Source organism: Micromonospora sp. NPDC085948 (assembly GCF_040686315.1).
Taxonomy (GTDB): Bacteria; Actinomycetota; Actinomycetes; order Mycobacteriales; family Micromonosporaceae; genus Micromonospora.
In genome coordinates this window covers 111,075-167,787 of sequence record NZ_JBFBJW010000005.1, presented here as the reverse complement: position 1 = coordinate 167,787, position 56,713 = coordinate 111,075, and the positions used below count along the sequence as shown (strand labels likewise).

At 71.3% G+C, this 56,713-nt stretch carries 51 protein-coding genes (2 of these 51 only partly in view); 31 read left to right on the top strand and 20 right to left on the bottom strand.

Features of this window, described 5'->3' with window-relative positions; genetic code table 11:
- Positions 1-1,045 carry the 5' portion of a LacI family DNA-binding transcriptional regulator gene (locus AB0O48_RS15985; RefSeq protein WP_357570346.1) on the bottom strand. 38 nt of this gene lie to the left of the window's left edge, so only the first 1,045 of its 1,083 coding nucleotides appear in the window; it begins with the start codon at positions 1,043-1,045; its stop codon lies beyond the left edge, outside the window.
- 185 nt (positions 1,046-1,230) lie between these two features.
- Between AB0O48_RS15985 and AB0O48_RS15980 the strand changes: the two genes are divergently transcribed.
- Genes AB0O48_RS15980 through AB0O48_RS15965 form a run of 4 tightly spaced genes read left to right on the top strand, consistent with a single transcriptional unit; the run spans position 1,231 to position 5,346 of the window.
- A complete protein-coding gene (locus AB0O48_RS15980) occupies positions 1,231-2,451 on the top strand; it encodes an extracellular solute-binding protein (protein WP_365066168.1) in 1,221 nt (406 codons plus the stop codon).
- Complete coding sequence (locus tag AB0O48_RS15975) at positions 2,448-3,560, top strand: ABC transporter ATP-binding protein (protein WP_357570344.1); 1,113 nt, start codon at positions 2,448-2,450, stop codon at positions 3,558-3,560. The genes AB0O48_RS15980 and AB0O48_RS15975 overlap by 4 nt, the downstream gene beginning before the upstream one ends.
- Complete coding sequence (locus AB0O48_RS15970) at positions 3,557-4,456, top strand: ABC transporter permease (protein ID WP_357570343.1); 900 nt, start codon at positions 3,557-3,559, stop codon at positions 4,454-4,456. The genes AB0O48_RS15975 and AB0O48_RS15970 overlap by 4 nt, the downstream gene beginning before the upstream one ends.
- Entirely contained in the window at positions 4,456-5,346 is an 891-nt protein-coding gene (locus tag AB0O48_RS15965; RefSeq protein ID WP_357570341.1) for an ABC transporter permease, read from the top strand. Before AB0O48_RS15970 ends, AB0O48_RS15965 begins: the two co-directional genes overlap by 1 nt.
- A gap of 19 nt (positions 5,347-5,365) precedes the next feature.
- Here AB0O48_RS15965 and AB0O48_RS15960 read toward each other — a convergent pair whose 3' ends face one another.
- The 4 genes from AB0O48_RS15960 to AB0O48_RS15945 form a co-directional block, all read right to left on the bottom strand.
- Positions 5,366-6,949 (bottom strand): gluconokinase, encoded by a 1,584-nt coding sequence (locus AB0O48_RS15960; RefSeq protein ID WP_365066163.1) that lies wholly within the window; start codon positions 6,947-6,949, stop codon positions 5,366-5,368.
- Between the two features lie 157 nt (positions 6,950-7,106).
- Positions 7,107-7,484, bottom strand: a complete 378-nt coding sequence (locus AB0O48_RS15955) for a hypothetical protein (RefSeq protein WP_365066160.1) — start codon at positions 7,482-7,484, stop codon at positions 7,107-7,109.
- A gap of 168 nt (positions 7,485-7,652) precedes the next feature.
- Positions 7,653-8,207 carry a beta-eliminating lyase-related protein gene (locus AB0O48_RS15950; RefSeq protein ID WP_365066157.1) on the bottom strand — a complete coding sequence of 185 codons (555 nt, stop codon included), beginning with the start codon at positions 8,205-8,207 and terminating at the stop codon, positions 7,653-7,655.
- A gap of 63 nt (positions 8,208-8,270) precedes the next feature.
- Positions 8,271-9,089 carry an MOSC N-terminal beta barrel domain-containing protein gene (locus AB0O48_RS15945; RefSeq protein ID WP_357239874.1) on the bottom strand — a complete coding sequence of 273 codons (819 nt, stop codon included), beginning with the start codon at positions 9,087-9,089 and terminating at the stop codon, positions 8,271-8,273.
- Positions 9,090-9,306: 217 nt separating this feature from the next.
- Between AB0O48_RS15945 and AB0O48_RS15940 the strand changes: the two genes are divergently transcribed.
- The 4 genes from AB0O48_RS15940 (at position 9,307) to AB0O48_RS15925 (ending at position 15,329) form a co-directional block, all read left to right on the top strand.
- Complete coding sequence (locus AB0O48_RS15940) at positions 9,307-9,477, top strand: hypothetical protein (RefSeq protein ID WP_365066153.1); 171 nt, start codon at positions 9,307-9,309, stop codon at positions 9,475-9,477.
- A gap of 277 nt (positions 9,478-9,754) precedes the next feature.
- Positions 9,755-10,366, top strand: a complete 612-nt coding sequence (locus AB0O48_RS15935) for an RNA polymerase sigma factor (RefSeq protein ID WP_357240656.1) — start codon at positions 9,755-9,757, stop codon at positions 10,364-10,366.
- Positions 10,366-11,553: a CU044_5270 family protein gene (locus tag AB0O48_RS15930; RefSeq protein WP_365066150.1), complete on the top strand. Its 1,188-nt coding sequence runs from the start codon at positions 10,366-10,368 to the stop codon at positions 11,551-11,553. The genes AB0O48_RS15935 and AB0O48_RS15930 overlap by 1 nt, the downstream gene beginning before the upstream one ends.
- Positions 11,550-15,329 (top strand): S8 family serine peptidase, encoded by a 3,780-nt coding sequence (locus tag AB0O48_RS15925; protein WP_365066147.1) that lies wholly within the window; start codon positions 11,550-11,552, stop codon positions 15,327-15,329. The genes AB0O48_RS15930 and AB0O48_RS15925 overlap by 4 nt, the downstream gene beginning before the upstream one ends.
- A 118-nt stretch (positions 15,330-15,447) precedes the next feature.
- Here the strand turns inward: AB0O48_RS15925 and AB0O48_RS15920 are convergent, their stop codons facing one another.
- From AB0O48_RS15920 to AB0O48_RS15910, 3 genes are all read right to left on the bottom strand, one after another.
- On the bottom strand, positions 15,448-16,161 hold the full coding sequence (locus AB0O48_RS15920; protein ID WP_357239862.1) for a hypothetical protein: 714 nt from the start codon (positions 16,159-16,161) through the stop codon (positions 15,448-15,450).
- Between the two features lie 98 nt (positions 16,162-16,259).
- Positions 16,260-16,922, bottom strand: coding sequence for a response regulator transcription factor (locus tag AB0O48_RS15915; protein WP_357239859.1), 663 nt, complete (start codon positions 16,920-16,922; stop codon positions 16,260-16,262).
- A complete protein-coding gene (locus AB0O48_RS15910; RefSeq protein WP_357239856.1) occupies positions 16,919-18,040 on the bottom strand; it encodes a sensor histidine kinase in 1,122 nt (373 codons plus the stop codon). The genes AB0O48_RS15915 and AB0O48_RS15910 overlap by 4 nt, the downstream gene beginning before the upstream one ends.
- A 143-nt stretch (positions 18,041-18,183) precedes the next feature.
- Here AB0O48_RS15910 and AB0O48_RS15905 point away from each other — a divergent pair, with 143 nt between their 5' ends.
- The 9 genes from AB0O48_RS15905 (at position 18,184) to AB0O48_RS15865 (ending at position 25,583) form a co-directional block, all read left to right on the top strand.
- Entirely contained in the window at positions 18,184-19,191 is a 1,008-nt protein-coding gene (locus tag AB0O48_RS15905; RefSeq protein ID WP_357239853.1) for a carboxymuconolactone decarboxylase family protein, read from the top strand.
- On the top strand, positions 19,184-19,636 hold the full coding sequence (locus AB0O48_RS15900) for a DUF6220 domain-containing protein (RefSeq protein ID WP_357239850.1): 453 nt from the start codon (positions 19,184-19,186) through the stop codon (positions 19,634-19,636). Before AB0O48_RS15905 ends, AB0O48_RS15900 begins: the two co-directional genes overlap by 8 nt.
- On the top strand, positions 19,633-19,788 hold the full coding sequence (locus AB0O48_RS15895) for a hypothetical protein (RefSeq protein WP_357240679.1): 156 nt from the start codon (positions 19,633-19,635) through the stop codon (positions 19,786-19,788). The genes AB0O48_RS15900 and AB0O48_RS15895 overlap by 4 nt, the downstream gene beginning before the upstream one ends.
- Positions 19,763-19,870 carry a multicopper oxidase domain-containing protein gene (locus tag AB0O48_RS15890; protein WP_357239846.1) on the top strand — a complete coding sequence of 36 codons (108 nt, stop codon included), beginning with the start codon at positions 19,763-19,765 and terminating at the stop codon, positions 19,868-19,870. The genes AB0O48_RS15895 and AB0O48_RS15890 overlap by 26 nt, the downstream gene beginning before the upstream one ends.
- 160 nt (positions 19,871-20,030) lie before the next feature.
- Positions 20,031-21,476, top strand: a complete 1,446-nt coding sequence (locus AB0O48_RS15885) for a non-reducing end alpha-L-arabinofuranosidase family hydrolase (protein WP_357239843.1) — start codon at positions 20,031-20,033, stop codon at positions 21,474-21,476.
- 167 nt (positions 21,477-21,643) lie between these two features.
- Entirely contained in the window at positions 21,644-22,258 is a 615-nt protein-coding gene (locus AB0O48_RS15880; RefSeq protein ID WP_357239840.1) for a dihydrofolate reductase family protein, read from the top strand.
- A 44-nt stretch (positions 22,259-22,302) separates the two neighbouring features.
- Positions 22,303-22,977: a hypothetical protein gene (locus AB0O48_RS15875; RefSeq protein ID WP_357239837.1), complete on the top strand. Its 675-nt coding sequence runs from the start codon at positions 22,303-22,305 to the stop codon at positions 22,975-22,977.
- A 122-nt stretch (positions 22,978-23,099) separates the two neighbouring features.
- Positions 23,100-23,993, top strand: a complete 894-nt coding sequence (locus AB0O48_RS15870) for an SGNH/GDSL hydrolase family protein (protein WP_357239834.1) — start codon at positions 23,100-23,102, stop codon at positions 23,991-23,993.
- A gap of 99 nt (positions 23,994-24,092) precedes the next feature.
- A complete protein-coding gene (locus AB0O48_RS15865; RefSeq protein WP_365066136.1) occupies positions 24,093-25,583 on the top strand; it encodes a protein kinase in 1,491 nt (496 codons plus the stop codon).
- 111 nt (positions 25,584-25,694) lie between these two features.
- Here AB0O48_RS15865 and AB0O48_RS15860 read toward each other — a convergent pair whose 3' ends face one another.
- From AB0O48_RS15860 to AB0O48_RS15850, 3 genes are all read right to left on the bottom strand, one after another.
- Complete coding sequence (locus tag AB0O48_RS15860) at positions 25,695-26,717, bottom strand: glycoside hydrolase family 11 protein (RefSeq protein ID WP_357239828.1); 1,023 nt, start codon at positions 26,715-26,717, stop codon at positions 25,695-25,697.
- 429 nt (positions 26,718-27,146) lie between these two features.
- Entirely contained in the window at positions 27,147-28,289 is a 1,143-nt protein-coding gene (locus AB0O48_RS15855; RefSeq protein WP_357239825.1) for a sigma-70 family RNA polymerase sigma factor, read from the bottom strand.
- Entirely contained in the window at positions 28,286-28,693 is a 408-nt protein-coding gene (locus tag AB0O48_RS15850; protein ID WP_357240653.1) for a YciI family protein, read from the bottom strand. The genes AB0O48_RS15855 and AB0O48_RS15850 overlap by 4 nt, the downstream gene beginning before the upstream one ends.
- 201 nt (positions 28,694-28,894) lie before the next feature.
- Here AB0O48_RS15850 and AB0O48_RS15845 point away from each other — a divergent pair, with 201 nt between their 5' ends.
- The 11 genes from AB0O48_RS15845 to AB0O48_RS15795 all read left to right on the top strand — a co-directional run bounded on the left by AB0O48_RS15845 (position 28,895) and on the right by AB0O48_RS15795 (position 43,549).
- Entirely contained in the window at positions 28,895-29,350 is a 456-nt protein-coding gene (locus AB0O48_RS15845; RefSeq protein WP_357239822.1) for a Fur family transcriptional regulator, read from the top strand.
- Positions 29,347-31,623 carry a catalase/peroxidase HPI gene (gene katG, locus AB0O48_RS15840; protein WP_357239819.1) on the top strand — a complete coding sequence of 759 codons (2,277 nt, stop codon included), beginning with the start codon at positions 29,347-29,349 and terminating at the stop codon, positions 31,621-31,623. The genes AB0O48_RS15845 and katG overlap by 4 nt, the downstream gene beginning before the upstream one ends.
- A 157-nt stretch (positions 31,624-31,780) precedes the next feature.
- On the top strand, positions 31,781-32,458 hold the full coding sequence (locus AB0O48_RS15835; protein WP_365066130.1) for a hypothetical protein: 678 nt from the start codon (positions 31,781-31,783) through the stop codon (positions 32,456-32,458).
- Positions 32,459-32,633: 175 nt separating this feature from the next.
- Entirely contained in the window at positions 32,634-33,452 is an 819-nt protein-coding gene (locus tag AB0O48_RS15830; protein ID WP_357239813.1) for a basic amino acid ABC transporter substrate-binding protein, read from the top strand.
- A gap of 77 nt (positions 33,453-33,529) precedes the next feature.
- Positions 33,530-34,324, top strand: coding sequence for an amino acid ABC transporter permease (locus tag AB0O48_RS15825; RefSeq protein WP_357239810.1), 795 nt, complete (start codon positions 33,530-33,532; stop codon positions 34,322-34,324).
- Between the two features lie 5 nt (positions 34,325-34,329).
- Positions 34,330-35,169: an amino acid ABC transporter ATP-binding protein gene (locus AB0O48_RS15820; RefSeq protein WP_357239807.1), complete on the top strand. Its 840-nt coding sequence runs from the start codon at positions 34,330-34,332 to the stop codon at positions 35,167-35,169.
- Positions 35,170-35,487: 318 nt separating this feature from the next.
- Complete coding sequence (locus tag AB0O48_RS15815; RefSeq protein WP_357239804.1) at positions 35,488-36,492, top strand: multicopper oxidase domain-containing protein; 1,005 nt, start codon at positions 35,488-35,490, stop codon at positions 36,490-36,492.
- 23 nt (positions 36,493-36,515) lie between these two features.
- Positions 36,516-40,463, top strand: a complete 3,948-nt coding sequence (locus AB0O48_RS15810; protein ID WP_365066125.1) for a ThuA domain-containing protein — start codon at positions 36,516-36,518, stop codon at positions 40,461-40,463.
- Positions 40,464-40,471: 8 nt separating this feature from the next.
- Positions 40,472-42,001, top strand: a complete 1,530-nt coding sequence (locus AB0O48_RS15805) for a plastocyanin/azurin family copper-binding protein (RefSeq protein ID WP_357239798.1) — start codon at positions 40,472-40,474, stop codon at positions 41,999-42,001.
- A 32-nt stretch (positions 42,002-42,033) separates the two neighbouring features.
- Positions 42,034-43,011, top strand: a complete 978-nt coding sequence (locus AB0O48_RS15800) for a hypothetical protein (protein WP_357239796.1) — start codon at positions 42,034-42,036, stop codon at positions 43,009-43,011.
- Between the two features lie 85 nt (positions 43,012-43,096).
- Entirely contained in the window at positions 43,097-43,549 is a 453-nt protein-coding gene (locus tag AB0O48_RS15795) for a hypothetical protein (RefSeq protein ID WP_357239793.1), read from the top strand.
- Between the two features lie 8 nt (positions 43,550-43,557).
- Here the strand turns inward: AB0O48_RS15795 and AB0O48_RS15790 are convergent, their stop codons facing one another.
- Positions 43,558-43,692, bottom strand: a complete 135-nt coding sequence (locus AB0O48_RS15790; RefSeq protein WP_357239791.1) for a hypothetical protein — start codon at positions 43,690-43,692, stop codon at positions 43,558-43,560.
- A gap of 90 nt (positions 43,693-43,782) precedes the next feature.
- Here AB0O48_RS15790 and AB0O48_RS15785 point away from each other — a divergent pair, with 90 nt between their 5' ends.
- Positions 43,783-44,181 carry a MerR family transcriptional regulator gene (locus AB0O48_RS15785; protein WP_357570330.1) on the top strand — a complete coding sequence of 133 codons (399 nt, stop codon included), beginning with the start codon at positions 43,783-43,785 and terminating at the stop codon, positions 44,179-44,181.
- A gap of 36 nt (positions 44,182-44,217) precedes the next feature.
- Here the strand turns inward: AB0O48_RS15785 and AB0O48_RS15780 are convergent, their stop codons facing one another.
- The gene (locus tag AB0O48_RS15780; RefSeq protein ID WP_357570329.1) at positions 44,218-45,312 is read right to left on the bottom strand and encodes an ROK family protein; all 1,095 of its coding nucleotides are present in this window, start codon (positions 45,310-45,312) and stop codon (positions 44,218-44,220) included.
- A gap of 41 nt (positions 45,313-45,353) precedes the next feature.
- Here AB0O48_RS15780 and AB0O48_RS15775 point away from each other — a divergent pair, with 41 nt between their 5' ends.
- Positions 45,354-46,574 carry an MFS transporter gene (locus tag AB0O48_RS15775; RefSeq protein ID WP_357570328.1) on the top strand — a complete coding sequence of 407 codons (1,221 nt, stop codon included), beginning with the start codon at positions 45,354-45,356 and terminating at the stop codon, positions 46,572-46,574.
- Positions 46,575-46,601: 27 nt separating this feature from the next.
- Here the strand turns inward: AB0O48_RS15775 and AB0O48_RS15770 are convergent, their stop codons facing one another.
- Together AB0O48_RS15770 and AB0O48_RS15765 are read right to left on the bottom strand one after the other, a co-directional pair.
- Positions 46,602-47,930 carry an alpha/beta hydrolase gene (locus AB0O48_RS15770; protein WP_357570327.1) on the bottom strand — a complete coding sequence of 443 codons (1,329 nt, stop codon included), beginning with the start codon at positions 47,928-47,930 and terminating at the stop codon, positions 46,602-46,604.
- 92 nt (positions 47,931-48,022) lie between these two features.
- Positions 48,023-49,408 (bottom strand): serine hydrolase domain-containing protein, encoded by a 1,386-nt coding sequence (locus AB0O48_RS15765; protein ID WP_357239776.1) that lies wholly within the window; start codon positions 49,406-49,408, stop codon positions 48,023-48,025.
- A gap of 177 nt (positions 49,409-49,585) precedes the next feature.
- Here AB0O48_RS15765 and AB0O48_RS15760 point away from each other — a divergent pair, with 177 nt between their 5' ends.
- Positions 49,586-50,962 (top strand): FAD-dependent oxidoreductase, encoded by a 1,377-nt coding sequence (locus AB0O48_RS15760; RefSeq protein WP_357570326.1) that lies wholly within the window; start codon positions 49,586-49,588, stop codon positions 50,960-50,962.
- Positions 50,963-50,974: 12 nt separating this feature from the next.
- Here the strand turns inward: AB0O48_RS15760 and AB0O48_RS15755 are convergent, their stop codons facing one another.
- From AB0O48_RS15755 to AB0O48_RS15735, 5 genes are all read right to left on the bottom strand, one after another.
- Positions 50,975-51,451 carry a heme-degrading domain-containing protein gene (locus tag AB0O48_RS15755; RefSeq protein ID WP_357239770.1) on the bottom strand — a complete coding sequence of 159 codons (477 nt, stop codon included), beginning with the start codon at positions 51,449-51,451 and terminating at the stop codon, positions 50,975-50,977.
- Positions 51,452-51,478: 27 nt separating this feature from the next.
- Positions 51,479-52,939 (bottom strand): SDR family NAD(P)-dependent oxidoreductase, encoded by a 1,461-nt coding sequence (locus AB0O48_RS15750; protein WP_357570325.1) that lies wholly within the window; start codon positions 52,937-52,939, stop codon positions 51,479-51,481.
- A gap of 153 nt (positions 52,940-53,092) precedes the next feature.
- On the bottom strand, positions 53,093-53,998 hold the full coding sequence (locus tag AB0O48_RS15745) for a siderophore-interacting protein (protein WP_365066115.1): 906 nt from the start codon (positions 53,996-53,998) through the stop codon (positions 53,093-53,095).
- Between the two features lie 27 nt (positions 53,999-54,025).
- Positions 54,026-56,128 (bottom strand): iron ABC transporter permease, encoded by a 2,103-nt coding sequence (locus AB0O48_RS15740; RefSeq protein ID WP_365066113.1) that lies wholly within the window; start codon positions 56,126-56,128, stop codon positions 54,026-54,028.
- Between the two features lie 2 nt (positions 56,129-56,130).
- Positions 56,131-56,713, bottom strand: partial view of an iron-siderophore ABC transporter substrate-binding protein gene (locus AB0O48_RS15735; protein WP_365066110.1) — the 3' portion only. 401 nt of this gene lie beyond the right edge of the window; only the last 583 of its 984 coding nucleotides appear in the window; its start codon lies off the right edge, out of view; the stop codon is at positions 56,131-56,133.

Sequence of the window (56,713 nt, the reverse complement as noted above, 5' to 3'; positions counted from 1 at the left end):
GCCGGACCCAGGGCGGTCGGGCTCGACCCGGGCTCGGGTTGCGGGCGGCCGTGGAGTGGCGGACCACGAGGCGTACCGGCAGGACCATCGGTCGACCGGTGTGCCCGGGTGCCCCCTCGATCATCGTGAGCAGGTGTCGGGTCGCGGCCGAGCCCTCCGCGTACATAGGTGCCGCGACAGTGGTCAGCCCGGGTGTGACGAGGTCGGCCGCGACGATGTTGTCGAAACCCACGATGCTCACGTCGCCCGGAATGTCGACGCCCCGCTGACCGAGACCGCGGATGAGGCCGATCGCCATCTGGTCGTTGAAGGCGAGGACGGCGGTTGCCGGCCGCGCGCACAACTCCTCGGCGGCCCGCTCACCGCCCGCGATGGTCGGGCTGAAGGGGCCGATCTGACGTACTTTGATCTCCAGCTCCATGCCGGCCTCGAGCAGCGACCGCCAGCGGATGCCGTTCGGCCAGGAGGCCTCCGGCCCGGCGACGTACGTGATGTGGTCGTGCCCCAGCTCACCGAGGTGTTCGACGGCCCGCCGCACACCCCGGGGGTTGTCCGTCACGACGCAGGGCACGTCGGCGATGGCGCGGTTGAGGACCACCACCGGCCGTTGCTTGGCGAACATCCGGATGGCCGAGTCGGACATCCGGCTGCTGGCCAGCACGATGCCGTCGACAGTCGACATGGTGCGTTCGATCGCTTCCCGTTCCCGCCGGTCGGACTCCTGGGCGTCGATCAGCACCGTGGTGTACTCGCCGTCGGTCGCCGCCTCCTGCGCGCCGCGCACGATCTCGGCGTACACCGGGTTGGTGATGTCGGCGATGACGAGCGCGATCATGTGCGTGCGTGCCGTGCTGAGGGTGCGGGCGAGGGGGCTGGTCCGATAGCCCAGCCGCTCCGCGACCTGCCGGACCCGCTCGGCGGTCTCGGAGTTGACGCGGCTCGGCCTGGAGAAGGCACGGGACACGGTGGACGGTGAGACGTCGGCTTCGCTCGCGACGTCGTAGATCGTGACCCTCTTGTCGGGCGGCCTGGTGTGGTCGGGCATCTGCATGCTCCTCCCGGCTACGCGCCGTGATCATGGTATGACGACGGTGAGTGCTCGGCAATGCCCTCGCAACAAACCGGTGTCTCGGACGCATTCGCGCGAGGCAATACATGGCAACCCATTGCCGTCGCGCCACGCCGGCTGCCTGAATCAGCGGGGATGACACCTGGCGGAGGGAACAGCTCATGGGTATGACGCGGCGCGGCGCTCTTGCGGTCACGGCATCGTCGCTCCTCGTGGGCGCGGTCGGGTGCGGAGCACCGGACGGTCCTGGCAAGACCACCGGCGACACCACGGGTGAGGTGCCGCAGCGACCCGGCCGGGCGGTGACACTCAACGTCCTCGACGTTGCCGGCAATCTGCAGCTGACGCAGGGGATGATCGACGACTTCGTCGCCAAGAACCCCGACGTGATCTCCCGGGTGACCTATTCGAAGGCGCCCGCACCGGAACTGTCCGGCAAGATCAAAGCTCAGCAGGGCGCGAACCGGGTGGACATCGGTCTCGTGCTGACCGGCGTCGACGGGCTGGCCGCGGGCATCGAACAGGGCCTCTGGATCGACCTGCTGCCGACGTTCCAGGACCGCCTCGGCGGCATGGGCAACTACCTGGTACCGGCCGCCGCGATGCAACAGCTCGCCGGCAACGCCGGGGTCACCGTCACCTACTACCCGTCCGGCCCGCTGCTGGAATATCTGCCGGCCCGCCTGGCCACACCGCCGAGCACCGCGGAGGCCCTGCTCGCGTGGGCCCGGGCCAACCCCAAGAAGTTCCAGTACGCCCGGCCGGCCAACTCCGGCCCCGGCCGCACCTTCCTGATGGGTCTGCCCTACATCCTGGGCGACGCCAACCCCAAGGATCCCACCGCGGGGTGGGACAAGACCTGGGCCTTCCTCAAGGAGCTGGGCCAGTACGTCGACTACTACCCGTCCGGCACCACCGAGACGATGAAGAACCTCGCCAACGGCACGGCTCAACTGATCGTCAGCACGACCGGCTGGGACATCAACCCCCGCGTGCTGGGCACGGTGCCGAAGGAGGCCAGGATCGCCACGATCGACGGCTTCCACTGGGTCACCGACGCGCACTACGCCGTGCTGCCCAAGGGCGTCTCGACCGACACCCAGGCGGCGGTCCTGGCCCTGCTGGCGTTCATGCTCACTCCCGAGCAACAGGCCAAGGCGTACGACGAGGGCTACTTCTACCCGGGCCCGGCGGTGAAGGACGTCGGGCTCACCTCGGCGCCGCAGAAGAGTCAGGACGCGATCCGGGAGTTCGGCCGCCCCGAGTACGAGGCGCTGATCGCCGGCAACCCGACCGAGGTACCGCTGGACGCGAAGAGCCTCGTGGCGGCGTTCAACCGGTGGGACCGCGAGATCGGCGGCGGGAAGGTCAAGCAGGGATGAGTGCCTTCTCCCAGCTGCGGTTGGACGGGGTGTCCCGTCGGTTCGGCGGTCAGGACGCGCTCACCGAGCTGGACCTCACCATCGAGACGGGCGAGTTCATCGCGTTGCTCGGCCCGTCCGGCTGTGGCAAGTCGACGGCCCTGAACTGCCTGGCCGGGCTCCTGCCGTTGACCCGAGGGAGCATCTGGCAGGACGAGCGGCGGATCGACACACTGCCACCGGAGCGCCGGGGCTTCGGCATGGTGTTCCAGAGCTACGCCCTCTTCCCGCACCTGACGGTGCGGGCGAACATCGCCTTCGGCCTGCGCATGCGGCGGCTGCCGAAGGAGGAGACGCGCCGGCGTACGGCGGAGGCGGTGCGGCTGGTGCGGCTGGAGGACCACGTCGACAAGCTGCCCGGTCAGCTGTCCGGTGGTCAGCAGCAGCGCGTCGCCATCGCCCGTGCCGTCGTGTTCGAGCCGTCGCTGGTGTTGATGGACGAGCCGTTGAGCAACCTCGATGCCAAGCTGCGGCTGGAGATGCGGACCGAGATCCGCCGGCTGCACCAGTCGCTGGGGCTCACCACCGTGTACGTCACGCACGACCAGGAGGAGGCGCTCTCCCTGGCCGACCGGCTGGTGGTGCTGCGGGAGGGGCGGGTGCAGCAGATCGGGTCGCCGCGCGAGTTGCACACCCGCCCGGCGAACTGGCACGTCGCCGACTTCATGGGCTACCGCAACCTCTGGCGGGGCCGGGTGGTGCGGTGCGACGGCAATCGGGCCACCGTCGAGTCGTCCGGTCAACGCCTGCTCGGCGAGGCCGTCGGCGACCTGGCCGACGGTGCCGACGTGGTGGTCGCGGTACGCCCCGAGGACATCCGCGTCGGCGAGGCCGGCGGGACCGCCAACGCCCTGTCCGCGACGATCGAGGTGGTGGAGTACCAGGGTCGGGAGTTGGCGGCCGAGGCGCGCACCGACACCGGACAGTCGCTGCACCTGCGTACCGAGCAGCGGATCGCACCCGCTGACCAGGTCAAGCTCGCCATCGACCCGCAGCGGCTGCTGGTCTATCCGGCCGGCGCGACAGCGGAGACCGACCGCCTCGCCGACGCGTCGGTGGCGGCGCGGTGAGCGTCCCCGGGCCCGGCCGACCGTCGGCGCACTGGCAACACCGTCTCGCCGAACGGGGCATCGACCGTCAGCTCCTCCTCCTGGTCCCGGCGCTGGTCTTCGTCGTCGCCCTGTTCCTCTATCCGTTCTTCTACGGGTTGACGCTGTCGTTCCAGCCGACCAACGGCGGGCCGTTCAGCGACTACGCCAGGTTCTTCTCCGACGCCTACGAGCGGGGCACGATCTGGATCACGCTGCGGATCGCGCTGCCCGCCGCGCTCCTGAACGTCCTCGCCGCCGTGCCGATCGCCTACCGGATGCGCGGCCGGTTCCGGGGCAAACGGCTGGTCACCACGCTGCTGGTCGTGCCGATCACGCTCGGCACCGTCCTCACCGCCCAGGGGCTGCTGAACTTCCTCGGCCCGACCGGCTGGTTCAACCGGATCCTGCTCGCCACGCACCTCGTCGACGAGCCGGTACGACTGACCCACAACTACTGGGGCGTGTTCTTCTCGCTGGTGATCACCGGCTTTCCGTTCGCGTTCCTGCTGGTGCTCTCCTACCTCTCCGGGATCGACCCCACCCTGGAACGGGCGGCGGCGACGCTGGGGGCGGACTGGCGTCGCCGGTTCACCCGGATCACCCTCCCGCTGCTGATGCCCGGCCTCGCCACGACGTTCTGCCTGACCTTCGTGCTGGCGTTCAGCGTGTTCCCGTCGGCCGTCCTGGTCGGCAACCCGGCCGGTGAGACGCGGGTCATCTCCCTCGCCGCCTACCAGGCGGCATACGAACAGTACGACTACCCGTACGCGTCGGCGATCGCCATGATCATGGGCTTCGTCGAGTTGGTCGTCATCGCGGTGGTGCTGGCCGCGCGCAGTCGCTTCTACACCGGCGCCACCGGAGGCAAGGGCTGATGGCATCGATCACCCAGGCGCCACCGGCGCGACCCACCGCCACCAGCACCGACCGGCGTCGGCGCCTCGCCGCCCGGCCGGCCGCCTGGATCGTGTGGGGCGTCGTCATCTTCTTCTTCGTCAACCTGCTGGGCGTCGTGGCGTCCGTGCTGGTCAGCTCGTTCGGCAAGCGCTGGTTCGACACCTGGCTCCCGGACGGCTACACCACGAGCTGGTACGGCCGGGCCTGGGACGAGTTCGCGCTCCTCCAGGTGATCGTCGTGACGCTCGAGGTCTCCGTACTCGTCGTGGGCCTCTCGCTGCTGATCGGTGTGCCGGCGGCCTACGTCCTCGCGCGGCGGTCCTTCCCCGGCAAGCGGCTGATCTTCCTCGTGTTCCTGCTGCCCATCCTCATGCCCCCGATCACGTACGGCATCCCGCTGGCGACGGTCCTCTACAAGTTCGGGCTGGCCGGAAACATGTCCGGGGTGGTGCTCGCCAACCTCGTACCCTCGGTGCCCTTCGTCATCCTGACCATGACCCCGTTCATCGAGCAGATCGACCCGCGCATCGAGAGCGCCGCGCGGATGTGCGGCGCGGGCCTGCGTACGGTGTTCCTCCGGGTCCTCACACCGCTGCTCGTGCCGGGCATCCTCGCCTCGGCGATCCTCGTCCTCGTCCGGACCGTCGGCATGTTCGAGCTGACCTTCCTGACCGCGGGTCCCGACTCGCAGACCCTCGTCGTGGCGCTCTACTACTCGATGTCCGCGTCCGGCATCCGGGCCCAGCAGTCGGTGGACGCCATGGCGGTCATCTACACGTCGATGATGCTCGTGCTGCTCGTCGTCGCACTGCGCTACGTCAACCCGACCCAGCTCGTGGCCCAGGTCAAGGAGGACCCCGAGCACTGACGGCCGGCGACCGGCCCGGTCAACCGCCCACCACGTCCCGGTACGCCCCGGTGGCCTGCCAGCCGACGTCCGGGCCGGCCGCCACCTCGTCGAGGATCTCGCCCACGCGGCCCGCCACCGTGCGGAGTGCGGGCAGCTTCGCGCGCAGCCCGCGGTAGGTCGTGGCGAGGGTCGGGTCGACCGCGACCGGCTCGGCGCGGGCACTCGCAGGACTGAGCAGGGTGACGGCCTCGGTGAGATCGGCGGCGAGGCCGATCGCGTAGAGCCCGAGCGCGGCCGCGCCGAGGGCGGCGTCCTCGTCCTCGCCCGCCGCCTGGGTCGGACAGTCCAGGACCGCGGCCATCACCGCACGCCACAGCGGAGACCGGAACGCGCCCCCGGCCAGGCGAACGCTGCTGACCGGTGTCAGCTCGGCCAGGCGGTCCCGGACGCCGCCGAGGTGCAGGCACACACCCTCCAGCGCGGCGCGCACCAGGTGACCTCGGGAGTGCTCGCTCCGCAGGCCCAGATACGCGCCCGGCGGGCCGGGATCCACCGCCGACGCCCGGTCGGCCAGCAGGTAGGGCAGCATCACCAGGCCGTCGCTGCCCGGGGCGACCCGTTCGGCGAGCGCCAGCAGCTCGGGCGCGGCGAGCTGGTCGTCGGACGCCGGGCGAGGATCGGGTTCGAGGGCGCCACCGGCCCACCGCACCACGTTGCCGCCGTTGTCGACAGTCGCGCCGACCACCCAGGCGTCCTCGGTCAGCGCGGCGCAGGAGAAGACCTCCGCCGGGTCGACGAGCGGAGCCGCGACGACCGTCCGCAGGGCCCCGGTGGCCGCTAGCCGCAGACCGGCGACGGTGCTGTCGATCGCCGCCATGCCCAGGGTGCTCGACGGCCCGTCGGCCGCGCCCACGACGACAGGTGTGCCGGACGGCAGGCCGACCGCCTGCCCGCCCGCCGAGGAGAGCCGCAACACGCCCGTCGTGGGCAGGACCGGCGGCAGTTGGCTGCCGGACACCCCGACCAGATCGAGGACGCCCGCACTCCACACCCGCCGGTGCACGTCGAACATGCCGGTGCCGGACGCCGACGACAGCTCGGTCACCAGCGTCCCGGTGAGCCGATGGACCAGGTAGTCCTTCAGGCCGATCCACCACCGCGTCGCGGCGCAGAGGTACGGCTCGTGGCGGGCGAACCAGATGAGCTTGCACAGCGGGCTTCCCGGGTGCACGGGCGTGCCGGTGATCCGGTGCAGCTCCCGGCTCTGGCCGGAGACCCGCAGGTCGCGGGCCACCTCCGCGGAGCGTGTGTCCCGCCCGGTCAGCAGCGGCGTCACCGGGCTGAGTGTCGCGTCCAACCCGATCACGCCGTACCTGGGGGAGCTGACCGCGAGGGCCACGACCTCCGCACCAGCAGTGTCGGCGACACATGCGGACACCGCCGCCAGGGTGGCCGCCACCAGCACGTCGGGGTCCTGGACGTGCCAGCCGGGCAGCGGTTGGAGCAGCGGGTACGCCCGCGTCCGAACGTGTCGGGCCGAGCCGTCCAGCGCGAACGCGCCGGCCCGCACGGCGGTGGTGCCCACGTCGACCCCGAGGATGACACGACGCTCCGGCCCCATCAGCACATGGTCGAGCGGTGTTCGACGGGTGGGCAAGCGGTTGCGCACAGTTGTCGTGTCGGGTGGGCCGCCGAGTGCGGTGTGGTGCCGGTGACTGTTCGAGGCGCGGAGTGCTTCTGCTCCCCACTGGTGCCGGCGGTGGCGCCAGAGCCCGGGGTCAACGGCCGACGACGCGGCCGAGGAAGCGCTCACCAACCTCGGCGATGTCGTCGGTGGTCCACTCGAGGGCGGGGGTGGCGACGGTGACCTCGGTCATCGCCATACCCGGCACGGCGGTGTCCTGCCACCCGGCGACGAACCACACCTTGTCCTCCTCGGCGAGTGCGAGCGCGGCGTCGTTGAGCGCCTGCGCCGGATGGGGCAGCCAGAGACGGAATCGATGGGTGTGCGGCGGTTCTGGATACACCCGCGCGCCGGGAAGCGCGCTGAGTGCCGCGGCGACTGTTCGCGCGTGCCGCACGTAATCGGGGATGCGTGGCAGCTCCCGGTCGAGGCCGGCGAGTGCGCTCAGAGCGGCTGGCCACTGCTGGAACACCTCGCCGCCGCAGCGGTGCCGCCAGATGCGGGCGTAGGAGGCGAGCTGCGTGGTGCCCGCGAGCGCCGCCCCGCTGATACCGCCGATCGTCTTGTAGAACGAGACGTAGGTGCTGTCGGCGAGGTCGGCGATCTCGCTGAGGGTGTGTGCCAGGTGTGGGGTGGATTCCTAGATTCGGGCACCGTCGACATGTACGCGGGCGCCGATGGCGCGCGCTGCGGCGGATGCGGCGGCGAGATCGTCCCAGGAGGGGAGGACGAAGCCGGCGTCGCGCAGCGGGAGTTCGATGACGACGGTGCTCACGGGTTCGGCGAGGGCGTTGATCTCCTCGGCCGTGGGGTTGCGGGGCGCGGTGGTCGGCCAGGTGCTGCGCAGACCGCTCAGGTGGGCGTAGGCATGCCGTTCGTCCATCTCCAGGTGGCCGAGCGGGTGGAGAGCGACCGTCGGGTGCCCGGTGCGGTCAGCGCCATAGCGCAGCGCGACCTGCTGGGCCATCGTGCCGGTGGGGAAGAAGACGGCGGCCTCGGTTCCCAGTAGTCCTGCCACGCGTTCTTCCAGCGCGTTCACCGGACCGTCGCCGTAGAAGTCGGGCTCACCGTCCAGATCACCGCCCGCGTCCATGTCCGCGAGCCGCTCCCTCATTGTCGTGGGCCGGATGCCGGAAAGAATCTGGTCACAGGCGCGCAGCGCGGCAAGCCGACGCTGCCTGGTGTTGGCAGACATCGGCGGATCGTCGCATGTCAGCGCAACAGGGACCAATCGGTTTTCGGCGGCGGGCAATCAGCGTCAACGAACGACCTGCCCCAGTCGGAATCGGCCTGGCTGGACGACATCGGCGTAGGTCCCGAAGCAGGCTGCCCGCCCGAGCCCGGCCACCGGGATGCGGTAGTGCCGGGCCAGGGCGCTCAGCACCGAGAGGTCAGCCGGTAGTTCGGCCTGGGAAAGCCCGGGGACGATGCACCTCGGGGTGGGCAGGACCACCCGGAGGACGACATCGCCCAGGCGAAGTTCCTGCCCCGGTTCCGGGTCACGCGGTGCGTCGATGACCAGGTTCGGACGAAACCGCGTCGCGGCCACACTGCCACCTCCCATGCGCCCACCCAGCAGAGACAGCGCGCCGGTGGTCACGATGTGAACGGCGCCGAAGTCGACGAACCGGCCCACCCGCCCCGCGCCCGCGATCGCCGTGATGGTGTCCTGACCGGGCCGGGCGCCGTCCATCCAATCGGGCACCATGCCTACGTCGTCAGGCAACGTCCGGTGCAGTCTCGCGTCGGGCGGCAACTCGCGGCTCGACCGCACCGGGCGGCCCAGGTGCTTGCTGAGCGCGGCATCTGCCGCCGCGCTTCCGGCTGGCACCGATGTGCCGTCGACGTGCAGCGTCAGGGTCGTCTCCGGGGCGTCGTCCCGCATGCTCGTGCCGACATCGAGCAGGCGCCCCCATCGTCGTGGGTGTTTGGCGCTGCCGACCGTCCCGTCGCCGCGGTCGATACAGGCCCACGTCCGGTCGCCGCGCAGACCGGTCTGCTCGACGTCGGCCGCGGTGAGTGCCTCCCCCCGGGCGCTCTTGAGCGGGTAACGCCGGATCGCGACAACCGTCTGCATGACGGTCATGCTGCCTCACCGCGTCACCACTCGGAGACGGGTGGCGCGAGGAATACCCGCTCCATGCCGGCGAGCGGGCGTTGCGGTTCGACATTCCGGTGGCCGCTAGCCGCAGACCGGCGACGGTGTTGTCGATCGCCGCCATGCCGAGGTCGTGCTGACCGGGGCGGCCTGCTCGGTGCAGTTCTCGGGGGACCGGGCGTTGATACTGCGTCTGGTGTCTGTCGGCGAGACCGACCCGTACAACGACTGGATCTGGCTCACCGGGTACGTGCTCGACGCGAAGGGGCTGGCCACGGCCAAGCGCGACCTCTACGTCCTGGGGGCCGGGTTGCGCGTCCAACGGCGTGTGCAGCCGGCGCGGTCCAGGTTGCGCGCGATGGCCTGAGAGCGTGCGGGTTCGCAACCGGCGATGGCTGCGCTCGACGTCTAAGAAGGAAGCGTGGAACCGTGCGCCAGGTGGCGGGGTTGCACGATGGATTCCGGATAGCCGTCGCCGGGCGTGAAGGGGATCGCTGTCATCGGGCGTAGAGGGGTGTCAGACGCATGACGCTCCCTGGAGGACAACGATCCATGACTGGAACCCTCTCGTGACCGGGCCACCCGTGTGTGCGGTCGCTCCCGGCTCCCGGGCCGGCACCGACCCGCCCGACGACCTCGGCGCGGTGGCCGACGTCGTCCTGATCAGGCTGTCGCGCGCCGAGCCGGAGAGGTTCGCGCTGCTCTTCGACAGGTACTACCCGGAGATCCACCGGTTCGCCGCGAACCGGCTCGGCCCGACCGCCGCCGACGACCTGGCGGCGGAGACCTTCCTGATCGCCTTCGCCAAACGGACCCGATTCGATGCGGGAGACCCCGCCGGCGACGGTGCCCCGGCCGAGCACGCACCGGGCGGGCACGTCCGGGCGTGGCTGTACGGCATCGCCACGAACCTCGTCCGCCGCCAGCGGCGTAGCGAGCAGCGGCGCTACCGGGCAATGGCCCGGGCACCGCAGGACCAGTCCGTCGTCGGTCACGACGAGCGGATCACCGCGATGGTCAGTGCGCAGAGCGTGCACCGCGATCTGGCCAGGGCACTGGCCTCACTCTCGGCCCGGGACCGGGACGTACTCCTGCTCGTCGCGCTCGGCGAACTTACCTATCACGAGGTCGCGGCAGCCCTGGAAATTCCGTACGGCACGGTCTGTTCCCGGCTCAGCCGGGCGCGTCGCAAGGTGCGCGAGGCGCTTGGCGACACCGATCCGAGCGGCCACGATCGAGACCTGGGGGACCTGTGATGGACGACGTGCGGATGATTCGCGACGTACTGGGGAAGGCTCCGGCACCGTCCGCCGAGGCGACGGCGCGGGCCCGGGCGGCCCTGCTCGTGCAGGCTCGGGCCGAATCCGTGGCGTCGCCGTGGCGTCGCCGTTTCGCAGCGGTGCGTATCCGGCCGGCGGGCCGCAGCGGCCGGCTCGGCGCCCGGTGGTGGCATGTGTCGCTCGGCGGGCTCGGCATCTCGGCTGCGGTTGCCACGGCGCTTGTCGTGCCGGCGATCCTCGGGCCGGCGACGGTTCCCGGCAGCCCGGACCCGGGTGGGGTGGGCAGCCTCCCCGCCACGGTCCCGATCGGCGACGGCGACGACGCCGGGACGGTGCTGCGGCTGGTCGCCGCGAACGCCCGGCTCGACCGGGCCGCCGAGGCCCGGCCGGGGCAGTTCATCTACCGGGTGGGCGAGGAACGGTCCCTGTCGCTGATCGGCGATATCGACGGCGCCGGGCCGCTGGCCAGGGTCTGGCTGGCTCGCCGGCACGAGATGTGGTCCGCCGTGGAGGGCCTGCGGTCGGCGCGGACGCGCATCACCGAGGGGGTCAGCCGTACCCCGCTGACCCCGGCCGACGCCAAGCTCGCCCGCGAACTCGGGTACGACCTGACCGCACCGCCGGAGGTCGAGGAGTACGGGCCGGCGCCCGACTACCAGCCGCCCGCCGACTGTGCGAGCTGCCCGGCGGTCCGGGACCCGGGCGACGTGTACCGGCCGACGCCGGCGTACCTGGCGAGCCTGCCGACCGATCCGGCCCGGCTACTGGCCACCCTGCGGGAGGCGGTCGGCGACCAGAACAAGCACTCTCCCGACGGACAGGTCTTCACCAGGGTCCTGGACCTGCTCCGGGAGGTCGCCCCGATCGTGCCTCCCGACGTTCGGGCGGCCCTCTACCAGGCGGTCGCACTGATTCCCGGAGTCGAACGGGTCGAGGGCCGGGTCGAACTGGCTGGTCGGCAGGGTGTCGCGATCGGCCGCGACGGTGAGTCGACCGGCAACGATGCCCAGCGGGAGGAACTGGTCTTCGACGCCGCGGGGCGTGAACTGCTCGGCTTCCGTTCGGTGCAGATCCGGACGGAGCGCGGCATCCCGGCCGGGACCGTGGTGGCAGTAGAGGTGCCCACGTTCACCATCGTCGACCGGGTCGGTGAGGTCCGATGACCGCCGGGAGAGGCTGGTTCCGGGTCGGCGGTGGACGGCGACTACTGGCCGTCGCACTGTCCGTGGCGTCGCTCCTCACGGTTGTGCCGTCGTACGCGGCGGCCGGTGCCCCTTCCGCCGGGCCGACGCGGGCAGTCGGCGACGGCGCGACGGCCGGTGCCGGGCGGGGCGTGCCGAGGACCGCCGGCACGGTGACGCTGATAACCGGGGACGTGGTCCGGCTGGATCCGGAGGGCGAACCCTCGGTTGCGCCGGCTGCCGGGCGGGACGGGACCGCTCCGGTCCGGCCCCGGGCCGTCTCGTACGCCCGCTACCAGCGTGACGGCGCCTGGTACGTGGTCCCCACCGACGCCGTACCCCTGCTCCGGGCGGACCTGCTCGACGAGCGGCTGTTCGACGTCACCGGCCTGTTGGCGCAGGGCTACGACGACAACGCCAGTCCGGTGCTGCCGTTGCTGGTCCAGTACGCCGACCCCGGCCAGGCCCGGCGGGCGGTCCCGTTGGCGGGAACGGGGGCCCGCCGGGTGCTGCCCGGGTTGAACCTGACCGCGAACGACCAGCCGAAGGCGACGGGTGCCCGGTTCTGGGCGGACCTGGTCCGCCAGGCGAACCCGGCGGCCCGGAGCATCCGCGGCGGCGTCCGGAAGGTGTGGTTGAACGCCCGTTACCGGGCGAGCCTGCATCGGAGCGTGCCGCAGATCGGCGCACCCACGGCGTGGCAGGCGGGCTACACCGGCAGGGGTGTCACGGTCGCGGTCCTCGACTCCGGGTACGACACCGACCATCCGGACCTGGCCGGTCGGGTGTCGGCGGCGCAGGACTTCACCGGGACGGGGAGCGTCGAGGACCGGTTCGGCCACGGCACCCACGTGGCGGCGACCGTCGGGGGCTCGGGGGCGGCCGGTCGGCATCGCGGTGTCGCCCCGGACGCGAAGCTGGCGGTGGGCAAGGTGCTCGACGACTCCGGCGATGGATCCGAGGAGTGGATTCTCGCCGGCATGGAATGGGCGGCCACGAAGGCCGGTGCGAAGGTGGTGAACCTGAGCCTCGGCGGCGGCCCGAGCGACGGCACCGACCCGGTCAGCCAGGCGGTCGACCGGCTCAGCGCGGATCACGGCACCCTCTTCGTGGCCGCCGCCGGCAACCGGGGGGCGTACGCGCCGGTGTCGGCTCCGGCCAGCGCCAACGCCGCCCTCGCGGTCTCCAGTGTGGACCCCGCCGATCGGATCAGTGAGTTCTCCAGCCGGGGACCCCGGGTCTGGGACGGGGCACCGAAACCCGAGCTGGCCGCGCCGGGGGAGGCGATCCTGGCCGCCCGGGCGACCGGGGCGTACCCGGGGATCGCCGGCCACCCCGACCACGTGCCGCTCTCCGGCACCTCGATGGCCGCACCGCACGTCGCCGGGGCGGCGGCGATCCTCGCGCAGCGGCACCCCGAGTGGACCGGTGCGCAGCTCAAGGCGGCCCTGGTCGGCGCCGCCGCGCCGGCCCGGGAGTCCCGGGTCTTCGACGTCGGCGCCGGTCGGATCGACGTGGCCCGGGCTGTCACCCAGCCGGTGCGGGCCGAGGTGGCGTCCCTCGCCATGGATCTGCCCTGGGGGGCGCCGGGCGGCACCCGGCAACTGACCTACCGCAACGACGGGTCGACGCCTGTCACGCTGCGGCTGGCGCTGAGCCTGGCCGACACCGCCGGCCAGCCGGCCCCGCCGCAGCTGGCCACGCTCGGCGCGACGACCCTCACCGTGCCGGCCCGGGGCAGCGCCGCCGTCCCGGTGCGGATCGCCGGGCGGCAGCGGGCCGGGACGTACGGCGGGGTCGTGGTCGCCACCGCCGGTGAGACAAGCGTCCGCACCCCGGTCGGGGTGCGGCAGGCCACCGAGACGCACGAGGTCACCGTCCGACTGCTGGACCAGCAGGGCCGGCCCAGCGACAGCGGCACCACGATGGTCGTCGGCATCGACGCCCAGAACGCCGGTTTCCGGGACTTCGTGTCGGGATCGGGTTCGGTGTCGGTGCCCGCCGGGCGGTACGCCCTGCTGTCCAGCGTCGATCTGCCGCCACCGCCGAACGGCGGGCTCCGGACCGCCGTACTCGGTTATCCGGGTCTGACGCTTGCCGACGACACCACGGTGACCCTGGACGCCCGGTGGGCCCGGGCGGTACCGCTGGGCGTGGCCGACCAGCCGGCCGCGACCGAGGGGCTGCGCGAGATCGTCATCGGCGGGCGGTGGTCCGGCGACCCGACCAACACCGGCATGGGGAACATCGTCGAACCGGGCTTCGGCGAGGTGCTGGTGGGCAGCGCACCCGGGGTGAGCGCGGAGGAGTTCAGCCTCACCGACATGGCGGTTCTGGAACGGCCGATGCTGCAACTGTCGGCGACCGCACCGGAACGGTTCCCGGTTCGGGTCGGCTGGCTCTGGAAGCCCGGGCCGACACCACCCTTCGAGGGGACCGCGCGACTTCCGGTCGTCCGGCTCGTGGTCGGTCCGACCGGCGAACTGCCCGACGTGGACGTGGCAGACGCGCTCGCCGTGCTCACCTCAGCTAATGACGAGGCGGAACCGTTCGCGCTGGCCCCGGTGGTACGCCAGCTCCAGCAGCGGGGCGCCCGGATGGTGTTGCTGGCGACCGGGCAGTTCGGTTGGGCGGGCGAGCCACTCGCCCTGCCGACCATCAGCTCGGGACCCGGATACCCGGGGATCGACCGATTCGTCGAACTCGCCGGTGCGGGGACACTCACCGCGACCGTGACCGGGCAGGCGGTCAGTCCATACCGCTACCAGCTTGGCTACCAGGTTCGGGGCGGGATCCCGGCGGACCTGGCGTACCGGCCGACGACCGGGGAACTGGCCGCCGTCCCGACCAGCTACCACGACGCGGGCGAGGGGGTACGGCAGGTCCGCGCGAGTCTCCGGCTTGGCGACGAGTACCACGGGTTGTTTGCGTCGAGCCCGGTGTTCGCGCCACTGCGACGTACCGAGTACTACACGCCGGGCAGTTGGCGAATCTCGCTCGGAAACGACATCTTCCCGGCGGTGGCGAGGACGGAGCTGAGGCTGCGGCCGGGAGCCAACCCGGCGACCAGTTGGGATAAGGCGGTGTTGGGGCCGGCGTTGACCGGGCCGACCGTGGACAACGTCGGCAAGCCGTGGGTGAGCCGACAGGGGGACGTTGTCGACGTGATGTTGCCGATGTTCAGCGACTCCAGCGGCCATCCGAGACCCGTTGACGCGTTCGATGACGGCACCACGGGCAGCACCAGCCTGTACCGGAACGGGCAGCTTCTCGGCACCGTCGCCGAGCCCGGCCGGGGGCAGTTCGCCGTACCGGCCGCAGCGGCGACGTACCGGCTCACCGCCTCGGCGACGCACCACTCGCCGACCTGGCGGTCGAGCACGACGGTCAGCGGGTCGTGGACCTTCCGGTCCGCCACGGTATCGGGCCGGCAGCCACTGCCGCTGCTGGGAATGCTCCTCGACGCACCTGTCGACCTGCGCAACACCGTGTCGGTCGGTGACCGCCGACCGGTGCGGATGTCGGTGCACCGGCAGGGCGGGGTGGCCGGGCGGCCGGTGGTGACGGTGACTGTCGCCGCCTCGTACGACGACGGCCGGAGCTGGCACGCGGTGCCGGTCAGCCGGGACGGTGAAGGCTGGCTGGCGCTGGTGCCACACCGCCGTGCCGGTCACGTGTCGCTGCGGGCGAACGCCGCCGACGCGGACGGCAACGCGGTGGAGCAGACGGTGCTCCGGGCGTACCGGGTCGGCGGCTAACGCGGTGGGTGGGGATTCCGTCGGTGCGGAATCCCCACCGTCTCCGGCCCGATACCCCGTGGGCAACGGGCCGTACGCGAACGGACTCGCTGGCAGGTCACGTAACGCCCGGGGGTGTTCAGACCAGGAACTCCTCCCGCATCCGCGCGCCCAGGTTGATGCCGCCGACGGCCCGTGGCCCGGCCGGATCGTGCACGGCGACCGTGTTGTTGCGGCGCATCAGCTCACGGACGGCGGGCGGCAGTCGCGGCGGGTCGTCCATGGCCACGAGGACCTGCCCGGCACTGGAGATCAGCCCATCGGCCAGGGCGGCGGCGTCGGTGTCCACCCGCACCCGGCCGTACTCCCAGCCGGCGGTGGTCAGGTCGAGCACCTCGAACACCCGGGTCAGCAGCGGGTTCGGGTCGGTCACCCGGTCGAGCCGGGGCGCCCGACTGCCGACCACCGTGACAGCGGCGGCCACCTGCGCGTACGGGTGGAAGCCGGACGGCAGTGCGAACAGCGGCCAGCGCAGCGCGGGACCGGCCTCCTTCCACAGCGGCCGGTAGTTGCGGCGGTGCACTAGCAGCCGCCGGCCCGTTCGTCGGTGGATCTCCTGTGCCTGGGACTGCAGGTCCACATGCGCCTCGTCGGCGACCTGACCCACGATCTGGGCTGCCACCACCAGGCCGTCGTCGCTGTCCAGCGTCGCGGTGAGCGCCTCGACCTGCTCGGTGAACCGGATCCGCGCGTGGGGGCCGTACCGGTGCTGCACGTCGCGGAGCAGCGCCTGCTGTCGTGCCGGATCGAGCTGGACGCGCCTTCCGCCCAGCAACCGCCGGAGCCAACGCATGTCGCCTCGTTTCAGCAGAGCCGTCGTCGGTCGGCGGCAATGCTAGTGCGTCGGCCCCACCCCGTGTGCCTTCGGGTGCCCTCGAAGCGCGTTGACGATCATCGACGACGCGGCGTGACAAGCCCCGACTCGTACGCCCACACGACAAGTTGGGCGCGGTCACGGCAGTGCAGCTTCGCCATCGCCCGATTCACATGTGTCTTGGCGGTCAACGGGCTGATCACCATCCGCGCGGCGATCTCGTCGTTGGTCAGCCCGCCCGCGACCAGCTCGACGATCTCCCGCTCGCGAGGGGTGAGCACGTCCCGCCCCGCCGCCGGCTCGGCCGGCGGTGGGCCGGACACGAACTCGCTGATCAGCGTCCGCGTGACGGCCGGCCCGAGCAGTGCGTCGCCGCGGGCCACGACGGCGATGGCCTGTAGCAGGTCGGCGGGGTCCGCGTCCTTGAGCAGGAAACCGCTGGCACCCGCGCGCAGGGCGGCGAAGACGTAGGAGTCGAGCCCGTAATTGGTGACGATGAGGACGTGGACCGCGGCGAGGTCCGGGTCGGCGGCGATGCGGCGGGTGGCTTCGATACCGTCGAGCCCTGGCATCTGCACGTCCATGAGCACCACGTCCGGGCGCAGACGCCGCGACAGGTGGACGGCGGCGGCACCGTCGCTGGCCTCGCCGACGAGCTCCAGGTCGTCCTCCGCGTCGAGCAGAGCGCGGAAGCCGGCGCGCATCAGCGCCTGATCGTCGGCGAGCAGGACCCGGATCACGCGGGCTCCAGCGGGAACGTGGCCCGTACCGTGAAACCGTCATCGTCGGCGGCGGCACGCAGGGTGCCGCCCAGCCCGCTCACCCTTTCCCGCATGCCACGCAGCCCCACGCCGGGTGTCACCGGGTGAGCCGGTGCTGCCCGGCCGTCGTCGGCGACCGAGATGGTGAGCTGCGCCGGGGCGTACTCGACGTGGACGTGCGCGGTGGCGGGGCCGGCGTGGCGGGCCACGTTGGTCAGCGCCTCCTGGATGACCCGATAGCCGGCCTGGTCGACCTCGTCGGGCAGCTCCCGGGGCTGACCGGCGACGTCCACCCGCACCGGCACGCCAGCCGCCCTGGTCCGCTCGGCCAGCTCGTCGACCCGGGCCAGCCCCACGCGGTCCTCGTCGGCGGGTGAACGCAGGACGTGAAGCGTGGTGCGCAGCTCCCGCATCGCGGCGCCGCTGGCCTCCTGGATCGCCAGCAGGGTGGCCGACGGCTGCTCGCCGTGTTTGCGGGCGAGGTGCACGGCGATCCCGGCCTGCACCTTGATCACCGAGATGCTGTGGGTCAGGGAGTCGTGCAGGTCGCGGGCGATACGCAGGCGCTCCTCCCCGGCGCGGCGCAACGCCATCTCCTCGCGGGTGCGTTCGGCCTCGATCGCCCGCTGCTCGACCTGCTCCAGGTACGCCCGGCGCTGCCGCGCCACGAGCCCCGCGATGTTGGCCGCCACGAACCAGCCAAGCATCAGGGCCGTCCAATCGACGATCAGCCGGGCGGGACCGGTGGTCGGCCTCGACCAGATGTCCCGGGCGAGGAACCCACCGAGGAAGGCGAAACTGGCGGTGGCGGCGGCCAGTCGGTGCCCCCGCCAGCCGGCGACGTACACCGCGCCGAGCACGGGGAACGCGGCGGAGACCCCCGGACGCACCCGGATGTGGACGGCCAGCATGGCGGCGGTGACGACGCCCAGCGCCACCACCGGATACCGCCGGCACGCCGCCACGGCTACCGCCATGGCCACCACCAGGGCGACATCGAGCGCCCCGACCGTGGCGTCCGGGGTGAGCGCGGCGTTGCCGAGCAGGAGGGCACCGAGGACCAGGCCACCGAGGGCGTACGGCAGGTCGCGACGCATTGTCGAACTGTAGAACGGGTTGTCCGGGTGGGGCATCCACCGACCGCGGTAACCGGACGTACCGCGGACGCGGTAGCGCCGCCCGGTCAAGTGTCTGCGACGGCACGACGTTTTCCCAGCTCGCCGGCACCAGCATCAAGTCCATGACATACCGCTTCACCACCCCAGTGAAAGCCTCGGCCGCGACCGGCCGGACCGCGGAGGTCTACCGGCAGATGTCGGACGACTTCGTCGGGCCACTGCCCACCTTCCAGGTGCTCGCCGCCGTGCCGGAGGTGCTGGCCGCGACCTGGGCACTGATGCGCGAGGCCCTGCTCGCCGGGGACGCGTCCCGGGTCGAGCGCGAACTCGTCGCGGCGGCGGTGTCCCAAGCCAACCGCTGTCAGTTCTGTGTCGACGCCCATGCGATGCTGCTGCACGCGCTGGGCGAGCCGAAGCTCGCCGAGGCCGTCGTCCGGGACGGGACACCGACCGGGGCACGGCATGCCGAGCTCGTCGGTTGGGCGCGGGCGAGCCGCAGCCCCAGGGCCACCGGCTGGACCAGCCCGTACCGCCCGGAGATCACCGGCACCCTGCTCGCCTTCCACGTCATCAACCGGATCGTGTCCGCGTTGCTCGAACCCGACCTGCTCCCCGGCGGACTGCAACGCTCCCCAGTGGTGCGGTCGGTCGGCGGCTGGCTCGCCGCCAGGGCGGCCCGGGAACCGAAGGAACCCGGCCGAAGTCTCGCGCTCCTGGACGCCGGCACGACGGCGTCACCCGGTTGGGCGGGGGACAGCCCGGTCGGCGTCGCGTATGCGGCCCTGACGGACGCCGCCGGGCGCGGCGGGGACCTGCTGGGCGACGTGGCACGCCAGACCGTCACGGCCACCGTGCGGTGGGAGGACGGGCGGTTCCCGGCCCGGCCCGCGGACTGGGCCGTCGACCTGGTCCGGGACGTACCGGGTGCCGACCGCGTCGGTACGCGGATCGCCCTGCTGGCGGCGTTCGCGCCCAGCGCGATAAGCGTCGGTGACGTCGCTCTCTGGCGGCTCTCCCATCCCGCCGACGCCGACCTCGTGCGGCTTGTCGCGTTCGGGGCGATCACCGCCACCGAGCACATCGCCCAGGCACTGACCTCGACGCACCCTCTGGGAGACCACCATGCGTAAGGCATTCGTCATCAGCAGCGCCCTGTTGCTCGTCTCCTTCGTCCTGCAGTTCCTCTTCGCCGCCGTGGGCGGGTTCGCCAGACCCGGGGGCGACGACGCGTACGTTCTGCACAGCGTCAACGGCATGGCGGTCATCCCGGCCCTCACCCTGCTCACCGCGCTGTGCGCGGCACTGGCCAGGGCGTCGGGCCGGCTCATCGGGTTGGCGCTTCTGCCGATCGGTCTGGTCGTCGTGCAGGCGCTCCTCGCCATGATCGCCAACGCGGCCACCGACGCCGCGGGCGTCAGCACCCCGCTCGGCCCGATCATCGCTGGGCTGCACGCCCTCAACGGGATCATCGCGGTACACGTCGTGGTCGCCGTCCTCCAGGGGGCACGGAAGCTGTCCGACCCTGAGTCGGCCGACTCCACCGGCGCCGTCGTCCGCAGCGGAGAGCCGGCATGACCACCGGCTCGCTGCTCGCGGTCGATCTCGTGCTCGCGGTCCTCGTGACCGCCGGTTGGCTGGGCGGCGCGGCCGGCGGCCGGCAGTCTGCTGTGGCGGGACTCGTTCGACGTCCGGCCGGGGGAGGTGTGGGAGGTGGCGTTCCGGGCTGACAACCCGCGGGTATGGGCCAACCACTGCCACAACCTGGCGCACGCCGACGCCGGCATGACGACGCACCTCAGGTACTCGTGATCCGCCGGACGGCACCGGGGATCGAAGGTTGTGAGTTCAAGGTTGAGGGTATGGGAGCGCTCCCGTAACATACCTGTCGCGGCCTGTTAACGCTCACAAACGCGACCGCGCCAGCGACCGCCGCCAATGCATGGCCGCCGTCCCCTCAGGAAGGTGCTCTATGACCAGATCCAGATTCACCAATGTCGGTCTGGCGTCGGCCGGCGTTGCCCTGCTCGTGTCGGCGACGGTTGTCGCGGCGCTGCCGGCCGGTGCCGCAGCGGCCGGCTGCTCGGTGAACTACGCCGTCTCGTCGCAGTGGCAGGGCGGCTTCGGCGCCAACGTGGCGATCACCAACCTGGGTGATCCGGTGACAAGTTGGACGTTGACGTGGTCGTACGCGGCCGGGCAGACCGTCACTCAGTCGTGGAACACGTCGCTGACGCAGAGCGGCTCCGCGGTCACCGCGAGGAACGTGAGCTACAACGGCTCGATCGGCACCAACGCCACGGTGTCGTTCGGTTTCAACGGATCGTGGACGGGCAGCAACCCCGCGCCGACAAGCTTCGCCCTGAACGGCGTGACGTGCGGTGATGGCACGCCGCCGACGACCCCGCCGCCGACGAGCCCGCCCCCGACGAGCCCGCCCCCGACGAGCCCGCCGCCGACCACTCCGCCACCCACGACGCCGCCTCCGACGACCCCGCCGCCCACCCCGTGCGACCTTCCCTCGACGTACCGCTGGTCGTCGAGTGGCGTGTTGGCGACTCCGAAGTCGGGTTGGGTGTCGCTCAAGGACTTCACCGTCGCGCCCTACAACGGTCAGCAGTTGGTCTACGCCACCACGCACGACTTCGGGGACCGCTGGGGTTCGATGAACTTCAGCCTCTTCAACAACTACTCGCAGATGGCCTCGGCCACCCAGACCGGGATGAACTCGGGGACCGTCGCGCCGTCGTTGTTCTACTTCGCGCCGAAGAACATCTGGGTGCTCGCCTACCAGTGGGGTGGACCGGCGTTCTCGTACCGGACCTCGACCAACCCGACCAACCCGAACGGCTGGTCGGCGCCGCAGACGCTGTTCACCGGGAGCATCACCGGTTCGGGCACGGGGCCGATCGACCAGGCGCTCATCGCCGACGACACGAACATGTACCTGTTCTTCGCCGGCGACAACGGCAAGATCTACCGGGCCAGCATGCCGATCGGGAACTTCCCCGGCAACTTCGGCAGCAGTTACACGACCATCATGAGTGACACACAGAACAACCTGTTCGAGGCTCCGCAGGTCTACAAGCTGAAGGGTCTGAACAAGTACCTCATGATCGTCGAGGCGATCGGCTCGACCGGCCGCTACTTCCGCTCGTTCACGGCGACCAGCCTCAACGGTACGTGGACGCCGCAGGCCGCGACGCAGAGCAACCCGTTCGCCGGCAAGGTCAACAGTGGTGCCACCTGGACCAACGACATCAGCCACGGTGAGCTGCTGCGCACCAACGCCGACCAGACGATGACGGTCGACGCCTGCAACCTCCAGTTGCTCTACCAGGGTCGTTCCCCCAGCTCCGACGGCGTCGACTACGGCCTCCTGCCGTACCGGCCGGGTCTGCTCACCCTCCAGCGCTGACACTCCTGATCCCGGGCGGGCTCGGCGAAACGCCGAGCCCGCCCACCCCGTCCGCCGGCACGGGCGCGAAACGCCGAAGTCTTCATGAGGGGCGGACGCTGACGGGAGAGTTTGGGATGATGCGCCGGTCTACCTGCGACATCACCTGAGCTGAAGGGTTTTCCGCGATGGCAAAGGTCATCTCCACACTGTTCATCTCGGCCGACGGGGTGGCCGAGATCGACCCCGACTGGCACTTCCCGTACTTCGACGAGAACATGGGCCGCGCCGTCACCGAGGACTACGAGACCGCCGACGTGCTGCTGATCGGCCGGGAGACCTACGACAGCTTCGCCGGCGCCTGGCCCGAGCGTGAGGCCGCGGGCGGGGAGGACGCACCGTTCGCCAAGCAACTCGGGGACGTGCGCAAGGTCGTCGTGTCGCGCCAACCGCTGGAGTTCTCCTGGCGCAACTCCGAGCTGATCGCCGGTGACCTCGTTGGTGCCGTCACGTCGCTCAAGGCCGATGACGGGGTACGCGGCATCCTCGTCCCCGGGTCCATCTCCGTCGTGCAGCAGCTGCTGGCCGCGGGGCTCGTCGACGAGCTGCGCCTGCTGGTGCATCCGGTGGCGGCGCGGAAGGGCCGCAAGCTGTTCGACGAGGGTGACACGGCGTACCACCTGCGGGTGGTGGCGACCGAGGCGTTTCCGACGGGCGTGCTGCGCGTGATCTACGCGCCGGCTGCGGCACCGGGGAAGGCCGGCTACGACGACGTCAGGGACCAGGTGCCGGCCGGGCAGTAGCCACCGTCGCGGGAACGTCGTAGGCCCGTGTGACGATCGTCGTCGTGACTGGATGGACACACAACGACCGCCCCGAGGGCGCCCGGTTCCTGACCGATCGGATCCCCGAGCCGGGGCGCACCGCGATCGAGGACGCGCTCTGGGCCTGGATCGTTCGGGGGGTGACCGACGCCGACGAGTTCGTCCACGTCTTCGACGACGAGGACGAGCGTTGCGGCGCTACCGGCGAGGAGCTCGCCGCGGCGTACACGAAGGCGTTGGCTGCTCGGCAGGAGCAGCAGCGGGGGTGGGGTGAGGTGCGCGGCAATCTCACCCGCGCCTTCGCCGAGCTCAACGAGTTGGGTGTGGTTGCCCGGGAGGACTTCGGCTGTTGTGGCAGCTGCGCGAGCGCCGAGATCGATGACGAGTGTGACGAGTCCCGGCACTGGCACGGCTATCTCTTCTACCACCAGCAGGACACCGGGTGGTTGGTCGCCAGCGAGGACGGGGAGGTCTACCTCGGCTACGGCGCCTACCCGACTGTCGGCTTCGACGAGGCCGCCTTCGCCGAGCTGCCGGAGGCCGAGCAGCAGGCCAGCTACCGGGCCGACCTGGATCACCTGCTGGACGACATCGTGTTCCCGGTGCTGCGCAGGCACGGCATGCGGGTCGAGTGGGATCGCGACCCCGCCCGGCGGATCCGGGTCACCGGCGCCCAGTGGTACGCGCCCCTGGTCTGAGCACCACCGCGCCATCCCACACCTCGGAACGTCAATTAATGAGGGTCATCAATATTGACGTTCGTCGTCGTCGGCGACAGGATCTCGGCACCACCACCCCCGTGATCCCTCTGGGAGGCGTCATGACCCGTCCCCGCCTGCCCCGCCTGCGGGCAGCCACCCGGCTGGCCGCACTCACCCTGGCCGCCGCCGGCGTGCTGCTCACCGTCGCCACACCCGCCAGCGCCGCCGTCCCCGCCGGCCGGTACGTCGCGCTCGGCGACTCGTACACCTCAGGTCCGCTCATCCCCACCCAGGTCGACCTGAACTGTCTGCGCTCCAACCGCAACTACCCGTCACTGGTGGCCGCCGCCGCGGGCTCGTCGTCGGTCGCCGACGTGAGCTGCTCCGGCGCCACCACCGACGACATCCTCTACGGGGGCAGCGGCGCGTTGGGCGGCACGCTGCCACCGCAGCTCAGCGCGGTCACCTCCACCACGGCCCTGGTGACGGTGCAGATCGGCGGCAACGACATCGGCTTCTCCGGCATCATCGGCGAATGCGCGGAGGCGAGCCTCAGCAGCCCCCTCGGGTCACCGTGCAAAAACCGCTACACCGCCGGAGGCGTCGACCAGTTGCAGGCACGGATCACCGCCGCCACGCCGAAGGTGACGGCCGTGTTGCAGGCGGTCCGGCAGGCCGCGCCGAACGCGCGGGTCGTGGTCCTCGGGTACCCGGCGATTCTGCCGGACAGCGGTTACGGCTGCTGGCCGGTCGTTCCGATCGCCTACCAGGACGTGCCGTACCTGCGCGGCGTCGAGAAGTCGCTGAACGCGATGCTGGCGAGCACGGCGACCGCCAACGGCGCCACCTACGCCGACGTCTACGCCCCGTCCATCGGGCGCGACGCGTGCAAGAGCAGCGGCACCCGGTGGATCGAGGGGCTGGTGCCACAGAACTCGGCCGCCCCCTTCCACCCGAACGCCCGAGGTGAACAGGGCATGGCAACCGCCCTGCTCAACAGCCTGAACAGCTGACCGCTCGAAACCGGGCGACCCGGCCCCGTCGCGCCGCGACGGGGCCGGCGTCGGCGATCGGGTGCTTGGGATCGGCGGATCCGGGGTACCGGAGGTCTCATGCCGGATATGGGGCAACTCGTCGGAGACCGTTACCGCCTGGTCGAAAGCATCGCCAGCGGCGGTATGGGGGACGTCTGGCGGGCCGTCGACGAAACCCTGGACCGCTGTGTGGCGGTCAAGATGCTGCAGGCCCGGTTGGTCAGCGACGCCGGCTTCGGCGAGCGGTTCCGCCGCGAGGCGCGCGCGATGGCGGCCCTGCGTCACCCCGGTGTCGCCCAGGTCTACGACTACGGCGAGGTGTCCCGGTCCGGAGAGCCGGTCCTCGCCTACATCGTGATGGAGTGTGTGCAGGGGCAACCCCTGTCGGAGCGGATCGCCGAGGTCGGCCGGCTGGACGTGGCCGAGACGATGTCGATCGTCGCGCAGACCGCCCGTGCCCTCCAGGCCGCCCATGACGCCGGGGTCGTCCATCGTGACGTCAAACCCAACAACCTGATCATTGAGCCGGACGGGCACGTCGTACTCGTTGATTTCGGGGTTGCCGTGACCTCGGAGGCGGCGAGCCTGACCGGGACGAACCAGGTCGTCGGCACCGCCCTGTACATGGCACCGGAGCAGGTCTCGAAGAACGAGACGACGCCGGCGATCGACATCTACGCGCTGGGGGCGGTCGCCTACCACTGCCTCGCCGGTCGGCCCCCGCACCAGGGCGAGAACGCCGTCGCGGTGGCACTGCGGCACCTGGAGGAGGAACCCGCGCCGCTGCCCGACGGCATCCCGGCGGCGGTCCGGCGGTTGGTGGCCACCGCGATGGCCAAGGACCCCTCCCGCCGATTCCCGTCGGCGGCGGACCTGGCCATCGCGGCGCAGCCCTTCGCGGGCGCCTCCGCGGAGGTGCTCCGGGCCGCCACCGAGGTGACGGCGATCCAGGCCGGTGTGGCACACCCGGCCGTGCGGCGGCCCGGTGTCGGTGCCGCGCCGAGTCGGGCGACCGGCCCTGGACCTCGGACGCTCGCGGTGCTGTTCGGCGCGTTGGCCGCCGGGGCTGCCGTACTGGTGCTCGCCGATCCCACCGGGATGACGTCCGGCCCGACCGGGCGACCCTCGACGCCTCCCGCGGTGCCGCGCTCGGTGGCGCCGCAGGGAGACCCCGGCCCCGGTGGCGGCGGTGGCCAACCGGCCACGAACAGTTCCGCCGGCGTGCCGGTTCGCGCCTCCGGATCTCCGACCCCGACGGCCTCCCGTCCCGCCGGCGCGGGGCCGGCAGGGCAGTCCGCACCGCCAGCCGACAGCGGGGCGGATGCCTCCACCCCCGCCACGTCCGAGAGCGCCGACGCGGAACCGACGGCGGATCCGACGGACGGACCGACGGCGGCACCGACGAAGGAGTCGACGGGCAAGCCGACGGAGGAGTCGACCGGCGGGCCGGCGGAAGAGTCGACGCAGGGGCCGACGGAGGACCCGTCCGGGGAAGCCGGGGAGGACCCGTCCGAGGGACCGACGGTGGGGGAGTCGGCAGCCGGCGGCACCACGGCGCCGCAGGGCTGACCGACGACGGCCATCGATCCCGCCGCCCGGCCCCACGTGGTACCAGGACGCGGACTGGCGTGGCGGCCGGAGCCGCCACGCCAGTGGTGTGCTGTCAGACGCTGAGCAGGCTCAACTGGTACGGCAGGTGACCGTCGGCCAGTTCCAGTTGCCGTTGGCCATGACCGTTATCCCGAAGTTGTTGCCGTTGCCGTTCGGTGTCGCGGTGACGGTGCCGCTGGTGCCGCTGACCGAGGCGTTCCAGCTGTTCTGGATGCTCTGGCCGCCGCCCAGGCCGAGGCTGACGACCCAGTTGTTGGTGCCGCTGACCGCGACGTTGAGGTTGAACCGGTCACCCCACTGCTGACCGGCGGAGATCGTCGCGTTGCAGTTGCCGGTCCCCGGGTTGCCGGTGGTGGGTCCCGAGGTCGGGTTGCTGCCCCCGCCCTCCCGGACGGTGATGTCGGAGCTGCCGCTGCTCTGGTAGCCCTCGGTGGCCATGACCTGGTAGCTGTGGTTGGTGCCGAGGTTCAGGCCGGCGCGGGCCCAGGCGTCGAAGTGGTTGGCGGTGGTGATGGTGCCACTCGAACGCTTCTGCTGGCGGACGCTCCAGAACTGGTAGAACGTCTGGTTGCCGTCGATCGACGGGGCGTTGACCCGCTGGCTGCGAAGGATGTCGTACGTGCCGCCGTCAGTGGTGACCGTGCCCATCCGGGTGGCGCCGCTGCTCGGGTTGTAGCTGCCGAAGTTCTCCACCACGTAGTACTCGATGAGCGGGTTGCGCGTCCATCCGTACAGGGCGAGGTAGGTGTTGTTGTTGCCCGGGTTGTAGGTGCCCGAGTAGCTGACCGTCCGTCGGTTGCCGGTGGCCCAACCCTTGCCGCCGACCCAGTTGTTGGTGCTCCGGTCCCAACTGCTGGAGTATCGGCCGTCGGCGCGCAGCGTCATGCTGGCGTTGCCGCTGTCCTTCCAGAACGAGAAGTAGTACCCGTTGTGGGTGCCGGTGAGGCTCGAGGTGAGGGTCCGGTCGGCCTCGGCGTACGCGTTGGTGGCCGTCATCGTGCCGGTGACGGCCAGGACGACGGAGCATGCGGCGCCGAGAAGCAGCCGCATGCGGCCGCGCCTTCTCGGTGTGGTGTGGCTGGTGTCGGTCATGTAACTGTGCCTCCTGGTGACGGCTGGCGGGGGCCAGCAGTGCGGTACGGCCCGCGGGGTGTGTCGGTGGCCTGGGACGGCCCTCCGCGTCGTACCGCGTGGTGGTGCCGGTCGTTCTTCGCGACGACCGGAGGAGTGGGTCGCGGTGACTGTGCTGACGGCGATTGAGCCCCGTCGATGGCGACCGTATTAACCAGGCCGTCGACTTGTCAACAATTTTCGGAAACACAGCCGCAACCTCGTGGTGACCGAAGGTCTGCTGCGGACCGATGTCTAACCAGGTCAGTAATCGATCAGAAGCCCTGGTTCCCGTGGCTGAGTGGCACTGACCGAAGAGGCTGCCGGAAGCGGTGTTCGGAAACTTCCGGAGACTTTCCGGACCCCAATCGGTCCGGCGGTCGACGGGTGCCGAGCCGGCCGGGCACCCGGTCAGCCCCGGCGGGCGTTGAGCCGGGCGGCCTGGCGGGTCAGGTGGTCGCGCTCGGGCAGGTTGGACGCCTTCCGGGCCGCCTCGGCGTACAGCCGGGCGGCCGTCGCCACACTGCCGTCGCGCTCGTGCAGGTACGCGGCGACCGCCGTGAACCGGGGCAGCGCGTCGTCCAGCGCCGCGAGCGCCGCGAGACCGGCGCGCGGGCCGTCGGCCTCACCGACGGCCACCGCGCGATTGAGCCGGACGATCGGGCTGTCGGTCAGCCGCGCGAGTTCGTCGTACCACTCGACGATCTGCACCCAGTCGGTCTCCTCGGCGGTGGGCGCGTCGGCGTGCAGGGCCGCGATGGCGGCCTGGGCCTGGAACTCGCCCAGTCGGTCGCGGGCGAGTGCCGCCTGGAGGATCTCGACGCCCTCGGCGATCGACGCGGTGTTCCATCGGCCGCGGTCCTGCTCGGCCAGCGGCACCAGGTTGCCGTCGGGTCCCGTCCGGGCGGCGCGGCGGGCGTGGTGCAGCAGCATGAGGGCGAGCAGCCCCGCCACCTCGGGGTGATCGATGGCGGCCGCGAGCTGCCGGGTGAGCCGGATCGCCTCGGCGGCGAGGTCGACGTCGCCGGAGTAGCCCTCGTTGAAGACCAGGTAGAGGACGCGCAGCACCGTGGCGACGTCGCCGGGCTGGTCGAAGCGCACCCCGGAGACGGTGCGTTTGGCCCGGCTGATGCGCTGCGCCATGGTCGCCTCCGGCACCAGGTAGGCCTGGGCGATCTGGCGGGTGGTCAGCCCGCCCACGGCGCGCAGCGTGAGCGCGACCGCGGACGCCGGGGTCAGCGACGGGTGGGCGCACAGGAAGTAGAGCTGGAGCGTGTCGTCCACCGCCGGGGTGGGCCCGGGTGGGGGCTCCTCGTCGACGAGGTCCTCACGCCGACGGCGGGCCGCGTCCGCCCGGGTCGCGTCGAGGAACCGGCGCCAGGCCACGGTGACCAACCAGCCCTTCGGGTCCCGTGGCGGCTCGACCGCCCAGACGCGGACCGCCTCCACCAGCGCGTCCTGGACGGCGTCCTCGGCCGCCGCGAAGTCGGCTCCGCGGCGGACGAGGACCCCGAGCACGCTCGGCGTGAGGCTCCGGATCAGCGCCTCGTTCACTCCGTGATGGTGGGCGGCTCGGTCAGGAACGGGCGCAGCTCGAGCCACTCGTGGATCGGCCTGCCGTCCTTGCCGGGGGCGGCGGACAGCTCCCCGGCAAGCTCGACGGCGCGTTCGTAGCTGTCGACGTCGATCGTCATCCAGCCGGCGATGAGGTCCTTGGTCTCGGCGAAGGGGCCGTCGGTGACCGGCGGGCGACCCTCGCCGTCGTAGCGAACCCAGGCGCCCTCGGGGGCGAGGGCCTGGCCGTCGACGAACTCGCCGGTCTGCTCGAGCCGTGCCGCGAAGTCCCGCATGTACGTCACGTGCGCCGTGATCTCCTCCGGCGTCCACTGGTCCATGGGTACGTCGTTGACCGCGGTCGGGCCGCCGCGGTAGTGCTTGAGCAGCAGGTACTTCGCCATCGTGTTCTCCTCGGTGCGGGTGCGGGTACGGCCGTTCGTGGCCACGTGCACCCCGGGGACGGAGCCGGTCGGCGGTTCTCGACACGGCCGCCCGGACTATTTTTACTCTCGCCGCGCAGCGCGGCGGAAATCGGTCGACACGGCGGCGCGGAAACCGGCGGAAACTTGATTGGTTCCAGAATAGTGGGCTAGTGTCGCCGGGTGATGGTCGACTTCGAGGCGCAACTGCGGGCCGCCTCGCTGCGCGTCACCCGGCCCCGACTGGCGGTGCTCGCGGCGTTGCGCGATCACCCGCACATCGGCACGGACGCGGTGATCGCGCTGGTTCGGGCGGATCATCCCACGGTCTCCCACCAAGCGGTGTACGACGTGCTGCGCGTGCTCACCGACGCTGGTCTGGTGCGGCGCATCCAGCCGGCCGGCGCGACCGCCCGCTACGAGTCCCGGGTCGCGGACAACCACCACCATGTCGTGTGCCGCTCCTGCGGCGCGATCGCCGACGTCGAGTGCGCCGTCGGTCACGCCCCCTGTCTCACCGCCTCGGTCGACCACGGTTTCGTGATCGACGAGGCGGAGGTCGTCTACTGGGGCATCTGTCCCGACTGCGCGACCGAACGCATGCCCCAGAGATCCGCAAGCTCGGAAGGAAGTACATGAGCGACACCCAGGACAACGGCCCCACCAGTGCGCAGGGCGTGGACCAGAAGGCAGCCGCGGGTTGCCCGGTCGCGCACGACTCGGTGACCGCGCACGGCAGCGAGAGCGAGAACCCGGCGATCGACTCGCCGACTCCGAAGACCGGCGGTCGTCCGCGCACCAACCGGGACTGGTGGCCCAACCAGCTCGACCTCTCGGTGTTGCACGCCCACTCGTCCAAGGGCAACCCGCTGGGGGAGAACTTCAGCTACGCCAAGGAGTTCGCCAAGCTCGACGTCGAGGCCCTCAAGCGCGACATCACCGAGGTCCTCACCACCTCGCAGGAGTGGTGGCCGGCTGACTTCGGCCACTACGGCGGCCTGATGATCCGGATGAGCTGGCACGCCGCCGGCACGTACCGCATCGAGGACGGCCGCGGTGGAGCCGGCGACGGTGGGCAGCGTTTCGCGCCGCTGAACAGCTGGCCGGACAACGCCAACCTGGACAAGGCCCGGCGGTTGCTGTGGCCGGTCAAGCAGAAGTACGGCCAGCAGATCTCCTGGGCCGACCTGCTCGTGCTCGCCGGCAACGTGGCCCTGGAGTCGATGGGCTTCAAGACCTTCGGCTTCGGCTTCGGTCGTGAGGACGTCTGGGAGCCCGAGGAGATCTTCTGGGGTCCGGAGGACACCTGGCTGGGCGACGAGCGCTACGCCTCCGAGAAGGAGATGGCGGCCGGCGTCGGCTCGACCGAGATGGGTCTGATCTACGTCAACCCGGAGGGCCCGCGCGGTAACGCGGACCCGGCCGCGGCGGCGCACTTCATCCGCGAGACCTTCGGCCGGATGGCCATGAACGACGAGGAGACCGTCGCTCTCATCGCCGGTGGTCACACCTTCGGCAAGACCCACGGTGCCGCCGTCGCCGACAACCACGTCGGCCCGGAGCCCGAGGGCGCCCCGCTGGAGTCGCAGGGCCTGGGCTGGCTGAGCACCCACGGCAGCGGCAAGGGCGCCGACACGATCACCAGCGGTCTCGAGGTGACGTGGACCGACGTGCCCACGCAGTGGAGCAACCGCTTCTTCGAGATCCTGTTCGGCTACGAGTGGGAGCTCACCACCAGCCCGGGTGGCGCGAAGCAGTGGGTCGCCAAGGACGCCGAGGCGATCATCCCGGACCCGTTCGACCCGGCGAAGAAGCACCGGCCGACGATGCTCACGACCGACCTGTCGCTGCGCGTCGACCCGGCGTACGAGAAGATCTCGCGTCGCTTCCTGGAGAACCCCGACCAGTTCGCGCTGGCCTTCGCCAAGGCGTGGTACAAGCTGTTGCACCGCGACATGGGTCCGATCGAGCGTTTCCTCGGGCCGTGGGTGGCCGAGCCGCAGCTCTGGCAGGACCCGGTGCCGGCCGTCGACCACGAGCTCGTGGGTGACGCCGACGTTTCCGCGCTCAAGGCGAAGGTCCTGGACTCCGGTCTGACGACCGCTCAGCTGGTCTCCACCGCCTGGGCGTCCGCCGCGAGCTTCCGCCACACGGACAAGCGCGGTGGCGCCAACGGCGCGCGGATCCGTCTCGAGCCGCAGCGCAGCTGGGAGGTCAACCAGCCGGAGCAGCTGGCGACCGTCCTGACCACCCTGGAGGGCATCCAGCGGGACTTCAACGCCGCCGGCGGCGCGAAGATCTCGCTCGCCGACCTGATCGTGCTGGCCGGTTCGGCAGCCGTCGAGAAGGCGGCGCGGGACGCCGGTGTCGAGGTGACCGTGCCGTTCCGGCCGGGCCGCACCGACGCCACCCAGGAGCAGACCGACACGGAGTCGTTCCGGGTCCTCGAGCCCCGGGCCGACGGCTTCCGCAACTACCTGCGGTCGGGCGAGAAGACCCAGCCGGAGGTGCTCCTCATCGACCGTGCCTACATGCTCAACCTGACCGCGCCGGAGATGACGGTCCTCGTCGGCGGTCTGCGGTCGCTGGGCGCCAACACCGGCGGCAGCCAGCACGGCGTCCTCACCGACCGGCCGGGCGTGCTCAGCAACGACTTCTTCGCCAACCTGCTCTCCCCGGGCACCCGGTGGAGCGTGTCGAAGTCCGACGAGCACGTGTACGAGATCCGTGATTTGGCCACCGACGAGGTGAAGTGGACCGCCACCGCGGTTGACCTCATCTTCGGGTCCAACTCGCAGCTGCGCGCGCTCGCGGAGGTCTACGCCAGCCAGGACGCCCGCGACAAGTTCGTGGCCGACTTCGTGGCCGCCTGGACCAAGGTCATGGAGCTGGACCGGTTCGACATCGCCTGACAGTCGGACACCGACGGGCCCCGCCGATCGCCATCGGCCGGGGCCCGTCGGGCTCTGGGCGGCGTCACCGCCACCTCGATGCCGGCGGCCCTATCGACGGGCGTCACGTGTGGCGGCTAACCTGTGGCCCCACAGACCATCGATGTGAGGAGATGCGATGGCGCGCCGCACCGGCCGGCCCTCCTACCTGTCCGACAACCCCGATGTGCGTCGCCGCCGGGCCACGCGCCTCGTGGCGGTCACCGGGGCGATCGCACTGGTCACCGCCCTGGTGGTTGGACTGATCGGCTACCAGGTGGGCCGTCCGGACGCCACCGAGGCGTCCATCGCGAGCATCAAACAGGCCGACGCGAAGCGGGACGCGCAGCAGATCGTGCAGCTGACGGAGACGGCCCGCACGGTCAGCGGCCAGGTGGCTCCCGTCCTGACCGCCCTCAAGGCGGACACGGCAGCCGGGCGGGCACCGGATCCGGCGCAGGCCCGGCGGTGGCAGGAGACCATGCGGGAAGCCGCCAAGCCGTTCGCCGACCCACCGTCGGGCAGCACCGCCACGAACGTGGCGCGCGGCGGGCTGCGCGGGGCGATCCAGCAGGCCGGCCTGGCCGTCGACTCCTACGCGCTGGCGGCCAGCGTGCCGGCGGCACAACGCGCCGCCCTGTTGGACCTCACCGCGCGGCAGGCGGCCGAGGCCGTGACGATCTGGTCGGTCGCCGCGACCCAGCTCGACCAGGTGAGCGTCGATGCCGGCCACGGCCATCAACACGTGTTCCTCAGCACAGATCCCGACGGCGGGGCCTTCACTCCGGACGGCGCGCCCGAGGGCACCGGCGGCTGACGCCTCGTTGCTGCCCGGGTGTCGGATTCTCCAACCGCCGATGCTCGCCCCACCGGCCGAACGACCCCGGCGCGATCTGGGCCTGACTCGCCGAATCAGGTACCGTCGCCTGTCTCAAGTCTCAGCACCAACCTGGCTTCCGGTGACCGGCGAGCCGAACCGGAGGGACACAGCAGTGAGGTTCCAGAGCGTTGTTCGGCAGGCCGGACTCGTCGTGGCGGTCGCCGCCCTCGCCGTAACCGCGGGATGCGCCAAGAAGGACGACAGTGAGGTCCAGGCGAGCGGGGTCAAGCTGGTCGAGGCGGGCAAGCTGACCGTCTGCACCCACCTGCCGTACCCGCCGTTCCAGTCCAAGGACGCCAGCGGCACGGTGACCGGCTTCGACGTCGAGATCATGGACCTGGTGGCCAAGGACCTGGGCGTGCAGCAGACGATCATCGACACCCCGTTCGAGGGGATCAAGTCCGGTCAGGACCTGAACACCGGCAAGTGCGACGCGGCGGCCGCCGGCATGACGATCACCGCGGAGCGGCAGAAGGTGATGAACTTCTCCGACCCGTACTTCGACGCCACCCAGGCGATGCTGGTGAAGACCGGCAAGACCTACAAGACGCTCGACGACCTCAGGGGCAAGAAGCTCGGCGTCCAGGCGGCCACCACCGGTCGGGACTACGCCAAGAAGTTCGAGGCGGAGAAGGGTCTCAAGCTCGTCGAGTTCGAGGACCTCGCCGCCGAGCAGCAGGCCGTCGCCAACGGCCAGGTCGAGGCGGCCATCAACGACCTGCCGGTCTGGAGCGAGTACCTCAAGAAGAACCCGGGCGGGTTCCAGGTGGCCGCCGAGTTCGACACCGGTGAGCAGTACGGCTTCTCGGTGAAGAAGGACGGCAACCCGGAGCTGCTCAAGAAGATCAACGAGGCGCTGGCCAAGGCCAAGCAGGACGGCACCTATGACACGATCTACGAGAAGTGGATCGGCAAGCGGCCGAGCGCCTGATCGAAGCTCCCCCCAGCAGGGCACGCGATCCGCGTGCCCTGCGCGTCGGTAAACCTCCGGGAAGGCAACGAGCGAACGTGAAGCTGCGACGCCGCCAGCGGGAGCGGTTGTCCCTCGGGCTCCAGTACCTGGTCTTCATCGCCGTCATCGCCGCGGTGCTCTTCGCCGCGGACTGGGACAGGTTGGCCGACGCGTTCTTCCGCGTCGACATCATCAAGTCGATGTTCCCGACGATCATCACCGTCGCGCTGCGCAACACCGTCCTGTACACGCTTGGCGCGTTCGCCTTCGGCCTCGTGTTCGGCACCGTCCTCGCGCTGATGCGGCTGTCCCGGGTCGCGCCGTACCGCTGGGTGGCGACGGCGTACATCGAGCTCTTCCGGGGTCTGCCCGCGCTGCTGGTGCTCTTCCTCGTTGGGTACGGCATCCCGATCGCCTTTCCGGAGCGGGAGATTCCGGGCGGGGTGTTCGGCTCGATCGCGATCGGTCTCGGCCTGACCGCCGCGGCGTACATGGCGGAGACCATCCGGGCCGGCATCCAGGCGGTCCCGAAGGGGCAGATGGAGGCGGCCCGGACCCTCGGCATGTCGCACTTCACCGCCATGCGCACGATCGTCATCCCGCAGGCGTTCCGGATCGTGATCCCGCCGCTGACCAACGAACTCATCCTGCTCACCAAGGACTCGTCGCTGGCCTACGTGCTGGGCGTGACGGCGCAGACCATCGAGATCACGAAGTTCGGTCGGGACATGCTCAACGACCGGGTGAACGCGACCCCGCTGCTGGTGGCCGGTCTCGCCTACCTGATCATCACCCTGCCGCTGTCCCAGGTGGTACGCCGCCTCGAACTCCGCTACGCCAAGGCCCGGTGACCCGCATGACGAGCACTGCACCCCGCCCGGCCGTCGAGATCCGCGACCTGCACAAGTCCTTCGGGTCCCTCGAGGTGCTCAAGGGCATCGACTTCGAGGTCGGCCAGGGCGAGGTGGTCTGCGTGATCGGGCCGTCCGGGTCCGGTAAGTCGACGCTGCTGCGCTGCGTCGACCTGTTGGAGGAGCCCACGGCCGGCCGGATCTGGGTCAACGGGGTCGAGATGACCGATCCGGACGTCGAGGTCGACGCGGTGCGCCGCGGCATCGGCATGGTCTTCCAGGCGTTCAACCTGTTCCCGCACCTGACCGTGCTGAACAACCTCACCATCGCCCAGCGGCGGGTGCTGCGGCGCGGCCGGGCCGAGGCGGAGCGCGTCGCCCGGGCCAACCTGGACCGCGTCGGGCTGACCGACAAGGCCGACGCGTTCCCGGCGCAACTCTCCGGCGGGCAGCAGCAGCGGGCGGCGATCGCCCGGTCGCTGTCGATGGAACCGAAGCTGATGCTCTTCGACGAGCCGACCTCCGCGCTCGACCCGGAGTTGGTCGGCGACGTGCTCACCGTCATGCGCAAGCTGGCCGAGGACGGCATGACGATGATGGTGGTGACGCACGAGATGGCGTTCGCCCGCGACGTCGCCGACCGGGTCGTGTTCATGGACGGGGGCGTGGTGGTCGAGCAGGGGCCGCCGCAGGAGGTGCTCGGCAACCCGAAGCACGAGCGGACCCGTGCGTTCCTCTCCCGGGTCCTCGATCCGACCCGTGTCGCGCAGCTCGGTCAGCCCGACCAGGCGCCGGAGCCGCCGCAGGCGTCGGGCCTGCCGGCGGACGACCGCCGTCAGCTCTGACGATCCCTCCCGTACGTCTGTCCGCCGGGCCGCCTCATCGCTGAGGCGGCCCGGCGTCGTTCTGTGCGCCGTCGGATGGGCGACGGCAGGTCAGGATCATGTCAATCGAAAGACGTCGTAATGTCAAGGTAATCTTTTTGCAACCAGACCTGGACTTTCGTCGATGGACTACATAAGTTGCAGACATCCACCGAAAGCTCTGAGTCTTCCGAGCAAAGTCCGCGACGAGCCTCACCTCAGTCGTGCTGCCGCCCCCGTGCTCGGCGGTCGTTGCACCCTGTCCTCGTCGCGTCTTCGCCCGGTCGGGAACGGAGACCCATGGACGACCATGCCGTTGGCTCCCAACGTCATCTGTCCCGCAGATCCCTGATCGCCACCGGGGCGCTCGCCGCCGGTGCGCTGGGGGCAGCCGCCCCCGCGATCGGCACCGCGTTCGGCCCCAGCCCCGCACGGGCCGCCGCCGGTGTCACGAAGAAGGTCACCATCTACGCCGAGCAGTTGCCCGGCGGCCTGTTCGGCTACGGCCTGGCGCCCGGCCAGGCCACCGTGCCAGGTCCACTCCTGGAGATGTACGAGGGTGACACCCTGGAGATCACCCTGGTCAACACCACGAACCAGCGGCTCTCCATCCATCCGCACGGGGTGGACTACAGCACCGAGTCGGACGGCAGCCCGTTGAACGCCTCGTTCAACAACCCCGGCGAGACGCGGACGTACGTCTGGCGCTCGCGGGAGATGGTCGCCGCGGCGGGCCGCCGGTTCATGCCGGGCAGCGCCGGCTACTGGCACTACCACGACCACGCCATGGGCACCGACCACGGCACCGCAGGCGTGGCCAAGGGGCTGTACGGCGCGCTCATCGTCCGCCGGCGGGGCGACATCCTGCCGGAGAAGCAGTTCACCGTCGTGTTCCACGACATGTCGATCAACAACCGGATGGCACCGGAGACGCCCATGTTCGAGGCGAACCTGGGCCAGCGGGTGGAGTGGATCGCCATCGGGCACGGCAACCTGTTCCACACCTTCCACCTGCATGCCCACCGCTGGGCGGACAACCGCACCGGAATGCTGGAGGGGCCGGCCGACCCGAGCCTGGTCATCGACAACAAGGACCTCAATCCGGGCAGTTCGTTCGGCTTCCAGGTGCTGGCGGGGGAGGGCGTCGGACCGGGGGCGTGGATGTACCACTGCCACGTGCAGAACCACTCGGACGGCGGCATGGCCGGGATCTTCCTGGTGCGCAACGCCGACGGCAGCATGCCGCCGGGCGCCGAGGAGGCGATCCACCGGTTCCAGGGCCACACCCACACGCACGGAAGCTGACCCAACCGAAAGTGGGGACGGGGATGACCAGACAACCACGACGAGTCCTTGCCGCGATAGCGGCCTTCACGGCACTGATCCCGGCATCGACGGCGGCAGCCGCACCGGGAGCGGCGGCCGCGCCACGACCGGCAGCCGCCCCGCAGGCGGCGCAGCAGACAGCGGTCCTCGTGTTCCACGGCCCGGCGGCCGAGCAGCAGGACCCGGTGGCGCGCGCGGTCGACACCATCAAACAGCTTGGTGCCGGTCATGACATCGATGTCACGGCCACCACGGATCCCGGTGTCTTCACCGCGGCCGGGCTGTCGGCGTACCGCAGCGTGGTCTTTCTCTCCGCGACGGGCGCCGCGCTCAACCGCGACCAGGAGTCGGCGCTACAGGGCTACCTGAAGGCCGGCGGCGGGTTCGTCGGCATCGCCGACGCCGCCCGCGCCCAGGTCGACTCGGCCTGGTTCACCGGCCTGATCGGCACCCGCCCGGCGGGCGCCATTCCGGCGGCCGAGCCGGTGGCGGCGGTGACCGCCAGCGGCGAGAACCCGCCGACCGAGACCAAGGAGAAGCTGACCGACGGCGACGCCAACACCAAGTGGCTGGTCCGCACCCCGACGGCCTGGGTGGCGTACCAACTGGCCGCGCCCAAGCGGATCACCGGGTACGCGTTGACGTCGGCCAACGACTTCGTCGGGCGGGACCCGAAGGACTGGACCCTGCAGGGTTCCACCGACGGGCAGAACTGGTCCGATCTGGACCGACGCACCGGGCAGACCTTCGGGGACCGGTTGCAGACCCGCCGGTTCGACATCGCCACGCCGCAGGAGTTCAGCCGCTACCGGTTGAACATCACCGCGAACAGCGGTGAGCCGCTGATCCAGCTCGCCGATCTGCGCCTGTTCACCGGCAGCACCAGCACGCCCGAGCCGCCCGCGGTGAACCGCGCGGTGGTCGACATCCTGGACCGGAAACACCCGGCCACGGCGTCACTGCCGTTGACCGTCACCCGCTCCGACCGCTGGGAGAACTGGGACCCGAACCCGATCGGCACGGTGCACACGCTCGCCCAGGTCGAGGAGCGGCACTACAACCCGGGGCCGGCCGCCAACGGCGCCTTCCACCCGGTGTCCTGGTGCCGGGACTACGACGGTGGCCGGTCGTTCTACACCGGCATGGGCCACACCGAGGGCAGCTACGGTGAGGAGGCGTTCCGCGCCCACCTCGCCGGGGCGCTCAACTGGACCACCGGCCGCGTACGCGGCGACTGCCAGGCCACCATCGCCGCGAACTACAAGGTGGAGCGACTCACCGCGGCCAACCAGACCGGGCAGCTGGACCAGATCGGCGAGCCGCACGGGCTCACCATCGCGCCGGACGGCACGGTCTTCTACGTCGGCAAGGCGGCGTGCCCGAGCGGACCGATCGCGGACTGGAACGACCCGAAGGTCGGCCTGGGCTGCGGCACCATCCACTCCTGGGACCCGCGGACCAAGCAGGCCAAGCTGCTCACCACCCTGGAGGTGATGGGCAACCGGGGCAGCGGCTCCGAGCTGGTGAAGAACGAGGAGGGCCTGCTCGGCATCGTGCCCGACCCCGCGTTCGCCGAGAACGGCTGGCTCTACGTCTACTGGATGCCGCACGAGTCGATCGACCGGGTCAAGCGGGTCGGGCAGCGGACCGTCTCCCGGTTCACCTACGACCGGCAGGCGCAGGCCATCGACCAGGCGACCCGCAAGGACCTGTTGCAGTTCCCCGTGCAGATCCACAGCTGCTGCCACGCCGGCGGCGGGATGGCGTTCGACGCGAAGGGCAACCTCTACGTCGGCTCCGGCGACAACAACTCCTCCGAGGGATCCCAGGGCTACTCCGGCAACAACTGGACCCAGGAGTACCAGGGCATCTCCTTCCAGGACGCCCGCCGTACCTCGGGCAACACCAACGACCTCGCTGGCAAGATCATCCGGATCCACCCGGAGGCCGACGGCACGTACACCATCCCGGAGGGCAACCTCTTCCCGCCGGGCACCGAGAAGACCCGCCCGGAGATCTACGTGATGGGCGTGCGCAACATCGCCCGCCTGCAGATCGACCCGGAGCACCAGTGGCTGACCGCCGGCTGGGTCGGCCCGGACGCCTCGTCGCCCAGCCCCACACTCGGCCCGGCCAAGTACGAGACCGCCACCATCATCACCTCGGCCGGCAACCAGGGCTGGCCCTACTGCATGGGCAACCGGCAGCCGTACCGGGACCGCAGCAGCACCGACGCGAGCGTGCTGACCGGCTGGTACGACTGCGACAACCTGAAGAACACCTCGCCGCGCAACACCGGACTCGTGGACATCCCGGCGGCCCGGGACAACATGATCTGGTATTCGCCGGACGGCGGCGGCCCGGTCTTCCCGAAGCGCGCCGATGGCAGCGGCCTGCCCACCTACGTCGCGGCCGACGCCACCTACACGCAGCCGTACCTGCGCGGCGGCGGGCAGGCCATCATGTCCGGCCCGACCTACCACCGCGACCGGGTCGACCCGAACAGCACAGTGGCGTGGCCGGCGTACTGGGACGAGAAGTGGTTCATCGGTGACCAGTCGAACGCCGCCAACCGGGTCGCGGTCACCGTCGATGAGGCCGGGGTGCCGACGGCGGCCCCACCGGTCTACGCGGAGTCGCTGCGCGCCATCATCCCCAGCGGCAACGGCGACACCCGGCTGCAGAGCTGGATGGACGCCAAGTTCGGCCCGGACGGTGCGCTCTACCTGCTGGACTACGGAGGCGGGTTCTTCAGCCTGCACCCCAACCAGAAGCTCATCCGGATCACCTACACCGGCGGCGCACCCACCCCGGCACCGGCGGCGAACGCCGTCGCCGTGCAGAACAAGCCCCTGACCATCGCCTTCGACGGCGCGCGTTCCGGCGGCGTCAGCCACCGGTGGGAGTTCGGCGACGGCACCACGTCGACCGAGGTGAACCCCCGGCACACGTACGCCAAGGTCGGCACCTACACCGCGAAGCTCACCGTCACGTACGCCGACGGGGAGACGGCCACGGTGCAGACCACTGTCACGGTGGGCTGCGCGGTGCCGGACGACCGGCAGAACGTGTGGCTCGGCGACACGGACACCGGGGTGCCCAGCCGCACGGTCGGGCAGGGCTGCACGGTCAACGACCTGATCGACGACGAAAGCACCTGGGCCGACCACAACAGTTTCGTGCGCCACGTGACCACGGTGACCCGTGCGCTGCAGGACGACGGTCTGCTCAACGCCCGCGAGAGCGGCACGCTGACCCGGCTGGCCGCCGCGTCCGAGATCGGGCGCACCGGACACACCGGGTACGAGCCGCTCTTCGACGGCACCGCCGAGTCGCTGCGCGGCTGGCAGCAGGCCCCGACGGGATCGTTCAGCATCCAGCCGGACGGGTCGCTGCGCTCCAGTGGCGGCCTGGGCATGCTCTGGCACACCAAGGAGCTGGGCGACTTCTCGCTGAAGCTGCAGTTCCGGGACATCGCGCCGGGCACCGGACGGGCCAACACCGGAGTCTTCGTCCGGTTCCCGGACCTGCGAACCCCTCTCGACCAGCGGCCACCGGACAGTTGCGGCACGGTCGGGTCGGCCCGGACCTCGCCGGCCTGGATGGCGATCTACTGCGGACACGAGATCCAGATCTACGACGGGGAGACCGGTGAGCCGCAGAAGACCGGTTCGGTCTACAACTTCGACCCGGTGCCGCTCGCCCAGGCCGGCGTCACCCCGAAGAACGTGTGGAACGACTACGAGATCCGCGTGGTCGGCCAGCACTACACGATGATCCGCAACGGCGTGGTGATCAACGAGTTCGACAACACGCCGGGCAAGCAGTCCTCCCGTGCCGGCGATCCGCCGACCGATCTGCGGCAGTTCCTGCGCGGCTTCATCGGTCTGCAGAACCACGGTGACAACGACCTGGCCGAGTTCCGCAACATCCGCGCGCGGGAACTCTAGGAGAAACGATGACCCGACGACTCACGGCCGCGCTGTCGGCGCTCCTGCTCACGGTGATCCCGTTTGCCGCGCCGCCCGCCAGCGCCGCCCCGCGTGTCGCCGCGGACCAGGTGTTGACCTGGACCGCCGACGACAACACCACCCGCTACAAGTCCGTCCCCGCCCAGGCGGTGGCCGGCGCGACAACAATCATCTGGGAGAACAGCGCGGCCACCGGCAACACCACCGGGATGCCGCACACGCTGACCTTCGACACCAGCACCGAGGGCTACAACCACGACGTCACGCTCAACATCCTGGCCAACCCGTTCGACGCCAACGATGGCCGCCACCAGGCGACGGTGAACCTGACGCCGGGCCGGTACCGCTACTTCTGCGCGATCCCGGGCCACAGCCAGATGGTCGGCGAACTCGTCGTCACCGACGGCGGAGGCGGCGGCGACACCACGGCGCCGACCGTCGACGCCGTCGTCTCGGGCGACCGCGACGCCGACGGCAACTACCTCGGCGCGGCCACGGTGACCGTCACGGCCACCGACACCGACTCCGGTGTGGACACCATCGAGTACCAGGTCGACGACACCAGCTTCCAGCCGTACACCCAACCGGTGCCGGTGACCGCGGTCGGCGACCACTCGGTGCAGTTCCGGGCCACCGACCAGGCCGGCAACACCAGCGCGGTCGGCTCGGTGTCGTTCCGCATCGTCGAGCCGACCGAGGAGGACACCACCGCGCCGGTGGTCACGGCCGCGCCGGCCGGCGAGCAGGACGGCGACGGCAACTACCTCGGTACGGCCACCGTCACGCTGACCGCCACCGATGCCGGGTCCGGTGTCGCCACCATCGAGTACGCGCTGGACGGCGGAGCCTTCACCGCGTACACGGCTCCGGTCGTCGTGACCACGGTGGGCATGCACATGCTGCACTACCGGGCGACCGACGTCGCGGGGAACACGTCGGCCGAGCAGATGGCCCACTTCACCGTCGTGGAGCCGCAGGCCGAGGACACCACCCCACCCACTGTCGCCGCCACGGTGGCCGGTGACCGGAACGACGACGGCGCGTACGTCGGCGGCGCGACAGTCACCGTCACCGCCACCGATGACGGCTCGGGGGTGGCGTCGATCGAGTACGCCCTCGACGGCGGTGGCTGGACCGCGTACGGCAGCCCGGTCGTCGTCCGGACCGTCGGCGCGCACACCCTGCGGTACCGGGCGACCGACACCGCGGGGAACGCCGCCGCCGAGCAGTCCACCACGTTCACGGTGGTGGCCGACGGCAGCGACGGCTGTCCCGCCTCGGACACCCGGGCCACCGTGATCATCGACGGTGACGACACCGGAGTGGCGAACGTCGACACCGGCGACGGCTGCACCATCAACGATCTGATCGACGAACACGCCGACTACCCCGGTCACGCCGACTTCGTCCGGCACGTCGAAGCGGTCACCACCGCGCTCGTGACCGGCGGCACGCTCAACCGGCGACAGCAGGGCGCCATCGTCCGGGCCGCGGCCCGATCGGACGTCGGCGCATGAGTCCTCGAATCTCATCGACAGGGAGTACAACGATGCCCGGACGTACCGTCGCCAAGCTGGCCACCGTGAGCGCCGTCATCGCCGCCTCGGTGCTGGCGGTGGCGCCCACCGCACACGCCGACCTGGTCACCCACTGCATCGGCACCGGCGGTGCCGTGACCGTGCCCAACGACCTGCTCGTGCCGGCCGGCGAGTCCTGCGCCCTGACCGGCACCACGATCACCGGCAACGTCACCGTCGCGGCCGGCGCCAACCTGGTGGTTGCCGGCGGCCGGGTCAGCGGTGAGGTACGCGTCGCCGCGGACGGCTACCTCGACGCCACCGCGACGACGATCGACGGCCAGGTGGTGTTGGCCGCCGGCGGGTACGGCGTCTTCCTCAAGGATGCCAGCAGCGGCAACGTGACGGTGCGGCCGAAGGGCACCGCGACCGTCGACAGCTTCCTGTTCGTGGAGGAGTCGACGATCGTCGGGACGGTCACCGCCGGCGCGGGTGAGGTCCGGCTCGACCGGGGCACGCAGGTGCAGCGCAACGTCAGCAGCACCGGCACCTACTACACCGACGTGCACGACTCGTTCGTCGACGGCACCCTCTCGGTGCTGAACAGCGCCACCGGCAGTGTGGTGTGCGGCAGCGCGGTGCGCGGTCGGGCCACCTTCGCCGGCAACCTGGGTGGTGTGCAGCTCGGCCCGAACGGCACCCTCGACAGTTGCGCGTCCGGCGGCTACTGGGGCACGGACGTCAGCGTCACCAGCACCACCGGCGGTGTCACCGTCGACGACAACATCATCAACGGTCAGTTGACGGTGACGGGCAACGACCCGGCCGCCCAGGTGGCCGCGAACAACCGGATCCGCGGCGGCGTGACCGGTGACCAGGCGGCGGCGGGCACCAACCGGGCGGCCCGGGTGGCAGTTCCGGACCGCGATGAGGCGGGCGACGAGCGGGCCGAGCTGCGTCGTACCTCGGCGGTTCAGGAGGCCACCGCGGCCGGCACCGCCCGCCTGTAGCGGATTTCGCGCCGGGCCGGACGCCCTCGGCGTCCGGCCCGGCAGCGGAGGGTACGGGCTTGCTGTGCCTGTCTACCCTCCGGTCATGGCGTACGAGCCGATGATGGTGCCCAGCCCGAAGCCCAACCGCACAGCTCGGACGGTCCTGATCGTCGTCGCCGCGTTGCTGTCGGTGTGCTGCGTGGTGGGCGTCTGCGCCGGCTTCTGGATCTACCGCGGCGTCCGGGACAACGTCGAACCGGCCCGGGCCGCCGCCACGGCGTACGCGGACGACATGCAGGCGGGCAACTACCCGGCCGCGTACGGGCGGCTGTGCGCCAAGGTGCGCAAGAACCTGACGCAGGAGGATTTCGCCCGGATCCAGGCTGCGCAACTGCGGTTCAGCAGTTACGAGATCACCGGCCTGGTCGTCAACAACTACAACGGCCGGGTCACCGCGACAGCCACCGTCGAGGTGGTCCAGGAGGCCACGGGCGCGCGGTTCACGCAGAACATGGCGCTGGTCGAGGAGGACGACAAGTGGGTCGTCTGCCAGTGACGTCGCCGCTACCGCCCGGTCGGCTGGTAGAACTCGCTCGGGTCGTTGGCCAGGGACGCCTTGACGTACGCGCTCCACTCGTCGGCGAGGACGTCGATCCGAACCGGTGCCCTGCGTGATCGGTTGCCTCCTGGCAGGTTCACCGACGAGCCGTACGCGAGCTACGCTCAAACCTGACGCTGACGTGAGAGACAAGGTTGTGTGGCGGGTGTCACCGACCGGGGGGAGGGGCCGTGCGCATCGGTGAGCTGGCCGCGCAGACCGGGGTGTCCGTGCGGGCCCTGCGCTACTACGAGGAGCAGGGGCTCCTGACGGCCGCTCGCAGCAGCGGCGGGCAGCGCCACTACCCGCACAGCGCGGTCGACCGGGTCCACCTGATCCAGACGCTGTACGCCGCCGGCCTCGCCAGCCGTACCATCCTGGACCTGCTGCCCTGCGTCGACGCGAACGTCAACACCCCGGAGTCCCGGGCCATGCTGCGCGCCGAACGCGACCGCATCGATCAGCAGATCGCCCAGCTCCGGCAGGCCAGGGACCGGCTCGAGGCGGTCATCACCCTCAGCGAGAGCCCGGCGAGTGGCTGCACCCGGACGGAGGTCGACGCCCTCGTGTCCGCGACGGTGCACCACTGAGTAACCGGCAGCAGTCGCGGGGTGCCGTCGGCACGCTCAGGTCTGGGCCAGCTCGGGGATGCCGTAGTGCTGGTCGAGGACCTGCATGGCGGCGCCCGCGGCGATGGCGTCCGCGCCGAGACCGGACAGGCTCACCCGGGTCCGGAGCCAGTCCACGCGTCGCGCGTCCGCCTGGACGGCCTCGGTGACGGCCGCGAGATAGGTCTCCGGGTGCCGGAGGAGATCCGCGCCCGCCAGCACCACGTGGGCGAGGTCGAGGGTCTGGAGCAGGTTGACGACGCCCACCGCCACGACGCGGGCGGCACGTGCCAGGTCGCCGGCCTCGGTGGCGTGGCGGTGCACGATCTCCAGGCAGCCGCGCCGGCCGCAGACGCAGCGGGGACCGTCCAGGTCGACAACGGTGTGGCCGAACTCTCCCGCGTTGGTGTGCGCGCCCCGGTGGGCCGCGCCGCCCAGCCACAAGCCCCCGCCGATCCCAGACTCGATCATGATGAGCGCCGCGTCGCCGAACGTCGCGCCGTGTCGCCAGGCTTCGGCCGTGATCCCCGCGGTGACGTCCTTGTCGAGGTGGACGGGTAGGTCCAGGTGCTTCTCGGCGATCTCGCGCAGCGGTACGTCGTGCCAGTGCCGCAAACCGTGGGCGCCGCGGACCAGGCCGTGGGCGTGGTCCAGTGGGCCGATCATGCCGATGCCCACGCCGGTGAGTCGGTTCCGGACGTCGGTGCTGCCGATCATCGTGTCGATGCCGGAGCGCAGGGCGTCGAGCAGGTGCGGCGGGTTGAAGTCGCCGGGCAGCGGGCTGACCGCCGAGCGGCGCACGGTGCCGGCGAGGTCGACCAGGACCAGCCGCAGTGTGCGCCGGGCGACGTGGGCGCCGATCGCGTACCGGCTGTCGGGCACGAGTTCGTAGACGACGGCGGGCTTGCCGACGCCCGGCCGGCGGGCACCGGTGGGACGGATCAGGCCGTCGGCGCCGAGGCGGGCGATCACCTTGGAGACCGCCTGGGGGGTCAGGCCGGTGGCCTGGACCACCGTCGAGCGCTCGAAGCGTCGCGCGGTGCGACCCACGCCCAGCACCAGTGCCTGGTTGTAGCCGCGCAGGAACCTGACGTCCGCAGTGATGCGAGTCATCTCGACACCCTATTACGCAACGCTGTTGCTAAATTTTCTCGGTGATCGAGTTGAGCAGAGGTCGACGGATGGCGGCGCTTGTCGCCCTGGCACTGGGTGGCGTCGCGATCGGCCTGACCGAGTTCGTGGCGATGGGCCTGCTGCCCGACATCGCGCGCGGTCTGCTCTCGCGGGAGTACGCCCAGTCGTCATCCGGGGCGGTCGCCCGAGCGGGTTGGATGATCACCGCGTACGCGCTCGGCGTGGTCGTGGGCGCGCCCCTGATCGCCGCGCTCAGCGCACGCCTGCCCCGCAAGAAGCTCGTGCTCGGGCTGCTCGTCCTCTTCGCCGTCGGCACTGTCGGTTCCGCGCTCGCCCCCACCTTCGACCTGGTGCTGGTGGCGCGGTTCGCAGCGGCGCTTCCGCACGGTGCGTACTTCGGCGCGGCCGGCCTGCTCGCCGCGTCACTGATGGGCCCCGGTAACGAGGCCCGGGGCTTCGCCACCGTGCTCAGCGGCCTGACCGTGAGCAACGTGGTCGGCGTACCCCTCATCACGCGGCTCGGGCAGGCGACCAGCTGGCGCGTCGCGTACCTGGTCATCGCCGGTGTCTTCGTCCTCACCCTGCTGGCGGTGCTGGCGGTCGTCCCGGAGGTCGCCGCGGCGGTCGACGGCTCGCCGGCCGCCGAGTTGCGGTCGCTGCGCACCTCGCAGGTCTGGCTGGTCGCCGCCACGGGCGCGGTCGGGTTCGCCGGGTTCTTCGCGGTGGACAGCTACATCGCACCGGTCACCACCGACGTCGCCGGGCTCTCTGCCGCGACGGTGCCGTGGGCGCTGGTCGCGGTGGGTCTCGGCATGACCGTCGGCAATGCCCTCGGTGGGTGGTTCGCGGACCGCGACCTGCGGCGCAGCATGGTCATCGGATTCGTCGCGATGATCGTGAGCATCACCGCGTTCAGCCTCGTCGCGTCAAACCCGGTCGGCCTGTTCGTGGGCGCGTTCCTGGTCGGTGCGACGAGCCTCTACCTCGGTCCGGTCCTGCAGGCCCGCCTGATCACCGTCGCACCGGGTGCGCAGTTGATGGGTGCGGCGGTCAACCAGTCGGCCATGAACATCGCCAACAGCCTGGGCGCCGCCCTGGGCAGCGTCGCCATCGCCGCCGGGCTCGGTTACCTCGCGCCCGCCCGGGTGGGCGCGGTCCTCGCGGTCCTCGGGTTGGTCCTGGGGCTGGTCAGCTTCGCCGTCGGCCGACGGACGCGCGAGCGGGTCCCGGCCACCGTCTGAGGTGGCCGGGCGCCCGCGGCGGGCGGTTCAGAAGTCGTCGACGTTCACCGTCACCCGATGGGCGCTCGACCTCCAGTTGGGCACGTTGACCACCGCGTGACCGCCGCCGCGTTGACCCACGGTGATCCCGACGAGGCCGAGGTGCGCCGGGGCGGCCGGGATGAACACGTCCACGCCGGTGATGAACGTCTGGCTGAAGAACTCCGGCAGCGGAGCAGTCAGGTCGGTCACGCCGTCGCTGTGGTCGTCGAAGGCGAAGATGGCGATCGTCCTCTTGACGCGTGGCGTGTTCGCCGCGTTCAGGACATCCCTGCCGTTGATCCACAGGCGGTCGCCGGCGTCGCCCTGGTCGCCCCACCACTCCTTCTGGCGCTGGATCGTCAGCGCGGTGTGCCGGTCGCTGGTCTCGACGAGTGCGCTGAGGCCCTCGCCGGGCACGCTTGTCGTCAGGCGCAGGAACGAGTCCGAGCGGCGGAACGGCTGGACGTAGAAGTGGTGCGTCGCCGCGCCCGGGCGCACGACCGCGAACTCGTAGCGGGCCGTGGCGAGGACCGGGACGGGACCGAACGAGCCGTCGCCGCTCAGCGGCACCCGGTGCGCGGGCCGCTGCGACAGTCGACCGCCGGTCAGCGGGCTGACCGGGTAGACCTCCAGGGTCGCGTCCGTGACGCCCACGTTGCTCGGGAAGAGCACCGCGCGGCCGGACACCCGGGCGGTGCCGAAGAGTTGCGGCACGATCCGCGTCGTGTGCGGCGCTCGACCACGCAGAAATCGGAAGATCTCGTCGAACGACTCCGGCGACGACACGGTCTGGGTGTGCGACTGGTCGGGCAGGTGCACGTTCGTCGCGCCGACGATGGCGCGGGCCGGATCGCCCTCACCCCAGATCGCGAGGGTGGGCACCCCGCCGGGAGGGGTCGCCGCAGTGCGTCCGTCCAGGTTCACGTAGTGCGCCACCCGGGCGGCCCGCGCCGGTGAGCTGGTGAGATAGCCCTGCATGACGAAGGTGCCCAGGGAGTGCGCGAGCAGGTCGACCTGATCCGCGCCGGTCGCGGCCAGCAGGCGGGAGATCCGTGCGTCGAGTCCCGCGTACACCTGGGGCAGGATCGTGGCGATGTTCGGTGAGTCGTACTCGTGGGCCTCGATGATGTCGATCGGGTAGCCGTTGCTGGTCAGACGTTTGGCCTGGGACTGGAACTGCGCGGCCGACCCGGCGCTGCCGTGCACGAAGACCACCGGACGGTACGCCGGCGGGGGCGCGGCCTCGGCGGCACGCGGGACGGGGGCGACGGACAGACCGGCGGCGAGCGTGACCCCGGCCACCGTGGCGAGCAATCTCCGGCGAGACGTGTGCATCGGTCCTCCACCGTACGAGACGAAGTATTTGCACTGCTAGCGCAAGTATCGTGTCAGGGTGAGGTTCGGCGGTCCATACCTGCCGCCCGTGGTCAGCTGACCTCTCTGGCGAGCAGGTCGCCGACCGCGGCCCGGACCGGATCCGGATTGGCCCAACTCCAGTTGGGGTGCGCGCGGTTGGTGAGCAGGGCGAGGACGAGTTTGCGGTTGGGGTCGACCAGGAGCGAGGGGCCGGCGAAGCCGGTGTGGCCGAAGGTCCGGGCCGAGGCGAGTCGGCCCATGAACCAGCTCTGGTTGAGGACGACGCCGAGGCCGTGCGCGGCGGTCCGGTTGGGTCGCTCCGGGTCGACCGCGGGTTTCCCGGCGTTCTGGTTGGTGAGCATCCGGCGCACGGTCGCCGCGGCGAGGATCCGCTTGCCCTGGTGGGTGCCCCCGTCGAGGAGCAGTTGGCCGATGACCGCGAGATCGGTGGCGGTCGCGAAGATGCCGGCGTGGCCGGCGATGCCGCCGAGGTGGTTGGCGACGTCGTCGTGGACGGTGCCCCGGAGCAGGCCCCGCGACGAGCGGGCGTCGGTGGCCACGAGCCGATCGGCCTTCGCGGTGCCGGACAACCAGGTGTTGGGGTTGAAGCCGGTGTCGCGCAGGCCCAGGGGGCCGGTGAGGTTGCTCTTGAGCGCCTGGTCGAGCCGCTGACCGGTGGCCTTCTCGACGATCCGGCCGGCGACCATGAGCCCGACGCTGGAATAGCGGAACGTGTCCCCGGGCACGGCGCCGGAGACCAACCCGGTGGTGAGCACGGCGTTCCAGCGGGCGGCGCTGTCGGCAAGGCCGGTGACCTTGGCGCCGACCGGCAGGCCGCTGGTGTGGGTCAGCAGCATCTCGACGGTGACGCGTTCGGTGCCGGCTCCGGTGAAGCCCGGCAGGTAGTCACGGACGGGTGCGCCCAGGTCGACGCGGCCCTTGTCGACCTGCTGGAGCAGCAGGATGGCCGTGTAGACCTTGGTCACCGAGGCGAGGTCGAAGATGGAGTCGGGACGCATCGCGACCCGCTGGCTCGCCGTAAGAAGCTTCGGGCCCGCGCCGTAGCGCAGCGCCTCCCCGACGGCGGTGTGCACGGTCGTCTTCCCATCGACCAGGACGACGGCGACCGCACCGGGGAAGCCCTTGTGCGCAACGGTCTGCGAGGTGGCGGGGAGGTGTTTTCGGAGCAGCGCCGTCACGCCCTGCGCGTACCGGGCCTGGCCGGCTGGCACGGCACCGCCACTCGGCGACGCGGCGGCGCTCGGCGATCCGGACGGGGCGGTGGTGTCACCGGCCGAGCCGAAGCCCACCCGGTTTCCGGCGGCGTCCGTCGCGGTCACCGCGCCGCCGGGATCGCCCGGACCGGGCTTCGGCGGACCGTCGTCACCGCAGCCGGCGAGGGCGGAGGTCGCGACGGCCAGACCGGCCCCGAGCAGAGTACGACGCGCAATGGGCATGCCGGGAATCGTGACAGTTGACATCGACGTGCGCCAACCGAGCCCTCCAACCTCGGTCACGCCCCGCCACCGGCCAACAGATGGTCACCATGCAGACACGTTCGGTAAATGTGCGGTGGTTGTGCAACGATCGGCGGGCGCCACACCGACCGACCATCCATACCCTTGGAGAGCACGATGCCCCTCTCCCGCGCCCGGATCTTCGCCGAGCTGAACGCGGTGCGGCCCCCGGATCAGCCGTCCCCGGTACTGGGCACGGCAGTCGTGGTCGGCGGCAGTGTCGCTGGCCTGCTGGCCGCCCGCGTGCTCTCCGACTACGCCGACAGCGTCGTCATCATCGACCGGGACGACCCGCAGGTGAGCGGCGCGCGCCCCGGCGTACCCCAGGGGACGCAGCTGCACGCGCTGCTGCCCGGCGGCTCCCTCCAGTTCGAGCGACTGTTTCCGGGCTTCCGCGAGGAGGCCCTGGCGCGCGGGGCCGTCGAGGCGCCACCCGCGTCCCGGCGCAACTACCTCGACGGTCGCCTGCGGGTCGTCGTCCCCGACGACGCCGACAGCCTGGCCGGCAGCCGGCCGCTCCTGGAGGGACTGATCCGGCAACAGGTGCTGCGACTGCCGAACGTCAAGACGGTCACCGCCCGTGCCACCGGTCTCGTGTTCGACGGCACCGTGGTCACCGGGGTCCGTTGCGACGTCGGCGGGGTGCCCGGCGTGGAGAGCGGTGACCTCGTGGTGGACGCCATGGGACGGTCGAGCAAGCTGTCGGCCTGGCTGGAGCAGGCCGGCTGGGAGCGGCCGGCCACCCGGCGGATGACCGTGCACCTCAACTACGCGACGGCCCTGTTCCGGCGCCCGCCGACGGCCCCGGCCTCGACCGTCGCCCTGGCGCTGAACACCCCGAGGATGGCCTCGGACGTCGCCGGCGCCGCGTTCTTCGCCATCGAGGACGGTCGGTGGATGGCCATGATGGCCGGCTACGGTGCGAACCGCCCCGGCGCCACGGCAGAGGACTTCGTCCGCCGACTGCGGGAGCAGTTCCCCCCCGAGTTCGGCGACGTCGCCGACCAGGAGATGATCGGCGACGTCCAGACCTACCACCACGCCGACAGTCGACGGCGCGAATTCTCCGCGCTGCGGCGCTTCCCGGGCGGGCTCGTCAGCGTGGGCGACGCCGTCGCCTCGTTCAACCCGGTGTACGGGCAGGGCATGACGGCGGCGGCCCTGCACGCGGCCTGCCTGGCGACGTACCTGCGCGGTCGCCCGGATCTGACCGCCCCCGCCCGGGAGTACCTCGCGTTGCAGAAGGTCGTGGTCGACGCCGCGTGGTCGACGTCGACCACGGCCGACCTCGCGCTGCCCCACGTCGACGGGCCCTACCCGCGCGGACACCGGATCACCAGCTGGGCCAGCCGCCAGATCATCACCGCGACCGTCACCGACGTGGCGATCGCCCGACGGTTCAACCAGGTCGTCTCCATGCGGGAACACCCACTCACGCTGGCCCGGCCCGGCGTGCTCCTCGGCGCACTACGGGCCAACCGGCGTGCCCACTGACGAGCGGCCGCGCTAGCGGGGCAGCTTGCGCAGGATGTCGACGACGAATCGGTGGTCCTCCAGCTGGGGAAGCCCGGACACGCCGACCCAGCCCACCACGCCGGTGCCGCGTACGCGCAGCGGCACCGCACCGCCGGCCGCCGCGTACCGGGAGGCCGGCAGACCGAACTTCTCGGTAAGCGTCACCTGCTTGTCGTGACACAACCGCGCCATGTAGAGCGAGGAGTGCTCGAACCGCATCACCACCCGGCCCTTGCGGCGCAACCACCCGTCGTTGTCCGCCGTCGACCCGGGCAGGCCACAGTGGAACAGCTGGCGACCGGCCCGCCACACCCCCACCGAGACCGGCAACCGCTGGTCCCGGGCGGCGGCGACGGCGAGCTGCCCCAGCTCGTACGCGTCGGTCTCGGACAGGCCCGCGAGCTCCAGCTCGGCCTCCTCGCGGAGCAGCTCGTCGAGCGTCGGCCACGATTCACGATCGGCTGTCATGACTCTCCTTCTCGTCGCACCGGGTGGTCACCAGGCGCAGGGCGCGTAGTCCTTCAGGAAACAGCCGTACAGGTCCTCACCCAGCTCGCCACGGACGATCGGGTCGTACACCCGGGCCGCGCCGTCCACCAGGTCCAACGGGGCGTGGAAGCCCTCGTCGGCCAGCCGCATCTTCGTCGGGTGCGGGCGTTCGTCGGTGATCCAGCCGGTGTCGACGCTCGTCATCAGGATGCCGTCGGTCAGCATCTCCTGCGCGCTGGTACGGGTCAGCATGTTCAGCGCGGCCTTGGCCATGTTGGTGTGCGGGTGTCCCGGCCCCTTGTAGCCGCGGCCGAACTGGCCCTCCATCGCCGACACGTTCACCACGTACTTACGCCGGGCCGACGCGGCCGCCATCACCGGGCGCAACCGGCTGACCAGCACGAACGGCGCGGTGACGTTGCACAGTTGCACTTCGAGCAGCTCCACCGGGTCCACCTCCTGCACCCGCTGGACCCAGCTGTTGACCGAGTCGAGGTCGGGCACGAGACCCCCGGCGTCGATGGCCGTGGACGCGGCGATCCGCTCCGGCGAGGCGGAGCCGCTGGTGAGTGCCAGCGCGGTGAGCGCGTGCGGGGTGAGCGCCGTCGACTGTGGCCCGGCGGTCAGGCTGCCCACCGGGCCGCCCGGACCGTCCGGCTTGGCGAACGTGATCAGCTCCGGCAGCGGGCCGTCCGGCAGGGCCGCGGCCTCGGCGGCGATGAGTTGCGCGTACGCCCCGGGGGACCGGCGGACGGTCTGCGCCGCGTTGTTGATCAGGATGTCGAGGGGACCCTGGCTGCTGACGTCGTCGGCGAGGGCGATCACCTGGGCGGGGTCGCGCAGGTCGATGCCGACGATGCGCAGCCGGTGCAGCCAGTCCCCGCTGTCGGGCATGGCGGCGAACCGGCGCACCGCGTCGTGCGGGAACCGGGTGGTCACCGTCGTGTGCGCGCCGTCGCGCAGCAGCCGCAGCGCGATGTACATGCCGATCTTCGCCCGGCCGCCGGTGAGCAGCGCGCGCCGGCCGGTCAGGTCGGTACGGGCGTCGCGGCGCTCCCGGTTGAGCGTGGCGCAGGACGGGCAGAGCTGGTGGTAGAAGGCGTCCACCTCGCGGTAGCGCTGCTTGCACACGTAACAGCCGCGGGCGTTGTGCAGGAAACCCGCCGTCTCGCCCGCGGCGGAGGACGCGAGCGGGATGCCCTGGGTCTCGTCGTCGATCCGCCCCGGGGCGCCGGTGGCGGTGGCCTCCGTCACCGCGCGGTCGGCGGCGAGGATGGCGTCGCGCCGCTCCTCCCGCCGCCGCTGCTTGATCACCTTGTAGAGCCGGGCGGTGGCGCGCTGCACCCGCACCACGTCCGGGTGGTCGGAGGGCAGCTCCTCCAACGCCTCGAAGACGCTGAGGCAGGCCTCCAGCCGGCTTCGGTCAATGCCCTCTTGACCGTTTTCGGTAATGTTGTCCACCGTCATGCGTCTGTGTCTCGTCCCGTATCCCGTGCCGGCTCCAGCCGGTCCACCCCAAGTCCGACCCGAAACGGTACGCGCCTTGCGGCATTCGACGCACCTCGCGGCTGCCCGGCGTGGTGCGCCTCGCTGCCCGGCGTGGTGCGCCTCGCGGCGCGGTCAGTCCGCGTCGACGTGGCCGAGCCGCCAGTAGCCCATGAAGGCCACCGCCCGCCGGTCCAGGCCTCGCTCGGCGACCAGGTGCCGGCGCAGGTGACGGATGACGCCCGCCTCCCCGGCCAGCCACGCGTAGAGCGGAGCCGAGGCCACCTCCTCGGGCACCTCCCAGAGGATCTCGGTGTCCAGGTTCACGTCCGGCACGGGCTGGGCGGCCGACGAGGCGTCGGGGGCCAGCAGCTCCCCGGCCGCGGCGACGACGGCGGGCACCAACCGGCTGCCGTACCCGTCGGTGCCCCGGGCCAGCCAGCGCACCTCGATGCCGGGGGGCGTCACCAGCGGCAACACGTCGGCGGCGTCGGGCACCTCCAGCACGACAGTGCCCCGGGCGTCGAGGGGTAGCCGCTCGCAGATGCCGCTGATCGCCGGCACGGCGGTCTCGTCCCCGGCCAGCAGCAGGGCGCCGCCGGTCGACTGTCGAAACTCGACCCCGCCGTGGTTGCCGTCGAAGCCGGCGTCCGGCCCGACCAGGGCGATCTCGTCGCCGACGCTGGCCCGCCGAGCCCAGCGCGTCGCCGGGCCACTGTCGCCGTGCAGCACCAGGTCGACGTCGACCTCGGCCAGGTGCGGTCGGACCGCCCGCACGGTGTAGGTACGGATCGGGTTGCGCAGGTGGTCCGGCAGCGCCCGCCAGGTGGCGTACCAGTCCGCGCCGTGCGGCAGGCTCGCGCGGCGCTGACCGGGCAGCGGCAGCGCCAGTTTGATCCGCTGGTCGTATCCGTTGTCCGCGAACCGGTCGAGGTCCGCCCCGGTGAAGGTCACCCGGGTGAAGGACGGGCTGAGGCGGCGTACCGCGCGGACGCTGACGGTGAACACGCGCCAGGGCGCGATGGGCAGGGTCTCGGTCATGGTGCCTCTCCGGGCTCGGGCCGGCATCTACCGGGGGTTGTTCGCCACGGCGCGGGAGCGCCACAGCAGCCAGACGAAGTACGGGGCGCCGATCATGGCGGTGACCAGGCCGGCGGGGACCTGGGCCGGAGCGATGACCGTCCGGCCGAGGGTGTCGGCGACGCTGACCAGCGCCGCGCCGAGCAGGGCGGCCGCCGGGAGCACCCGGGAGTGCCGCCCGCCGACGAGCGCCCGCGCGGCGTGCGGGGCGACCAGGCCGACGAAGCCGATGACCCCGACGGCCGAGACCGCGGTGGAGGTGAGCAGCGCCGCCGCGGCGAGCGCGACCAGCCGGGTACGTTCCAGCCGGACGCCCAGCACCCGGGGGGTGTCGTCGTCCAGCGCCAGCAGGTCGAGTTCGCGACGGGCGGCGACCACGGCCGGGGTGAGCACCAGCAGGGCGATCAGCACCGGCAGCACCTGGATGGGCGTCCGGCCGTAGGTGGAGCCGGACAGCCAGGTCAACGCCTTCCCGGTGTTCCACGGGTCGAAGGCGACGACCAGGTAGGTGATGACCGCCATCCCGCCCTGCCAGGCGCCGAACCCGATCAGCACCAGCCGGTCGGAGCTCAACCCGCCGCGCCAGGCCAGGCCGTAGACCAGGGCGAACGCCAGCATCGCGCCGAGGCCGGCGACGCCGGAGACGGCCCACACCCCGGCCAGCGGCACGAAGGTGAGCAGGGAGATGGCCCCCAGGCCGGCGCCGGCGGTGATGCCGAGGATGCCCGGTTCGGCCAGCGGGTTGCGGCAGACCGCCTGGACGGTGGTGCCGGCCACCGCGAGCGCCGCGCCGGCCAGGACCGCCGCGGCGACGCGCGGCCACCGCTGGTCCAGCACGAAGGTGTACGCCGGCCCGGTGCTGCCGTTGACCCAGTTGACGACGTCACCCAGCAGCACCCAGGTGTCACCGGCCAGCATGCCGACCGCCACGGCGGAGACGGTCACCACGGCGGCGACGGCGACGACGCCGCGGTGGAACGCGGCGGAGCGGACGGCCGCGTGCCCGCCGGGTGGGCGGCGGGTGGGGCCCGCGTCGCGGTGCCGGCGGGCCAGCCAGATGAGGATCGCCGCGCCGAACAGGGTGGTGACGACACCGGTGGGGATGTCGACTCCGGCCTGCCCGCCCATGACGGCGCGCAGCAGTACGTCGGAGCCGAGCACGATGATGACGCCGGCGATGCCGGACAGCGGCAGCAGGATGCGGTGCCGGTGCACCCCCGGCACCACGGGGGCGAGCAGCCGGACGATCACCGGGGCGCACAGGCCGACGAAGCCGACCGGACCGGTGAGGGTGACGGCCGCGGCGGACAGCAGCACAGCGAGGACCATGACGGTGAGCCGGGTACGCCGCACGTCGAGCCCGAGCACGGTGGCGGTGTCGTCGCCGAGGGCGAGGATGTCGAGGCGGTGCCCGAGCAGCATCAGCACGACGATGGCGCCGACGATCACCGGCGCCAGTTGGGTCAGCGCGGTCAGGTCGCTCTGCACCAGCGAGCCGTTGCCCCACGCGAACAGGCCGATGGTGGCCTGCTCGAAGAGGAGCAGCAGCAGGGTGGTCACCGACCCGAGCGCCAGGGCCGTCGCCGAGCCGGCGAGGATGAGCCGGGTGGTGCCGGCCTGCCCGCCGGAGGACATCGCCATCACCAGGCCGGCGGCGGCCAACCCTCCGCAGAAGGCGAGGCCGCCGGCGGGCAGCGCGGGCAGCGAGACGCCGAACGCGGCCACCGACACGATCGCCAGGTGTGCGCCCGCGTTGACCGCGAGGGTGTCGGGCGAGGCGAGTGGATTGCGGGCGATCGACTGCAACGCGGCACCGGCGAAGCCGAGCGCGACGCCGATGGCCAGCCCCGCGAGCAGTCGGGGCAGCCGGGCGGCGATCAGGACGCGGGCCGTCTCGTCGTCGGCGCCGGTCGCGAGCCGCAGCAGATCCAGGGCGCCGACGTTCGAGGTGCCCTGGGTGAGGTGCACCGCGCCGACCACGAGCAGCAGCAGGGTCGCGGCGACGAAGACGACGGCGACGCGGGGCGCGGCCGGGCGGCCGTCCGGAGCCGGCCGGGTGGCCGGCTCCGGACGTGGGGGTGCGCTGAGCACGCTCACACCGCGTACGTCTTGACGAGTTCGTCGATGTACTGCTTGCCGGACAGCGGTCCGCCGAAGGTCCAGATGCCGTTGGGCATCTTGTGCAGGTTGCCCTGCCGGACGAAGGGCAGCGCCTTCCAGATGGCGTTGCCGGCGAGACCGTTGGCGAACACGTCGTCGCCGTCGGATGCGCTGTAGAAGAAGCGCAGGTTGGGATCCTTGAGCACCGTCATGCCTTCGACGTCGGTCTGGCCGAGGCCCCACACCTCGTCGGTCTTGCCGGTCCACGCGTTGGTGAGACCGAGCTGGATGCCGATCTGGGAGACGAGCGCGCCCTTGCCGAACATCCGGATGCTGACGGTGCTGCCCTCCTTCCAGCCGTCGGCGATGGCGAACGGCCGGCCGGCGGCGCCCGCGTCGGCGATCTTCTTCTTGCCGTCGGCGATGGCCGCGTCGAAGTCGGTGAGCAGCTTCTCCGCCGCGGTGGTCTTGCCGACGGCCTTGGCGATCATGGTGAGGTCGGTGCGCATCCGGCCGAGGTTGTCGGCGGCGTCACTGCCCTTGGCGACCACGACGGGGGCGTACTTCTCCAGCTGA

What these genes read in the sequence shown, in the direction of transcription:
- AB0O48_RS15905 (WP_357239853.1), top strand. Translation starts at nt 18,184, where the DNA reads ATGACATACCGCTTCACCACCCCAGTGAAAGCCTCGGCCGCGACCGGC.
- AB0O48_RS15950 (WP_365066157.1), bottom strand. Translation starts at nt 8,207, where the DNA reads ATGTCTGCCAACACCAGGCAGCGTCGGCTTGCCGCGCTGCGCGCCTGT.
- AB0O48_RS15865 (WP_365066136.1), top strand. Translation starts at nt 24,093, where the DNA reads ATGCCGGATATGGGGCAACTCGTCGGAGACCGTTACCGCCTGGTCGAA.
- AB0O48_RS15900 (WP_357239850.1), top strand. Translation starts at nt 19,184, where the DNA reads ATGCGTAAGGCATTCGTCATCAGCAGCGCCCTGTTGCTCGTCTCCTTC.
- AB0O48_RS15960 (WP_365066163.1), bottom strand. Translation starts at nt 6,949, where the DNA reads ATGGGGCCGGAGCGTCGTGTCATCCTCGGGGTCGACGTGGGCACCACC.
- AB0O48_RS15805 (WP_357239798.1), top strand. Translation starts at nt 40,472, where the DNA reads ATGACCCGACGACTCACGGCCGCGCTGTCGGCGCTCCTGCTCACGGTG.
- AB0O48_RS15910 (WP_357239856.1), bottom strand. Translation starts at nt 18,040, where the DNA reads ATGCGTCGCGACCTGCCGTACGCCCTCGGTGGCCTGGTCCTCGGTGCC.
- AB0O48_RS15750 (WP_357570325.1), bottom strand. Translation starts at nt 52,939, where the DNA reads ATGACGGTGGACAACATTACCGAAAACGGTCAAGAGGGCATTGACCGA.
- AB0O48_RS15770 (WP_357570327.1), bottom strand. Translation starts at nt 47,930, where the DNA reads ATGCACACGTCTCGCCGGAGATTGCTCGCCACGGTGGCCGGGGTCACG.
- AB0O48_RS15745 (WP_365066115.1), bottom strand. Translation starts at nt 53,998, where the DNA reads ATGACCGAGACCCTGCCCATCGCGCCCTGGCGCGTGTTCACCGTCAGC.
- AB0O48_RS15880 (WP_357239840.1), top strand. Translation starts at nt 21,644, where the DNA reads ATGGCAAAGGTCATCTCCACACTGTTCATCTCGGCCGACGGGGTGGCC.
- AB0O48_RS15920 (WP_357239862.1), bottom strand. Translation starts at nt 16,161, where the DNA reads ATGCGTTGGCTCCGGCGGTTGCTGGGCGGAAGGCGCGTCCAGCTCGAT.
- AB0O48_RS15850 (WP_357240653.1), bottom strand. Translation starts at nt 28,693, where the DNA reads ATGGCGAAGTACCTGCTGCTCAAGCACTACCGCGGCGGCCCGACCGCG.
- AB0O48_RS15795 (WP_357239793.1), top strand. Translation starts at nt 43,097, where the DNA reads ATGGCGTACGAGCCGATGATGGTGCCCAGCCCGAAGCCCAACCGCACA.
- AB0O48_RS15870 (WP_357239834.1), top strand. Translation starts at nt 23,100, where the DNA reads ATGACCCGTCCCCGCCTGCCCCGCCTGCGGGCAGCCACCCGGCTGGCC.
- AB0O48_RS15800 (WP_357239796.1), top strand. Translation starts at nt 42,034, where the DNA reads ATGCCCGGACGTACCGTCGCCAAGCTGGCCACCGTGAGCGCCGTCATC.
- AB0O48_RS15965 (WP_357570341.1), top strand. Translation starts at nt 4,456, where the DNA reads ATGGCATCGATCACCCAGGCGCCACCGGCGCGACCCACCGCCACCAGC.
- AB0O48_RS15975 (WP_357570344.1), top strand. Translation starts at nt 2,448, where the DNA reads ATGAGTGCCTTCTCCCAGCTGCGGTTGGACGGGGTGTCCCGTCGGTTC.
- AB0O48_RS15835 (WP_365066130.1), top strand. Translation starts at nt 31,781, where the DNA reads ATGGCGCGCCGCACCGGCCGGCCCTCCTACCTGTCCGACAACCCCGAT.
- AB0O48_RS15820 (WP_357239807.1), top strand. Translation starts at nt 34,330, where the DNA reads ATGACGAGCACTGCACCCCGCCCGGCCGTCGAGATCCGCGACCTGCAC.
- AB0O48_RS15945 (WP_357239874.1), bottom strand. Translation starts at nt 9,089, where the DNA reads ATGCAGACGGTTGTCGCGATCCGGCGTTACCCGCTCAAGAGCGCCCGG.
- AB0O48_RS15815 (WP_357239804.1), top strand. Translation starts at nt 35,488, where the DNA reads ATGGACGACCATGCCGTTGGCTCCCAACGTCATCTGTCCCGCAGATCC.
- AB0O48_RS15780 (WP_357570329.1), bottom strand. Translation starts at nt 45,312, where the DNA reads ATGACTCGCATCACTGCGGACGTCAGGTTCCTGCGCGGCTACAACCAG.
- AB0O48_RS15885 (WP_357239843.1), top strand. Translation starts at nt 20,031, where the DNA reads ATGACCAGATCCAGATTCACCAATGTCGGTCTGGCGTCGGCCGGCGTT.
- AB0O48_RS15980 (WP_365066168.1), top strand. Translation starts at nt 1,231, where the DNA reads ATGGGTATGACGCGGCGCGGCGCTCTTGCGGTCACGGCATCGTCGCTC.
- katG (WP_357239819.1), top strand. Translation starts at nt 29,347, where the DNA reads ATGAGCGACACCCAGGACAACGGCCCCACCAGTGCGCAGGGCGTGGAC.
- AB0O48_RS15755 (WP_357239770.1), bottom strand. Translation starts at nt 51,451, where the DNA reads ATGACAGCCGATCGTGAATCGTGGCCGACGCTCGACGAGCTGCTCCGC.
- AB0O48_RS15930 (WP_365066150.1), top strand. Translation starts at nt 10,366, where the DNA reads ATGGACGACGTGCGGATGATTCGCGACGTACTGGGGAAGGCTCCGGCA.
- AB0O48_RS15765 (WP_357239776.1), bottom strand. Translation starts at nt 49,408, where the DNA reads ATGCCCATTGCGCGTCGTACTCTGCTCGGGGCCGGTCTGGCCGTCGCG.
- AB0O48_RS15760 (WP_357570326.1), top strand. Translation starts at nt 49,586, where the DNA reads ATGCCCCTCTCCCGCGCCCGGATCTTCGCCGAGCTGAACGCGGTGCGG.
- AB0O48_RS15810 (WP_365066125.1), top strand. Translation starts at nt 36,516, where the DNA reads ATGACCAGACAACCACGACGAGTCCTTGCCGCGATAGCGGCCTTCACG.
- AB0O48_RS15860 (WP_357239828.1), bottom strand. Translation starts at nt 26,717, where the DNA reads ATGACCGACACCAGCCACACCACACCGAGAAGGCGCGGCCGCATGCGG.
- AB0O48_RS15925 (WP_365066147.1), top strand. Translation starts at nt 11,550, where the DNA reads ATGACCGCCGGGAGAGGCTGGTTCCGGGTCGGCGGTGGACGGCGACTA.
- AB0O48_RS15895 (WP_357240679.1), top strand. Translation starts at nt 19,633, where the DNA reads ATGACCACCGGCTCGCTGCTCGCGGTCGATCTCGTGCTCGCGGTCCTC.